We start from the raw sequence: 57,671 nt of genomic DNA, 5'->3' as shown, positions 1-57,671 counted from the left end.
TCGTGGAATCGAGCCGACTCTGCGAATCATCTAGACCCGCTGCGCCCGACCTGATGCGGCCGCTAGAGCCATCATGCGTGCCGGGATCTCGTCGAGCGCCATGATTTCGCAGGCCCCGCCGAGGGCAATCGCCTCGCGCGGCATGCCAAAGACCACGCAGCTTGCTTCATCCTGGGCAATGGTTGGTGCCCCAGCGTTACGCATTTCGAGCAGACCGGCAGCGCCGTCTTTGCCCATGCCAGTGAGGATCACCCCGATGGCATTGCGACCAGCATACTCGGCCGCGGAGTGAAACAGCACATCGACCGAGGGGCGATGGCGGTTGACGGGCGGTCCGTCGTCGAGCTTGACCACATAATTGGCGCCGCTGCGGGCCAGTTTCAGATGTTGGTCGCCGGGCGCGATGTAGGCATGGCCGGGCAGCACGCGCTCACCTTCTTCAGCCTCCTTCACGGAGACCTGACTGAGCCGATCGAGGCGATCGGCGAACGAGCGGGTAAAGCCGCCTGGCATGTGTTGGGTGATCAGGATGCCCGGGCTGCTCGCGGGCAAGGGCTCGAGCACTTGGCGAATGGCCTCGGTACCACCGGTTGAAGCACCGATGATCAGCAGCTTTTCGCTCGAGATCATCGGCGCCTTGAGTCGGGTTGGGGGCGGATCGCGCCGGTGGGGGGCTCGGCGCGGGCGCGAATGTGCGGCGGCTCGGATCTTCTCGGCGATCTCCTCGGTATAGTCGATCATGCCGCGGCGAATCCCGATCGAAGGCTTGGCGACGAAGTCGAGCGCGCCGAGCTCAAGCGCCCGTAGGGTCACCTCTGAACCGGACTGGGTCAGCGAGGAGACCATCAGCACCGGCATTGGACGCAGCCGCATCAGCCGCTCGAGGAAGTCAAGACCGTCCATGCGCGGCATCTCGACATCGAGGGTCAGAACATCGGGGTTGTACTGCTTGATGAGATCGCGCGCCATGATCGGGTCCGACGCGACTGCAACCACCTGCATGTCCGGCTGGCTGTTGATGATCTCGGTGAGCAAGTCCCGTATCAGCGCCGAGTCGTCGACGCACAGCACCTTAATCTTAGTTGAGCTCAAAGTCGGCTCCTCCGCCTCTCAGTCGGTTGGTGACAGGCCAGCCTTAGCGGGCCTGACGCGCTGTCGCTAACGGTCTCACCGCATCAAGCCACGGTATAGACGGTCTGGCCACGGAGTCGGAAGGCCTGACTGATATAGGTGAAGTTCTCTGAGTGGCCAGCGAACAACAAGCCATCGGGCTTCATCATCGGCGCGAAGCGCTCGAGGATGCGTGCCTGGGTTTTTTTGTCGAAATAGATCATGATGTTACGGCAGAAAATCACGTCAAAAGGGCCTTTTATTGACCATCCGGATGCGAGCAGGTTGAGCTCTTGGAAGTCGACCATTGCGCGCAGCTCGGGGCGCACGCGCGCCATCCCGGCTTGGCCTCCAGTGCCGCGCTGGAAGAAGCGCTTGATCCTTGCCTCGTCCATCTTATGGACCTGCTCGATGGGGTAGATGCCGGCCCTTGCCTTGGCCAGGGCCTCGGTATCGATGTCGGTTGCCGTCACTTTGGCATCCGCTGTGCGAGTGCCGAGGGTCTCGGCCAATGTGATGGCGATGGAGTAGGGCTCCTCGCCTGTCGAGGCGGCTGAGCACCAGATCCGTATCGGACCATGCCGGTCGCGGACATGATCGGCGAGCTGCGGGAAATGGTGGGATTCGCGGAAGAACGCGGTGAGGTTGGTGGTCAGCGCGTTGGTGAAGGCCTCCCATTCCTTGGCGTCGGGTCGACGTTCTAGGCGGGCTAAATATTCACTGAATTGCGTCAGCCCATAGTGCCTTAGGCGTCGGGCAAGGCGGCTGTAGACCATCTCGCGCTTGTGCTCTGCAAGCACAATACCCGCCCGTTTGTGGATCAGTTCGCGGATGCGGTGAAAGTCTGTATCGGTGAGCTCGAGATCTCGATCTACCGTGCCATAGGATGACCAGCCATTAATCGTCGAGGCCGGCCGTTGCGCGAGCTCGTTCACACTCTCTCCCATCCGTACATCCCCCGGCTAATGCGTTCCTGTCCCGGGCGATCATCGTTCTTAGCGGCCCGCCCCGGCCCCGGGGCTCTTCGCGCGGGCAATCCGGACAGCTTATCGCCACCTCGGCTTTCTGCATAGATAAATCAGTGCTGAGGGACGTTCAATGAGTATAGGCAACCAGAGCATTTCCGCTGGTCTGGCGAGCCGAAATCATCGTACTCGCGTATTCTTGATGGGGCTTGCGGGGCAGGCTCGGTTGCAGCAGCAGGCTCGGTGTGGTCAACAAGGTGAGGGCTCGCGACTAGGCCGAGGCATTGATGCGTCCGGGCTGGGCCTCGGTTCGCCCGCGGGTGTCGTAGAGGGTCTTCTCGGCGACGGAGTGAATCAGATTCAGCATCTTCTGATTGTGTTTGAGGCGCATCGTCAGCATGGCGCCGGCGAGCTCGTTCAGCCGAGCGGCGCGCTCGCTGGCGTCTCGAACAGCCTTCCAGTCGCTGAGGCAATTGGCATCACGGGCCGCCTCCTGAGCGCCCGCGTCGCCGTCTGCATAGCCAAGCGCTGACTGGTTCAGCCGGCGCTGTTTCTCGGCCCGCTCGATCTGCTCGAGCAGCGTTTGTTTGTCAGCCGCGATCTGCTGCAGTAGCTCACCATCGATGTTGCCAACCGCGAGCGCCTGGCGCTCTTGCTCCAGCAGCGTCACCAAGGCGCCTAGAGCGTCGTATTGCATACCGAGCAGGTGGGCAAGCGTCATCGCAGTTACACCTCGAGCAGGTCGCGAATGCTCGCGATCAGGCCATCAGCGATCCGGTCAGCGCGGACCTCTAAGCGGCCATCTCGAATCGCGTCACGAATGGCTTCGACATTGGCAACGTTGATATCTTGATCGGTTGCCGCCGCCTCGCGATGCAGATGGGTCTGAACCGCAGGGTCGGTGGTCTTGCTGGCGTCGCCCCGCGCTGGCCCCTGAACCTTTGCGGATTGCTCCTGCGCGGGCTGGCTGGCGCGAAACAGCGGATGATGGGAGTCAATTTTCAAGGGTCTGGCCTCATTCCCGGTGCTTACTTCGATTATCGGCCCAGGGCGCGCTAACTTTAGCCGGATTGTCAACGGCGCCTGCCGGTGGCCTGCACTCGCGATGGTTGCATGGTGATGCTGCGTGGCGAGCCCCCGCCTGAGAGCGCAGCTCAGAAATCGACCACCAGCTTCGCCTCCCCAACCACCCGCGCGTTGATCAGGTCGCGATGACCGAACTGCACGCGAACCGAGTCTCCCAAGGCGCCGGTGTCCAGCGCTTTGCCTTCACGGCTGACGCGGAAATTGGCGCCGCGGGCCTCCACTGAGACCTGCTGACCCCGCCTCACCAGTGGTTTCGCTTCGAACTGGCGCTGTTGCAAGGGAACGCCCGCCGCTAGCGCACGACGCGCTACCTGGCCGATGATCGATGCTGGCTCGAGCACCGCCTCGCGCGGCAGCTCGCTCAGGTTTCCCTCGCGCTGCGTCAGCATCGCTGCGGTGACTTGAGTGCCCGGTGCGATCTCCCGCGTGAGCACCGGATACTGTCCGTAGCGGTTGATATCCGCCTGTAGGTAGCGCACCTGCTGGCCCTGCTCACCGCAACGCACACCAACTGAGACGCGCCCCTCGGCTTGCCGCGAGCGGTTCGGCAAGAACGGCTGCGGGGCAGAGCAGGGCGGCATTTTTGCCGCTGGTAGGTGCACCTCAATAACCACCTGGTCATCGTCAGCAAACTGCTGGTGCAGAAAGTCTTGCACCACATCGATCAGCGTCTCCTCTGCCCGAACCTGGCCTGCCGTCGCAAGGATCGATAACGCCATGAGCGCAAGTGCGAGCCGGCTCCTCGCGGTCAGGGCGCGTTGCCGCCTCGATCGCTGAAACGCAGATTTCACAGTAACAGCCTCACAGGGACAGGAAAACGCGAATGTCGTCACAAAATGCTCGCCTATTCATACCTTACATGTCGCAATTGCTCGGGTATGCTCTAAACTGCTTAAGGTGGCTGGCGCTCGCCAGAGAACACAAACAGAGGACGCGGATGATCGATCAACTTGCGGCAGCGTTCAATTTTGGCCAACAGGCCGTTGCGCTGCGCCAAGAGCGGCACGAAGTGCTCGCCAGCAACATTGCCAACGCCGACACGCCAAACTATTTGGCGCGCGACTTCGATTTTGCCAGCCAGCTGAAGCAGGCGGTAGAGCGCGGCCGGTCGGCAGAGCAGGAGGGGCTCAACCTAGCGCGGACATCCGCCCGCCACATCGAAGGTCAAGGTCCTCCGCTGAGCGGGTCCTCGCAGAGCGATGACCTCCTCTACCGGATGCCTGCGCAGCCCAGCCTTGACGGTAACACGGTCGAGATGGATCAAGAGCGCATGCAGTTCATCGACAACGCGGTCCGATACGAAACCGGATTGACCCTCGTCAATCGAAGAGTTCAGGGCCTCAAGGGCGCGATGCAGCCCGAGTAGCCGACTGACAGAGCGAACCGAACGAACGCCTGACTGAACGAACGAATGCCAGAGAGCATGTCTTAATGAGTACATTTTCCGTTTTCGACATCGCGGGTTCGGCCTTGCAGGCGCAGTCGCAGCGCATGAACGTGACCGCGAGCAACCTCGCGAACGCTGACAGCATTGCTGGGCCCGACAACCAACCGTACCGCGCCAAGCAGGTCATCTTCGAGAGCCTTGCGCAAAACGCGCGCGGAATCGGTGGTGTTCGCGTGCGCGAGGTCATTGATGACCCATCCCCGATGCGGTTGGAATATCAGCCAGCCAATCCGCTTGCTGACGAGCGAGGGTACGTGACCATGCCCAACGTCGAGCCCGTCCACGAGATGGTCAACATGATCTCTGCCTCGCGGTCTTACCAGGCGAATGTCGAGGTCGTGAATACCAGTAAACAGCTAATGATGAAGACACTGACCATTGGAGAGGGTTAACGATCATGATCACCGGTGTTGATAACGCCCGAGCAGCGAACGCTGGCAGCAGTATGCCGCTGAGCAAGAGTCAGTCTGACGAGTTGCGCGAGAGCTTCTTGTTGCTGCTGACAACCCAATTACAAAATCAAGATCCGATGAATCCGCTCGAGAATTCAGAGATGACCTCGCAGATCGCACAGATCAACATGGTCAGCGGTATCGAGCAGTTGAACCAAACCCTATTGGCCATCACTGGCCAGATCGATACCAATCGCGCCCTGCAAGCCAGCGCCCTGATCGGCAAAGGTGTATTGGTGCCGGGCAATAAAGTGATGCTTGAGCAAGGAGAGGAAGGCGATCTCTTTACAACGCCATTTGGCATCGAGCTCGCAAGGCCGGCTGAAAATGTGGCAGTGACCATCAGAGGCGCTGACGGCGCCGTGATCAGCCAGTTCAACACCGGACCGGTTGATGCGGGAGTGAGTTCATTCCAATGGGACGGACTTACTAACGAGGGCGACCCTGCCGCCTCTGGCGCCTACACGTTCAGCCTTGAAGCGATCGACGCTGATGATGAAGCCGTGGCGAGTGAGGCACTGAATTATGCGTCTGTGGTTGGCGTCACGCCGCAAGACGCTAACGGCCAGGTCAGTCTGGATCTCGGTGCTGTCTATGGTCAGGTCGGCCTCGACGCTGTCCGCCAAATTCTCTAGTTATCACGCAACGCATCGTATTTAGAATGGAGAACACCCGATGAGCTTCTCACAAGCACTCAGTGGCCTCAGGGGTCAGGCAGAAAACATTAAGGTCATCAGCAATAATATAGCTAACTCACAGACAGTGGGTTTCAAGGGTGGCCGAGCGTCCTTCGCCGACATCTTCGCCGGAGCAAGTCCTATCGGCTTGGGCGTGAGGGTGGCCGGAATCTCTCAAGACTTCAGATCGGGCGATCTCGAGAATACTGGTCGTGAGCTCGATCTGGCCATCGCTGGTCAGGGATTCTTTCGTATGGAAAAGGGAAACGGCGAGGTTGTCTATTCTCGTAATGGCGAATTTAATCAAGATCAGGATGGTTTTCTGGTTAATAGTACTGGCCAGTTTCTGACCGGCTTTACTATGAATGAAGATGATGAAGATTATCCGTTCGCGGATGTCATCGCTGGCGGTGCTCCAGAACGACTTCGAATTCCACCTAATGATATCCCGGCCAATGCTACGGAAGAAGTAAGCGCCATCTATAATTTGGATGCTGGTATTGATGCGACAGATCCTAATGTAGTGCAGGTGGCAACGATTTTCAATGATTTCGATCCGACTGTTGTAGGTAGAGAGCAGGAGATTGGTTACCATTTCTCAAGTAGCTACACGGCCTATGACTCGTTGGGAAATCCAAGGACGATTACGACCTATTTTCGTAAGGATCCTACCGCTGACAATCTATGGCAAGCTTATGTTGCATTCGATGGAGTCATTACGGGTTTTACTGAATCCACCACTAATCCTACTGATCCTGTCACTTTTCCTATTGCGGGTGACAATGCTTTTACTCTAACGTTTGGTAGCGATGGTCAACTCTTGAAGGATGCCGATAATAATATCATCGGAATTAACGAAGGGACTGGTGATGAAAGTGATCGTACGGAGATCGAGATCACTGAACCACTTGCCCTTGGGGGTGCAGCACCATTCACAGGTGACACGGCCATCGATTTCGTTCTTGCAGGTACTACGCAATTTAATAACAACTCCGTTCAGAACTCGCTAGATCAAGATGGCTATACATCAGGTACTCTAACCGGCCTGGAAGTGACAGACGACGGCCGCGTCATTCGCATCTTTACCAACGAAGAGCGCCGAGACGCAGGTCAGATCGTACTGACCAACTTCATCAACCCAGAGGGCCTGATGCCCGATGGCGACAACGCTTGGCGCCAGACGAATGCCTCAGGAGAGCCGGTTCTTGGCGTCGCCGGCACTGGTGTCTTTGGCACTGTCGAGAGCCAGACGTTGGAAAATTCCAACGTCGACCTGGCACAGCAGCTCGTTGATATGATCGTAGCGCAGCGTGCCTATCAGGCGAATTCGTCGTCGATCGGCACTCAGGACGAGATGCTGCAGACTGTGATCAATCTCTAGCTGATCATCTTTTCTCGAAGGGCGGCAGCATCGTGCCTTGGCGCGATGCTCGCTTATTCGGCATCGCTTGGTAGCTCACTACAGGCGATCAAAATTCTCTAGAAGTTCCTATGGATCGCATCCTCTACACCGCCATGAGCGGCGCGCAGCAGGGCCTGCAACAGCAGGCGGTGGTCACCAACAATCTGGCCAACGCCACCACCACTGGCTTTCGCGCGCAACTCTTTGCGGCGCGTGCCGTGCCAGTCCAGGGTGAGGCTGCGACGGCGACCCGGGTCTCGACGGTCGCATCAACGCCAGGGACCGATTTCTCCCCTGGGCCGATCACTACCACCGGTCAACCGCTCGACGTCGCGATCGACAGAGGGGGCTGGATCGCGGTCCAAGCCGAGGACGGCACCGAGGCCTATACGCGTCGCGGTGAGCTCCAAGTCAATAGCAACGGCGTGCTCGAGATCGCAGGTCGACCGGTGATCGGTGAGGGTGGTCCCATCATCGTCCCTCTAGAGTCTCGACTCTCTATGGGTGACGACGGCACCCTCAGCGCGATCGGAGCCGGACAAGGCCCGGATGCGATTGCTGATATCGGCCGCATCAAGCTGGTCGATCCTGGTCAACAGCCATTGCTGCGCGGAGACGATGGTCTGTTTCGCCCGCCGGAAAACGAAGAGGGTCTGGTGATTCCGCTGCCCAGGGATGATGCGGTGACAGTGGTCAGCGGGAGTCTCGAGGGTAGCAATGTCAGCCCGGTCGAGGCCATGGTGTCGATGATCAGCGCCGCGCGCTACTTCGAGATGCAGATGTCGGTGATCACAACGGCCGACGAGAACGATCAGCGCGCCAATAGCATCCTTTCCCTGCAAGGCTGACGCAGGATAGCCACACTAGAAATTGATATTCGACCCAGTGTCGGCGCGGCAACCACTGAGGACAGTTGGCGTGCGGCCCATCGATTAGAACTGTTACCAACCAACGCATCGACATCGCTTTCGAGGAGACCGCCGCCATGGCTATGATCCGCTCGCTATCGACCTCCAAGACTGGGCTCGAAGGCCAGCAAACCAATCTCGATGTCATCGCGAATAACCTCGCGAATGTCAGCACCGCAGGGTTCAAGCGCTCGCGCGCGGTGTTTGCTGACCTGCTTTACCAAAACCTGCGTCAGCCCGGGGCGCTGAATAATGTGCAAGACCGCCTACCCTCAGGGCTGCAGGTCGGTTCTGGTGTGCGCCCCATCGCGGTTGCACGACAGATGACGCAAGGTAGCCTCGAGGCTGCAAACTCGAATGATTTGGCGATTCAGGGTGAGGGTTTTTTCCAAGTGCTGATGCCCGATGGCACCATTGCTTATACCCGCGATGGGACCTTTGAGTTCAACGAGAATGGTCAGATGGTGACGTCGAATGGTTTCCCATTAGAGCCAGCGATCATCAAGCCAGAAAATACGCTGAATGTCACGGTTGCCGCAGACGGGATCGTGACAGCCACGCTGCCCGGTGATCCACTAGGCCAGGAGATTGGTCAGATCACACTGGTCACTTTCATCAATCCTACCGGCCTGCAGAGCATGGGTGACAACCTCTACCAGGAGACGGCTGCCTCGGGACCACCAAATGAGAATCTCCCCGGTTTCAATGGCGCGGGCACTTTAGCTCAAGGTTATATCGAGACCTCCAACGTCAATGTGGTGGAGGAGATGGTGAATATGATCACCACTCAGCGCGCCTATGAGATCAATAGCCGGGCCGTGCAGACCAGCGATGAAATGCTCGCGCGTCTTACGCAGCTTTAACAAGGCCTACAGCGGCACTCATGCTTGTAACGGCGACCGTGCCATGAGGTGGTTAGGGCGGCTTTTGCTCATGTCTGCGTTGCTCATGCTGTTCGGCTGTGCGCAACTGCCACGCCGATCCGTGGTTGGTGACCAGGTTCCGGTTCAGATTCCCGATCCGCCCGTGCGTGTTGCCGACGGCTCTATCTATCAGCGTCGTCGCGGCATACGGCCGTTGTTCGAGGACAGCCGGCCGCGGATGATCGGCGATATCCTGACGATTGTACTGAATGAGGAAGTCAGCGCCACGAAGAACTCGAGGTCGAGTGCCTCGCGAGGCGGGTCGGCCAATCTCGATATGATCGCGCTGCCGAGCACGCTCGATGGCATCAGTGAACTCAGGGAAGCTGGCTTCGATATTGAAGGTGGCAACGATTTCGCTGGCAGTGGAGACTCAAGGGCAAGTAATAGCTTTACCGGCACCATCACCGTGACCGTGGTGGATGTGATGCCGAACGGGAATCTGCGGGTGCACGGCGAGAAGCAGATTGCGATCAATCAGGGCATTGAGTACATTCGCTTTTCAGGCGTGATCGACCCGTTTAGGATTACGTCGGAGAACACAGTATCATCGACGTCGGTTGCCGATGCTCGTATCGAGTATGTGGGCGATGGCTACATCAACGAGGCACAGACGATGGGCTGGCTGCAGCGCTTCTTCCTCAACATCTCGCCGTTCTAAGCCATGAATAACGCATCCTCACTATCCTCGACATCGGCGATGATCAGATGCTCGAGTCGAGTCTACTGGCTTGTCGCCGCATTCATCTTCAGCATCATGATCGTGCTGCCGGCGTCAGCGGAGCGCATCCGCGAGTTGGCGGATTTTGCTGGCGTTCGCGATAACCCACTGATTGGCTTTGGTTTGGTGGTGGGTCTAGATGGCACCGGGGATCAGACCATGCAGGCGCCGTTTACCGGACAGAGTCTGAGCAACATGCTGAAGCAGCTGGGTATCACCATTCCGCCGGGTACCAATATGCAGCTGCGCAACGTGGCGGCCGTCATGGTGACGGCAGACCTGCCGCCGTTTTCGCGCCCTGGCCAACAGCTCGACGTCAATGTCTCATCGGTCGGTAATGCGCGTAGTTTGCGCGGTGGCACGCTGCTCATGACGCCGCTCAAGGGGGCCGATGGCGAGATCTATGCGATCGCGCAGGGTAATCTTCTCATCCCGGGTGCGGGCGCCGAGGCGGGCGGTACCTCGGTCCAGATCAACCAACTTGCGGGAGGCCGCATTCCCAACGGCGCAATCGTTGAAGAGGGCGTGCCGGTTGACCTCAACGCCAGGGGCGGAATGCTAGAGCTGATTCTAAAAGAGGCGGACTTCGGCACGGCTAAACGGGTCGTCGACGCAATCAACGAAGAGTTCGGCTGTATCATGGCCAAGGGCGTCAATGGCCGGGTGGTTGAGCTGAACGGCCCACCCAGCGATGATCAACGGGTGAATTTCATCGCTCGGGTCGAAAGCATTGAGGTGACGCCCACTGAGGCACCGGCTCGCGTCGTCTTCAACGCGCGCACCGGCTCAGTGGTGATGAATAGCGCCGTCACGCTGCGGCGTGCGGCGGTTGCGCATGGCAATCTCTCGGTCATCATCGAGACGCAGTTCCAAGTCAGTCAGCCGCCGCCGTTTAGCGGTGGTGAGACCGTCGTCGTGCCAGAAACCCAGATCAGTATCGAAGAGCAAGACAGTTATCTGCGTTTCGTCGGCGGGGCAGACCTCACCGAGGTGGTGAGCGCGCTGAATGCCTTAGGTGCCAGTCCGCAAGACCTGATGGCCATCCTCGAGGCGCTCAAGGCCTCCGGCTCTTTGCGAGCTGAGCTGCAGATCATCTGATGGAGATCGACAGCGCCGCGAGTCAATTCGCACTCGACGTGCAAGGGCTGCAACGCCTGAAGCAGGGCGCGCGCGAGCAGAAGCCGGAGGCGTTACGCGCGGCGGCACAACAATTCGAGGCGCTCTTCCTACATTCACTGATCAAGGGCATGCGCGCCACCGTTCAGACCAGTGACCTGACCAACAGCAAGCAGACCGAGTTCTATCAGTCTCTACTCGACCATCAATGGGCGCAGACCATGGCCGAGCGCGGTATCGGACTGGCTGATCAGTTGGTCGAACAGCTCGAATCCGGTCAGCGACGTCCGTCTGCGGTGACGACCCCGCAAGCTGCGGCGGCAGCAACTGCAGCACTTGATCAAAACGACCTGCTCGCCCACATCCCGCGCGGTGAGCCGCGGATGCTCAAGACCCCGCCAGATCAGCGGCAGTCTGCTGAGGCCGGGAAGGCGCCATCCAGCCCCAATCCCGTTGGCACGGCCGCCGCCAGCCCTGATCAGGAGCGTCCGATCGCCGATACGCCACCCTCTGTGCTAGCGGCTCAGGCTCCGATAACTGGCGGACGCTATGCGCTGTTTGAGCCTGCGGCAACGGCGACGCTGACAGCAAGGGGCGATCGGGCTGCGCGGGCGAGTGATGACAGCGCAGGCCCTGATGCGGCCAGCGCTGAAGCCAAGGGGGGCTTTCTGGCCGCTTGGGGTGGGCATTCAACGGCGCCTCTGATCGAGCGGACGGGCGCTCAGCCATCGTCTGGCTTGCTCGAGCCCGAGGGTAATGCAGGTCGCAAACCGGCTAGTCATCAAGCCGATCTGAGTGCTGATCATCAGACCGCCCAGGTTACTGGCGACTCAGCCGATTACTGGGCGGCTTCACCTGGTGGCTTGCTCGATGCGTTGAGTGGCTCGCTCGATCCTCGACCGGCGAATCTGGGCGCGATGACCACCGCCGATGTGCGTGATCAGCCGGCGCATGTGCAGGCCTTCTTGCAGCCGCTGGTGGCGCCTGCGCAAGCCGCGAGCCGCAAGACCGGCGTGCCTGCTGAGCTGATCCTGGCGCAAGCCGCGTTGGAGACCGGTTGGGGCCGACACCAGATTCGGACCGACGATGGGCGCAACAGCCATAACCTGTTTGGCATCAAGGCGGGCCGCCATTGGCAGGGGGCGACCGCCGCCGTCACGACCCACGAGTATTACAACGGTCAACGTACCCGGATCAAGGACCAGTTTCGCGTCTACGATTCCTACGAGGCGGCCTTTACCGACTATGGCCGCCTGATCAGCCGCAGCCCACGCTACGCGGCGGTCGGCACGGCGCCCACTGCGGAACAGGCTGCGCGCGCCTTGCAGGCAGGGGGTTACGCAACGGACCCAGCCTATGCCGATAAGCTGATCAAGATCATGGGGCATTTTGATGCTGTCGCCGCCGAGGCCAAGCGCTCGCCGTTGATCCAGGGGTTTTAGGCCCTTAAAAAGCAGTTACTTGGGCACGCAAAAAGGTAGCCTTGAAGGCCGGGGCCAGGCGTGTGGTCGTGTTCATGCTAACGGCTCAGCTCATCCCTAGCACTAAGGGGTAGATGTGGTCTTCTGACCCTCGAGCTTGAGCGCTCACCCGGTCAGCAGGGCGCCTCAAGCTTCGCGCACATTTGCCGATAAAGTGTTAACGGGTTAAGAGGCCGGTCTTCAATCAACGCGGTCGGGAAGAACAGCATGTCGATCTATTCCATTGGTGTCAGTGGCCTCAACGCGGCTCAGAACGCCCTCAGGACCACCAGCAACAACATCAGCAACGTCTATACCCCCGGCTTCAATCGGGAGATCGCCCAGCTCGCCAACAACGGGGTCTCCGGTGGTGTGCGGGTGACCGACATTGAGCGTCAGTTCAATCAATTCGTCGCCAACCAGCTCAACGACTCCCTTGGCAACACCCGGAGCCTCGAGGCTTACCAGAAAGAGGTCAGCCAGATCAACAATCTGCTGGCCGACCGCGAGGCCGGACTCTCGCCGCTGATGCAGAACTTCTTCTCCAGCATCCAAGACCTTGCCGCGGGGCCTGCTGACCCCGCGACGCGCCAAGGCATGCTCGGCACCGCGGACATCATGACCTCCCAGTTCCGTGCCTTCGACGGCTACTTGAAGGACATGCAGGATGGTGTCAACGGCCAGATCCGCGACGAAGTCATCCAAATCAACAATCTCACCGAGCAGCTTGGTGGACTGAACCGTGAGATTTCCATGGCACGCGCGAGCCGAGGCGAGGAGCCCAACGGACTGCTCGATCAGCGCGATTATGTGATCCAGCAGATCAACGAGCGCATGGACGTGCGGCTCAACATCCAGGATGGTAAGACCTATAACATCAGCCTGCCCAATGGGCAGCAACTGGTCACAGGCACCAGCGTCTTCAAACTCCACGCCGTCGACTCACCAACCGATCCGCAACGCACTGTGGTTGCCTATCAAGATGGTCGCCGCGCCAACGCCAGTCTCATCCCGCTCGAAGAGTCGCTGATTACCGGCGGTACCCTCGGCGGGCTGATGACCTTCCGCAGCGAGACGCTGGATAAAACACAGAACCAGATCGGCCAACTAGCAGCCTCGATGGTGATCGGCTTCAACGATCAGCACCGCCTGGGACGAGATCTCAATGGCGATCAAGGTGGTAACTTCTTCGACATCGGCCAGCCCATCACCTACGCCAATGATCGCAACAGCGGTACAGCGGAGATTATCGGTGCCCGTTTTGACGAGCCTAATCTAGCCCAGTTGCGGGCGACGGATTATGAGGTTCGGGTGAACAGCGCTGTGGTTCCCAGTGGGGCATCAGACTTTACTGTGATCCGCAAAGATACTGGAGAGGCGTTAGATACGAGCGCGCTGACCTACGATGATAACGGTGGAGCCGGAACGGATGCGACTCTGAGCTTCGGGGGCGTTATCTTGACCTTCGATGATATCGCGAATCTGCGAGAAAATGATCGCTTTGAGGTGCAACCTGTCCGCCGCGCTGCGGGTGGTATGGAAACCGTCATCAGCGACTTGGATAAGGTCGCAGCTGGTCTGTTTGTGACTAGTAGTGGCGATATGGCAAGTGAAGTGTTGACGGCCTCTAGTGGTGCTTTCTCTAATGCTGCAGCTTACGATTTGTTATTGAACAATACTGGGAACCTTGAATTCGCTGGCACGAATGTTCCTGCCAACGTTCAGGTTAATGGTGAGACACGCGCGGTTAGTGTTGGCGGTGTTGTTCAAGCCAGTGATACTGTCGGTACTGATGCCGCGCTGAGCGCGGGAGACGTAATTATTGTGGACGGTGTCAGCTTCAGGATCGATGGCCTGCCAGGGTCGGGTGATGCCGATACCACCTTAATACTCGAGGAGGCGGCCTCCGGCCCAGGTGATAACCGCAATGCGTTGGCACTGCAGAACCTGCAATCTGAACAACTTGTGGGCGGTCGCTCGACACTCACACAAGCTTATGCCGGGATGGTCTCCGACGTCGGCAACCGTGCCAATATCGTGCAGGTCAACCTAGACGCAAGCCTAGGCATCACCGAGCAATTGGAGGCATTGCAGCAGTCTGAGTCGGGCGTCAACCTCGACGAAGAAGCCGCTAATCTGATCCGCTTCCAGCAATTTTATGCCGCGAATGCCCGAGTGATCGATACCGCTTCGACGCTGTTCGACACCATCCTCGGCCTGCGCAACTGATCTTAAGGGTATATTCGCCATGATGCGCATCAGCACGGTTACCATGTACCAGCAGAGCCTGTCGTCGATGAATCGGCAACAGAGCGAGTTCCTCAAGGTCGGACAACAGATTGCGAGTGGACGCCGAGTGATGACACCGGCTGATGATCCGCAAGATGCCTCGCGTGCGGTCCGGGTGTCGCAGGCCCAAACAGCGACGCAGCAAAACACCGACTCGCGCGTCAGCGCCAGAAATTCGTTGTCTCAAAACGAAAGCGTTTTGAGCAGTTCCAGTGATCTGGTCATCAGAGCCAAGACACTGCTGGTTCAAGCGGCTAGCGAAACGCTGAACGATTCTGATCGTGAGTCGATTGCGACTGAGCTTCGTGGGCTCTATGAGACCCTCATCGGACTTGGCAACTCGACGGATGGCAACAATCAGTATCTGTTTGGCGGCTATCAGGACGAAGCCCCGCCGTTCGTCCGCAATACAGATGGTCCAGGCATCGCTCGCATCGATTATGCCGGCGATGAACAGGTTCGTGAGCAGCGTGTCGATGCCGAGCGGCTGATGGCAGTCAGCAATAATGGCAAGACACTGTTCCAGAGCGTCGCAGCGGGCACGAGCTATGTTGCTCGCGCGGAGAAAGTAGGCCCAGACTCGGCATCGATCTCTCTCGGCGCCCAATCTCTTTATGTGAGCAACGAGGGTACGGTCACCTTCTCCGGTCCAAACCGTGTGGATGCCAGTGACTCCGATTTTGGCGAAGCATTCACGCTGAAGTTCGGACAGCGCGTCGTCGATGCGAGTGTATTGCTTTCCACTGGCAATACGATAGAAGTCTCAGAAGGGGCCTTGACGGGCTTCTCGGACGGCAACTACGCGGATTCTAGCGCCTTGATAAGTGCTCTAGAGTCGACAAATGAGATTGTTAGTGTAGTTGATAGAAGCGATAGTGGTACTGGCGGCGATGGCTCCGAGCTTGTCGTGACTTTTGCTGATGGTGTACCGAAGGATTTCACCTTCGCACTCACGGATACGAGTGCGACTCCTAATGTGACAGCGGCTTTCACGAATGCGATTCAGATCACAGCTCTAAAAATCGAAGGTTTTGACGCCAGTAGTTTGCTTGATGATGGGGACGTTGATCTGTCTTTAGGCGCACTCTCGCCAGCTTTTAGCTCTGGTACTTTTAAGACTCCCGAAGAGCTTATGTCAGCACTGGAAGCAACTGATGATATTCTTAGTGTCTACGACAAAAGTGCGAACGGCGATGGTTCTGATTTAGTCATCAACTTTGCCGAGGACCTGCCGAGTGATTTTACGTTTCAGCTTCAAAGCGATAATCACAGTACGACTTTTACGAACGACACCCCAAAACTCCTCGGCCCACAGGACTATGAGTCCGGTCAGGTGTTGAACTTCGGTGGAATCAGTGTCGGCCTGCAAGGAGATCCCGAAATTGGCGATGAAATTCAACTCCGCCCAGCTGACGATGAAGCGGCGAATCAGGATCTCTTCAAAACCTTGAAGGATGCGATTGATGTCTTGGAGATGGATCGGGAGGGTTCGCCCAAAAACCGCGCGCACATCACCAATACTATCAATTCCATGATGCGCGAACTGGATAACAGCCTGGACAATATCCTCACTCAGCGCGCATCGGTCGGCGCCCGTCTGAACGAGCTGGATCTGGTCGATACGGTAAGCGGCAACCGCATGTTGAACTATGATCAGACCATGTCTGATCTCGTTGACCTCGACTATGGCGCTGCTGTCACCGAATACAGCCTACGGCAGGTCGGGTTGCAAGCTGCACAGCGCGCCTTTGTTGATATCCAGGGCATGTCATTGTTCGATTTCATGCGCTGATCGCCCGTTGCGCTGATCGGTTTCTGCGTCACATGATTTGCTGCCATCATATCGCTGCTCGCGCTGCTAAAACCTGCTGATCGCTAGCGTTTAAAGTGGCGCGAGCATATCTAACAGCCGCTGTTGCATGCTCAGCGCATGGGTGAAAATCCGCTCGAGAAACCCACCATAGTGCCCCATCATCACCATCAAAAGCACCAGCCCGAAGATCAGCGAGGTTGGGAATCCAATTGAGAAGACGGTTAGCTGAGGTGATGCGCGATTGAGAATGCCAAGTCCGATGCTGACGATCACTAAGGGCGCAACCACAGGCAGCGCGAGCAGCATGCCGCTGGTGAAGACGACGCCGCTGTAACGCGCAAGGAGTTCGAAGGCATCCGGGTTAAATCCACCTAGGCCAATGGGCAGGGTCTGGAAGCTGGTGGCGAGGATCTCGAGCACGATTAAATGGCCATTGAGGGCCAGGAACATAATCAGCGCAATGGTGAACAGGATGCGCGACAGCACGGCAATATTGGTGCCGCTGCCTGGGTCAAAAAAGTTGGCGAAAGCCAGACCCATCTTGAGCCCAATAAAGGCGCCCGCGGCCTGCACAATGCTGAAGGTGAACTGCATGACCATGCCGATTGATACGCCGATGATGATCTGCTCGACGATGATGCCCAAGCCACCCCAAGACATGATGGGAACAGGCGGCAGCGGCGGTAGCGCGGGTGAAATGACGATGGCGATCAGCGCCGCGAGACCGACCTTGGCCTCGTTAGGCACGCTGGAATGACCCCACAGCGGCGATGCGGCAAAGAACGCGGTGATCCGCGTAAAGGGCCAGAGAAACATCGCCAGCCAGGTCTGGAGTTGGTCAAAGGTGACCTCGATCACGGCGAATGGATCTTCACGCTAAAGTCATGATCAGGTTACGATCAAGTCACGATCAGGGCATGATCAGTTCGTGATCAAGTCACGATCAATGGGATTTCAGTAAAGAGTTTACGCGTGAAGGTGGTGATCAGTTGCAGCAACCAAGGGCCAGCTAGGATCAACACAAAAAAGATCACCAGCACCTTGGGGATGAAAGTCAGGGTCATCTCGTTGATCTGTGTCGCGGCCTGGAACAGGCTGATGAGCAAACCTGTGACGAGCGCGGAGAGTAGCACTGGCCCCGCGAGGAATAGCGCGATTCGCATCCCTTGAGAGGCCAGGTTCATTACTTCCTCGGGTGTCATGTGTGGAACTCCAGGTTACCGTGAAATGAGCGCTTCATCGGCCGGGATGGCTCCGCGCTAGCGACGTTAGACGTAAAAACTTTCCGCCAACGAGCCGATGATCAGTTGCCAACCGTCGACGAGGACGAACAGCATCAGCTTGAACGGGAGCGAAATCGTGATGGGTGGCACCATCATCATGCCCAACGCCATCAGTGTACTCGCGACCACCAGATCGATGATCAAAAATGGAATGAAGATCGTAAAACCGATCTGAAAGGCAGTCTTCAGCTCACTGGTGACGAAGGCGGGCACTAGGATGCGTAACGGGACGTCTTCCGGGCCTTGCATCGGGCCGATAGCCGCCAAGCGTGCGAAGAGTGCCAGATCGGGCTCTCTTGTCTGTGCCAGCATGAATTCGCGAACGGGCCCCTGAGCCTGATCGAGAAACTCGTCGAAACTGATCTCATCATCGCGCAGCGGGACCCAGGCGTCTTCATAGACTCGATCGAAGACCGGCGCCATGATGAAGAAGGTCAGGAACAGCGCCAAACCCAGTAACACCTGATTCGACGGTGTGGCCTGGGTTCCCATGGCGGTGCGCAACAGGCTCAGGACGATGATGATCCGGGTGAAGCTGGTCATCATCAACAGCATCGCCGGCAAGAATGCCAGCGAGCTGAGCAGCAACAGTGTCTGCAGTGACAGTGACCAGCGCTGACCGCCGTCTTCCAATGGCTGGCTCGTGAGCCCTGGCAACTGCTGAGCTGAGGCCGGCTCGGCAAGCAGCAGCCAACCTGCTGCCAGCATGAGCATGATGGCTAACGCGAGAACCCTCTTCGCGGCACTGGTTGGCACGACGCTCATCGCATCCCGACATTGTGTTTCAGCGCCTTCGCGAAGCGTGCCGCAAACGAGTCGCCCTCATCGAACGCAGGCCCATCATCGGCCAGCGCCCGGTCGGTTTCGTTTGGTGGCGGGGCAGGGAGCTTGTGCAAGCGCGTGATTTGACCACCGCCAACCCCGAGAACAAGCCAGGCTGAGGCAACCTCAACGACGACGACCCGCTCCTTGGGACCAACAGCCGCGCTGCCAACGACCTTGATGGCCGCCGCTGGATGGAAATATCCAAGCCGCATGCGTCGCACAACGACAGCCCCAAGCAGAATGATGACCACGATCACGATGAGCGCGAGCGTGAGCTTGCCAAGCGTGGCAAGCCCGATCAAGGTGTCCCCGCCGGCGATGACAGACGCTGTGTCGCTCGCGGCAGCCTGGTTCATCGATTGAGTTTTTGAACGCGTTCAGACGGCGTCACGATCTCCGTTATACGGATGCCGTACTTGTCCTCAACGACAACCACCTCGCCTTGGGCGATCAGATAGCCGTTGATCAAGATGTCCATCGGCTCGCCGGCCAGGCCGTCAAGCTCGACCACCGATCCCTGCGCCATCTCTAGGAGCTCTTTGATCGTCACCTTGGTCCGACCCAATTCCACCGAGAGGCGGACTGGGATATCCAGGATCATCGCAAGATCGCGGGTTTCGCTGACCTGGCTCGACTGTTCTAAAGGCCGGAACACGCGCTCGCCGGCGGCTTCCACCTCCGGTTGCTTGTCAGCTGCCGGGGGCGCTTGAGACGTGCGAGCATCTGGCTGGGTGGCCGCGTTCGCTGTCGGCTGGTCAGTCTCGGTGCTCGTGGCTTCGGTTTGTTCGGCCATGGCGGCCGCCCAAAGATCCTCATCGTCATCCGATTCTTCAGCCTGAGCGTTGTCTGACTCCGTGTTGGTGGCCTCATGAGCCTCCTGTTCAGCCATCGCTTCAGCCCAGAGATCGATCTCTTCTTCGGCTCCTTCTTCGGCCCCTTCCGCTCCAGCCTCTGTTGCTTTGTCCGAAGCAACCGAATCAGCGGCCGTGTCCTCGTTCGGTTCGGCGTTTTCTTCGGCCTTGTCTTGCTCAGTCATGGTTTAATTCGTTGCGGCTGGGGGTTGCCCGGCTTGGGCGACGCTTGAGAAAGGCGTCCTCAGCTTCGAGCGGTTCTTGCTGTGTGTTGTGGTCGATCATCCGAACGACCCGTAGTGCGCGTCGCTCGTTCTGGCTGCCGTACGCACACTCGAGTACCGGTATCCCATCGACGCTGGTCAGTACCGTTTCTGGAAGCTCTATGGGCAGGATATCGCCGACCTTCAGCGACAATACCTGGCTGAGTCGAGCCGGAATCGCGGTCAGATCGGCGACCAGCTCGATCTGCGACTCGCGAAGCTCCCCGGCCATGCGTCGGCTCCATATGTTATCTGGATCCTGCGCACCGTCCTTGAGCGGATTGCTCAAGATATCGCGCAGCGGCTCGATCATCGCAAATGGAATACAGATCTGGAAACTGGTCGCGAGGTTGCCGATGTCGATGTTAAATGAGGTGTTGACCACGATCTCATTCGGGGAATTCGTGATGTTGGCAAACTTCGACTGCATCTCACTGCGCACATAGCTGATCTCGAGGGGGTAAATCGACCTCCAAGACTCGCTGTACGCATCGATAGCAAGCTGCAACATGCGTTGAATGATGCGCTGTTCAGTATTGGTGAACTCGCGCCCTTCTGATCGAGTGAGAAAGCGTCCGTCTCCGCCAAACAGATTATCAACAACCATGAACACGAGATTCGGCGGGAACACGATAAGCGCCGAGCCTTTGAGCGGCTTCATGGAGATGATATTAATATTCGTCGGTACCGGGACATTGCGTGCGAAGTTGCTATAGCTCTGATAACGAACGACATCGACTGTGATATCTGAGCTGCGGCGAATGAAATTGAAGATTGCCATTCGGAAGTAGCGCGCGAAACGTTCGTTGATGATATCAAGTGCATGGAGACGTTCGCGTATGACTCGGTGCTGAGTCGTGGGATCGTAGGGTTTTGCGCGCGATGCTGCACTGCTGGGTGGCGTGCTGCTGGTGCTGTCATCATCCCCACTGACGCCCTTCAGCAGGGCATCGATCTCTTCTTGTGAGAGTAGGTCGTCTTGGGCCATAAAGCGATATTGCGACCTATTGTACGATGAACTCGGTAAACAAGACTTCTTCGATTGCGAGTTCGGGCTGCAATTCAGCGAGAGGTGGGTCTTGAAGGGAGGTGATCAGCCGGTTAGCGAGTTGTGTTTTACCTTCGATACTCGTTAGCTCGTCCACCTGCTCCGAAGAGAGCTGCATCAACAAGCGGCTTCGGACTTGGGGCATATGATCTTCAAAGATATCGCGTGTTTCTTCAGTACTAACCTTGAACGACATGCCAACATAGAGCAAATGGCTGACGCCACGCGAACTTTTTATATTGATTGTGAACGGTTCGATCTTGACAAAGATTGGCGCACTCCGGTCGGTAACGACGTTTTTCTCAGCAGGTGAGTCATCCTCCGACTGCCAAGTCAGATACACGGATATGCCTGCGGCAATGATCGACAACACCACCAGGATGATCAGAACCCACAATAATTTACGTGAGCCGCCTTTTGATTCTGCCACTCTGTCCTATACCTCTATAGTCGCCGCTCCCAAGCGTTTAGGAGCAAAGCGATGGACACAAAAAATTAGACGCGGCAAGAGCGCCCAGTTCAACGAATCGCGAATAGCTACCTTTCAGGTCCCGTGAGGTTGCTCAGGCGTAGATATCCACTCGACCATCAAGGCTAGTGTCGATTCTTGTCGGCGAGCCTGTAAGCTCAGCCTCCCCCGCGCCTTGAAGTGCTCCGCTCGCAAGTGATTGTTGCTGCGTTCCGTCTCCCGCAAAGCCTTGCTCAGCCTCTTGGCGCTGCTCACCCACAGAGGTTTCGCCAAGAGTGATTCCCTGCTCAGCCAGTGCCTCGCGAAGTTGAGGAATCGCTTGCTCGACGGCGCTCCGTACCAGCGCATTTGCTGCGAGAAACTGGATTTGTGTTCCTTGTTCTCCGACCTTCAAAGAGACCGTCAACGGGCCAAGGTCAGGGGGATTGAGGCGAAGCTCTGCGTGCTGGTCACCACCGCGCTGACTCAGTACCAATAGCTGTTGGCCCAATTGTTGAGGCCATGCTGCACTATACAGCGGTGCGCTCATGCCTGGTGCTGCGGATGCGGTGCCAACTTGATTTCCAGCAATGGCGCCATAGGATGCAAGCCCGCTGCCCGCAATGCCCAAGCCTGAGAGACTATCGGCGCCAGCCGTACCGCCGGGCTGTTGTGGGATAAATCCTTGCCGATCCATGAGGTTAAGCCCGAGAAGCTCGCGCAGAGAAGGGGCTAAAGGTTCTCTCGCAGCTTGTGCTGTTGTGCTGATCTCGACGACGGCGCGCAGCGCTTCGGCTGAGGCGCTCGCTCGCTCCCAACTCGTTTGCGAAGCCATTCCTAGGCGTTCATCGACCCGGAGCCGGGTGCGCATCGAGTTGGGCTCTGAAAGTGCTGCTCGCGCCGCCTGCTCAGCTCCAGGCTGCGCTGCCGCTAAAACAGCTCCGTTTGCCAGCACAGTCTCGCGCGTCTGCGCAGCGATCGGGCCAGCCAGGGTGGCGACTTCTCTGATCAGTTGCAACCGTTCTGGCGATAACAGACGCTGTGTCCAGTCGCTGAGGGCTGCCGTGCGCGCCTCGGGCGTGAGGCGTCCACTCAAGTCGGTGAGCAGCGCCTCGCGTTGAGCAGCGGGCAACTGCGCCGTCAGCTGTGCGAGCAGTTGCTCACTCGCCTTGGGAGAGAGTTGTGCAGTCAGCTGCGCTAAGAATGATTCGCGTTGTGCGGTGGGCAGGTCTTGGATCAACGCGTCGAGCATGGCCCCGCGCTCAGCGGCGGGTAGCTGTGTCGTGAGCTGTGCAACTAGCTGCGCTTGCTCTTCGGATGACAGCTGCTCGCTGAGTCGGGCGAATAGCTGCTCGCTCGCCTCTGGTGGGAGTTGTTCGGTGAACTCAGCAATCAGCTGCGCGCTTTGCTCGGGCAAGAGGTGCTCGGTCAGTTGAGTGAACAGCTCCTCCATTTGAGCAACGAGCTCCTCGCGCGCGCCGGCGGGCAGCTGCTGCATCAGCTCGCCAATCTCGGACGCGAGCGTTTCGCCTTCAGCCGCTTGCTGCAAAACCTCAGTTATCGACGCTGTTAGCTGTGCCAGCTCAGTGTCCGCGCCCTCTGTGTCCGCGCCTTGCCTCCAAGCGTCTCGCCATAATGCGGCGAAGCCCTTGGCCGCGTCTTCTGCCGCGACGGTACTGCCGAATGGTTGGTCGCCCATCAAGCTAGAAAAAGCGCTCAGGCCCTCGCCTTTGCTCCCCGCAGCGGCCTCTGTCAGGGCCGCATCTGGTCGCAGCCCCGCCAGCGCCATGTGTTGCGCGAATATTCCAGGCAGCCCAGAGCCTGGCGTCGGTTTTGTCGTCGACGCCTGGTTGGTAGCTGTGGCAAGAAGCTGCTGAATATCCATTAGGGCATTCCCCGTGAGCACTCTGAATTCCGTCACGCAATGCGCGACAATGCGTGACGCTGAGCCTTCCGCCCTAACGTGAATCTCGCTCGATTCATCTGCCAGGGTGGTGACGCGCCATGCGTCTTAGCTTGGCTCAGGCATCTTGCTGTTGTAACCGACGCCGCACCTCGCGGTTTGTGACGAGCTCGTCATTTAGGCGCTGCTCTCGGCGATTTTCCGCAATCTGCTCTTGCATGGCACGTCGAGCGGTCAATGTATTATATGAGGATAGCCGACACTGCTCATTCTGCCATTGTTTTTGTGTCTTCAACACTCGCTGCTGCTGCGCCGCCAAGGCTTGTTTGGCGCGTGTTAGGGCGTCGTCTAGCGCGCTCAGAAATTGCTGATAATTCTGCATTGTAGCGGGGTCGATCCCTTCGCACATCGCCTTCTGCAGGCGCTGCGCATACTCTGCGCGATAGGTGCCGAGTGACTCTAACTGCTGCGCGACCATACGCTCATTGTTTCGCTCGCTAGCCAAGGCCTGCCCGGCCCGATCGCGTGCCTCGCGGGCGAGTTCCGTTAACATATCAAGTGGCGATTGCTCTGCCATCAATCTCCTCCATTATTGTCCTACTGCTGCTGCCAGCGCCTGTCGGGCGTCCGATACGCTGGCGGCCTCTTCGATGCCCTGTTGCAAAAAGCCCTCAAGCTGAGGATACCGCTGCACAGCTTCATCAAGTCCCGGGTCATGGCCTGGACTGTAGGCGCCGACACTGATTAGATCCCGATTGCGCTGGTAGCGCGAGAACAATTGTTTAAATCGTTGCGCCTGGCGTTGCTGTGGCTCATCGACAATGGCCGTCATCGCGCGACTGATCGACGCCTCGATATCGATCGCCGGGTAGTGCCCCGCATCCGCGAGCGCACGCGAGAGCACGATATGTCCATCCAGGATCGCGCGCGCCGAGTCTGCAATCGGGTCCTGCTGATCGTCGCCTTCAGTCAGTACGGTATAGAAGGCCGTGATCGAGCCGCCCCCTCGGGTCGCGTTCCCAGCGCGCTCGACCAGATGCGGCAGCTTTGCAAACACCGAAGGCGGATAACCTTTGGTCGCCGGTGGCTCACCCACCGCCAAGGCGATCTCACGTTGTGCCATCGCGTAGCGAGTCAATGAGTCCATGATCAACAACACCGCCAGTCCTTGATCGCGGAACCACTCGGCCAGTCGCGTCGCGTACGCCGCCCCCTGCAACCGTTGCAGCGGCGAGGTGTCGGCCGGCGCGGCGACCACCACCGCCCGGCGCCGGCCCTGCTCGCCCAGAATATTATCGATGAAGTCCTGCACCTCACGGCCGCGCTCGCCGATGAGCCCCACCACAATGACGTCAGCACGGGTATAGCGGGCCATCATCCCAAGCAGCACCGACTTGCCGACACCGGAGCCCGCGAAGAGCCCCATGCGTTGGCCGCGACCGACGCTCAACAGCGCATTGATTGCACGGATGCCCACATCAATCTGTTCGTTGATGGGCGCCCGCAGCAGCGGGTTCAGCGGCGGTACCGTCAGATGCCCGTGGGGTGCGTCATCCAGTGCATCGAGTCCGTCCAGTGGTTCGCCGTTGCCATCGACGACCCGCCCCAGCAGCGTCTCGCCCAACGGAAACCGGCGCGCACTGCCGCGCGTCCCTTCGCCTAGCGCAAATACGCGCGCCCCGGGCTGCAGGCCCGTGATTCCTGCCAGCGGCATCAGGAACAGCTTCTCGTCCGAGAATCCAACCACCTCTGCCTCGGCAAAGCGCGGCTCATCTTCACCGAAAGGGGAGGGCAGTTCGATCAAACAGCCGCCACCCAGCGGGACCTGCAGCCCAACCGTCTCGATGATCATGCCGGTCGCGCGCATGACGCGCCCACTGGTCCGCCACGGCGGGATGATCTCGATGCGCCCGCGCACCTGGTGCAGCGACTGATGCCAGCGCTGAGTGTGCGGATTCTCGACAACTGCGCTCATTCGTCGGCCTGCGGCTGCGTCTGAGGCCCTTCAGCCACCGGTGACCCTTCAGCCGCCGGTGAGCCAGGCGCCTCGTCCGGCTCGACGGCTGCTGCCTCAGCGGCGTCGAGCAGCGCTTGCGAGGCGGCGGTTTGCTCGCTGGCTGAGCGGCGGCTTCGCACCTGCTGGCGAACGGTGTGCCAGCGTGATTCCCAAGTCGCATCCAACTCACCCGTGCCACTGGTCACGCGGCAGCCGCCGCGGCTCACCTGATCATCCGGCTGCAGCGCCCAGCCGGCCGCCGCCAGCTCCTGGCCCAGATACTTGTTCACCAGATCATAATCCCGAGGATGCAGCCACAGCCGCGGCTTTCCATGCATGGCAGGCTCGCTATGCAAGAGCCCTCGAACCAGATCAACGACCTGCGTCGGGTTCGCATCCAGCGCCTCGCCGGCCAAATGGCGGCCGGTGGCGAGCGCTAGCTCAACCAAGTCTTTCGCCATCTCGTCATTCAGGAGTGCCAGCGCGTCGCTAAACTGCAGCGCAAGATTTCGCACCGGCTTCAGCGTCTCGGTGATCTGCTGCTCCAACTCTTCGCGCGCCGCCTTGCGGCCTTCCTCCAAGCCCTTCGCATAGCCCTCGGCCTGGCCGGCCTTGAGGCCCGCAGCATGGCCTTCTTTACGCGCCGCCTCCTGTACTTGCTTGCGCTCGGCATCCAGTGCCTTCTTCTGCGCGTCCGTCGGGCGTCCTCGTTTGGGCTTCTCAGCCGCCTGCTGCGGTCCCTTTTGCGGCTGCTTCTGTTGCTCCTTCTGTTGTTCCTCCGGTTGCGCTTTCCGCGACACCGGTGCCGTTGGCGTCTCAGCCTTCGGTGGACTCGCGCTCGCGCTGCCGTGCTTGCCATGTCCCGGCTGTGCCGCACTCTCAGTTGAGCGCGTCGCCGCAGACGGCCGCGCGTTCGCTGCAGCCTTTTCACGCCGCGGGCCTAGCTCCGTCATCTGCCAGCGCCGCCACGGCACATCCTGCCCGCGCGTGATCTTGGCGTCCGCCTCAGACATAGTTGTCGTCGGCGCCGCCAATGATGATCTCGCCGCTCTCTGAGAGTCGGCGCGCGACCTGCAGAATCGCCTTTTGCTCGGCCTCTACCTGCGACACGCGCATCGGGCCGCGGGCCTCCATGTCCTCGCGGATCATCTCCGATGCACGCGACGACATGTTGCGCAAGAAGGCCTCGACCAGATTCTCCGGCGCGCCCTTCAAGGCCACCACCAGGCTGTCGGTATCGATCTCCTTCAGCAACAGCTGGATACTGCGATCGTCCAGCTCGATGAGGTTCTCGAACAGGAACATCTCGTCGATGATCTTCTGTGCCAGATCCTCGCTGTGTGCGCGCACGGTCTCGATCGCCGCCTCCTCCTGAGTCGTGTTCATCATATTCAGGATCTCGGCTGCTGTGCGTACGCCACCCATCTTGCTGCGCTTCAGCGTCTGACCGTCAAGCATGCCAGTGAGTACCTCGGTGAGTTCTTGTAGCGCCGCCGGCTGCACACCGCTAAAGGTCGCGATCCGCAGCACCACATCGTTGCGCAGCTTATCATCGAACAACTCCAGCACCGCCGCCGCCTGGCGCCGCTCAAGATGCACGAGTACCGTGGCAATGATCTGCGGATGCTCGTCACGGATCAGCTCCGAGACCATCGACGCCTCCATCAGATTCAGCGAATCGATGCCAGAGCCGCCCTTGTGCTCGAAGATGTCCTCGAGCAAGCTTGCGGCGCGTTCCTCGCCCAACGCCATGCTCAGTACTGAACGGATATGATCACTCGAGTTCAGGTTTAGCGCGACAAACTCCTCCTGTTCGTTCTGGAACGCATCCAAGACCGCGTTCATCTCCGCGTGCGAAACCTGGTCGAGTTTGGTCATCTCCGTGCTGACCTCTTGCACTTCCTGTGGCGCCATCCGCTTGAACACCTCAGCAGCGCTCTCGTCATCGAGCGCCAGCATCAGAATCGCGCTGCGCCGCGCGCCGCTCATTTTGTCGAGGATGGCCTTGGAATTCGCGTCCATCTGTTCATTGCTCATTCTTTAGCCAGTTGCGCACTATCAGCGCCACGATATGCGGATTCTCACGCGCTGTTTGTCGCAGCTCAGCGAGTTTTTGCTGATACCCTAACGCCTTGTTACGGCGCGGCCTTTGGTAAGGTTCTTCGTCGTCTTCGAATGCACCCTCGGCGCCTTCTTCATCGCCGACTTCCACATTCAGACCTTCCGGGGTCGCCGCTGCCAGCTCCGGCGGGCGTGTATGGTGCTTAATAAACGGCCGCAGCACGAGCAGGTAGCCGAACAGCAGCACGATAAACCACATCAGTGGCTCGCCAATGAGCGTCATCACCTTGATCAGCTCAGGATCTTGCCACCATGCCATGTCTGCCTCTGCGTCGAAGCGGCTGAATGGGCTGTTCACCACCTCGATGGAGTCGCCGCGCTCTGCCGAGAAGCCGATCGCCTGGCGTGCCAGACTCGCGACCTGCTCTAACTCCTCCGCGCTCAGTGCGACTGACTCGAGCTCGCCTGCATCGTTGCGCTCGATCCGATAGTCCACCACCACTGCCGCCGAGACACGCTCAATTATGCCGCGCTCTTTACGCACATGCGCGACGCTGCGGTCAACTTCGAAGTTGACGACATCATCGCGCTCCAGGGAGATGGGCTCCTTGGGTGGTGCGGCGTCTTCGTCGTTGGCTTGGTCCGCATCGGCGTCATCCGGCAGTGGCAGCTCGATTGGCGAACCCGCGACGCCGGGCGGCGAATTGCTGAGTGCACCCGGAATCCCGCCCGCAGACTCCTCATCACCATTATAGCTAAGGTTCGATTGGCGACTGCGGACCGCCGCCTCATTTGGCGCCTGATTCGGCGCGAAGCGCTCAGAGGTCTCCTCGCGCTGGGAAAAGTCGATCTGCGCCGAGACCTGTGCCCGCACCCGGTCGCGGCCAAAGATGGGCGCGAGAATGTTCTCGATGCGTCGCTGATAAGCGCGCTCAACCTCATCCCGATAGATCAGCAGTGTGGCGTCTAGGTCGTTTGGTTTCGGGTCCTGCGACAGCATCTGCCCGCGCTGATCGACGATGGTCACCTCATCTGCCGACAGCTCCGGCACGCTGCTGGCCACCAGATGCCGAATCGCGCTGACCTGCTCCTCGCTCAGCGAGCGCCCGCCAAACAGCGTCAGCACCACCGAGGCCTTGGCCGGCTCACGCTCACGCACAAACACCGAGGGCCGCGCCATCGCCAGATGCACGCGCGCCTCTTCCACCGCCCCCAGCGACTCGATCGAGCGCGACAACTCGCCTTCTAGCGAGCGCTGAAAATTCACCTGCTCGGCAAACTGGCTGATGCCAAACGCCTGCGTATCCATCAGCTCGAAGCCGACATTACCGCCGCGCGGCAGCCCTTGCTCCGCCAGTTGCAGGCGCAGACTGTGCACCTGATCGGCTGGCACCAACAGCGCCTGGCCACCCTGGCTGAACTGATACGGCACCTGCCGTGTATCCAGCTCGCTAATGATGCGCCCGCCGTCCGCCTCGCTCAGATTGCTGAACAGCACCCGATAGTCCGGCGCTCGCGTCCACAGAAAGAGCGCCGTCACTACCGCCACCAAGGCGGCGCCAGCAATGAGCAGCGCAAGGGGTTGGTTGGCGCGCAGTAGGGCAGGCAGGCGCTGCAGCGGACCGCCGGCATCGGCGCCGCCGCTGTTCTCCCCGTTTACGCGCGTCTCCTCGCTCACGCGCGCCTCCCGTTGCGAGCTTTAGCTGCCATCCTGGGCTTCGTGGTTAAGAGACATGGAGATGGTGAACGCAGTTGGCATCCGTTCGTCCAGGATTGGCCGCCGGTTTGCCAAGAAGTGTAAAGTACAACAGTGTCAGACTGAAGAAACTTTAGCAAAGGCTGGAAAAGCGATGATTATATCGGCTAAATGCAGCGATGCCAGGTCTGCTGTCGCTGTTAAGCTACCATCCGAAGGTGGATGTCTGGTCTGCCAGAGGCAGGCATGCTGATGAGGCAGGCAGGCAAGCATGCCGAAGATGGGCAACACCTCGCCGCCCAGTCCAAATCATCATCCGCACTCCAGCCGTGCAACCCTCAGCGCCAGCAACAAACGCTGACCGATCAAGAGCCCCACTGATCAAGAGCCCCACTGATCAAGAGCCCGCGCTGACCAAGAGCCCGCGCTGACCAAGAGCCCGCGCTGACCAAGAGCCCCTAGGAGCCATCCAGACCATGAACGACCTGCCCAGCCTCGAGCCCGCGCTCGCCACCATGCGCCTGCTGGCCAGCCAGGCCAGCGGTACTAGTACAGCCAATCAATCCGGTAGCGGGGCCGCGGCAGTGAACGGGGCGGGAACCATCGGCGGGCCAGCAGGGGGAGCACAGACCGGCCCAGTTGCGGCGGGGGGATTCGCCGCAGAGCTGCGGCATTCGATCCAGCGCATCAACGCGCTACAGATCGACGCTGTTGATAAGGGCAAGGCGTTTCAGGCCGGCGACCCCTCCGTCACCCTCAACGACCTGATGATCGACGTCCAAAAGGCCAGCGTCGCCTTCGAGTTCGGCAAACAGGTGCGCAACCGCATCATCACTGCCTATAAAGAAGTCATGCGCATGCAGGTCTAGCGCCCGCCCGCCCGCGCTCACTAAAATCCAAATTCCTTTCTGGATTGGATAGGTAGCGAAATCGCTTCGATCAGGTCAGGGTGCGCCTGATCCAGGCCGACCCCAGCAAGGCCAAACCGTAGTCCGTCCAGGTTTTCGCGCGGTTTGCCAAGACCACCTGCCGAAGATCGACTTAGTCGATAGCTTAGTCCACATCAGTCAACCCGTCATGACCACCATCGTCAACGTTCACGAAGCAAAGACCCATTTCTCAAAACTCCTTGAGCAGGCCCATCGTGGCCAAGAGATCATTGTCGCCAAGGCCGGTAAGCCTTATGCCCGACTTTTGCCGCTCGCCAATGCAGCACCGCAACGTCAACCGGGCCGACTGGCAGGCAGGGTGGATGATGCCTTCTTTGAACCATTGCCCGAGGAGGAGATTCGCGCTTGGGAGGCTGAATGATGCGGGTTTTGCTCGACACTCACGCCTTCCTCTGGTGGACAACGAACAACCCTCAGCTATCGGTCGGCGTCGATGATGCGGTCGTTATCCAGGTTCTGCTGGCCCTGATTCGTCATCCCGGTTTAGGGCCTGCGGAGGTGGTGCGCAGCCTGCGCGGGCACTCGCCACCGATTGTGCTGGAGCAGGTGGTTGCGGTGTTTGCTCGATATGCTCTGGAGGAGGTCGGCAAAAAAGGGGGGTCTACGAACGACTGAGGTGGTTCCGGCACCATGCTCGCCTGGCCGGGTGGTCAGCAGCCGAGGTGGTGCGGGCGACGGCGCGCACGCAGGAGCCCATCCCCTGTATCGATTTTGTTGCCGAGGCTGAACGCTGCCCACTCTGCGGGAAGGCGGTGCAGGCACAAAAGAGCAAGCGGCGGCGCGTCGTGACCGTGGCTGCGGGCGCTTTTGTGGCCAGGAAGATCCGTAAGTGCTGCAGCAGCGGCGACAGCAGCCATCCGGTACTGGTCTCCGAGAAGCTCTCCGGTCTGGTTCCCGCGCAACAAGGCGCTTGTGAGATGAGTTGTGGCGTTAAGTGTCCGGCGTGAGCACGCCTCGATGACGCTTGAGAAGATAGAAAGTCGGATGCCAATGGCCCCTTCGGCTCGCGCCTCAGGTACTCCTGAAGCGCTTCGGCAATGGCCTAAGCCGAAGGGATGGAATGGTGCTTACCAGCGACCGCCGCCGCCGCCACCTGAGCGACCGCCGCCACCGCCGCCACGATCACTGCGAGGCTTGGCTTGGTTTACGCGGAGCGGGCGACCCTTTAAAGGCTGCTCGTTCAGTTCCTTGATGGCCGCGTCTGCCTCGTTGTTGTTGGGCATCTCAACGAAGGCGAAGCCCTTGGACTCCCCAGTGAACTTGTCAGTGATCAGATTCGCGCTCTCGACGTTGCCGAAGGCAGCAAAGGCCTCGCGCAGCTCGTCCTGGGTCACGCCATAGGCCAAATTGCCAACGTAGATATTCATTCAGTCAGGTCTCTCTAGTAGCACGCATAGTAGAAAAGGAAATCCGCTGCCCGGCCGATGCGTCAAACAGGTAGCAGTTGGGCATGACGGTGCAGGCACCGCCGAGTGCTTTTCGTGGAATGGGGATGGGATCACTCAGTGTGGATCAGTGCAGATACGACGCACCGCATGGGGGTGGTCGCCATCAGGCTCGTTATTCTGGCGTCACCATACACCCAACTTCGCGGCGTTGATAGCAAAAGAATCGGTTCGAGGCCTTACTGCTGTCAGAAAGGCCTCGGGGCCGTTGCCGGCGTCGCCGCCTTAGCGGGTCCGACGTTTTGCGCTTCGTGGCAGACCTGGCCTGACTTTGCTACTCAAGATCAACCGTGATCTGGGGGCGACATGTCTGCCTAGAAGGGATTCGAGAACCGATTGGCCGCTGAGCGGCAGAGACCCTTTTCTGATCTGCCTCAAGCCGCTAGACTCGCCTAAACCGGTACGGACGCTTGAGAGGTTTGGCAGAGCCCATGCGAGAAGAACGGACAACGAACGCAGACCAGACTTCTCAGAGGCTGGTGGTTGAGGTTGATACCGCACCTGGGGACTCGGAGATACTCCTAGAGGAGCGTGCGCGGCGTTTACGTCTCGCCATCGATGCCGCTGAGATTGGAACCTGGGAATACGATCTCCAACAGCAGCGACTGCTGTGGGATCGTCGGATGCACAGGCTGCACCACCTGGATCAGTCGACCGCACGCATCGACCTGGCCGCTTGGCGTGATCGAGTGCATCCCGCGGATCGCTTTCGGGCGATCAGCACGATGCTCAGGGCGGCTCGCTCGGATCAGCCCTACTTCACGCAACTGCGGGTGCTCTCGCCCTCAGGCGACTGTCGCCACCTGCGCATGCATGCCAGGTGCGTCCAAGACGCGCTGACCCGGGGCTGGTGCTTGGTAGGTGTCTGTTACGACATGACCAACCATCACCAGGCCTCAGCGCGGGCCGAGCAGCTCGCGCTCTATGACGAACTGACAGAACTGCCGAATCGGCGGCTCTTGCTCGACCGACTGCGGCGTGCGATTGCGTTGACGGCCCGCCAGAACTGTTATCGCGCATTCCTGCTCCTCGACCTCGATGGCTTTAAGCGCATCAACGACACCCTCGGCCATGCCGTCGGCGACCAGCTATTGGCCACCTTTAGTGGGCGTTTGCGTCGGGGCCTGAGGCAAACGGATACCGCAGCGCGCCTTGGCGGTGATGAGTTCGTGGTTCTCTGCGAGGCGCTCAGCGCGGACCGAGAGATAGCAACCCAAGAGGCGGCTAGCATCGCCTCGAAACTCATGCGTTTGGCGGCGGCCCCTTATCGGTTGGCTGGTGACCAGGAGCGGCCCCTGTACTGCTCCGCTAGCATCGGCATCACGCTCTTTGCTGATGCCTCCAGCAGCGCTGATGAGCTGATGAAGCAGGCCGATATCGCGATGTACGAGGCGAAGCGGGGTGGTCGTGACACCTGGCGCTTTTTCGAGCTAAGCATGCAGCATGAGCTTGAGATTAAAGAGACCCGCTCCCTGGCCTTACGGCATGCCTTGCATCATGACGAATTGACCCTGCACTACCTGCCACAGGTCGATGCCAGCGGCCAATGGTGTGGCTGCGAGGCGCTGGTCCGATGGGCGGCCTCGGACAAGGAGCTGCGGCGCCCCGATGCCTTTCTTAAGCTGGCCGAGGATAGCGGTCTGATCCAGGCCCTCGATGACTGGGTGCTGCGGCGGGCATGCCAGGATTTCGCCTCGATACCTCCCATGGCGAATCATGCCGAGCTTCATCTTGGTGTCAATGTCAGTGTGCTCAATTGCTCGACACCGACTTCGCAGAGCGGGTTATCCGCACCGTTGAAGCTGCGGGTCTGAGGCCACAGCAAGTCCGGCTTGAAGTGACCGAGCAGTCGCTGTTCGCCAATGTCGAGCATGTCGAAGCCGCTCTTGAGCGGTTGCAGCACAGTGGCATCGCCGTGGTGCTGGACGACTACGGAACCGGCTCGTCGTCGCTACTTCAGCTCCAGCGTCTCGCGTTTCAGGCAGTGAAGATCGATCAGGCGCTGATCAAAGACATCGAGCACAACCCCTCGCGGCTGGTCATCGTGCGCGCCGCGCTCAGTGTCGCTAAGGCATTTTCGATTCCGGTCATCGCCGAAGGGGTTGAGACGAAGGCTCAGTATGATCTGCTTCGCGCCGAAGGTTGCACCCTGTTTCAGGGGTACTTCTTCGCCGCGCCAATGCCGCTCGAGGATCTGGTGCAGGGGTTCGAGCGCAGAGAACGCTAGCGCACCCGATGTGACTCGCGGAGTTGGAAGGTAGCATGCGAGGCCAAATCACTGAGAGTCGAGGAGAGCGATGATGAAGCTTGCGCGCGTTTCACCACTCGATCCGTCACGGGTCGCGTTAATCGAGCGTTTTGGTGGCCATATTGAGCCACTCGATCCCATCGGCGCCCTGGTGCACGGAGTCGATCTGTCCGCGGATGCCCCGCCACCCGAGGAGGTCAGGCGGGCGTTGGAACTCGAGATGGCTCAGCGGGGATTCCTCGTTTTCAGGAGCGAGCGGCAGCTCGAGCCTGAAGCCTTCCTCCGCGCCAGTTGCTGGTGGGGTGGCAAGGAGTTGCACAGCACGCATGGGGTGCATCCGGCAACGCCTGATGGCAATCGCGACATCTTTCGGTTGTCGAACGATCCGAAGCATGGCATCCCGGGTGTTGGGCCTCAGTGGCACAACGATGGCAGCTTCAACCCCACGACCTTCTCACACTCCGGCTACCACATTATCCGCCCGGCGGAGAAAGGCGGAGGAACCTGCTTTGCTCATCAGGGTGCCGCTTATGACGCACTTCCAGCGGAACGTCAGCCGGACTGGAGCCGACTGTCTTCCGTTAATTCCAACAGCGGTGTTGTCCATCCGCTGGTGCATGTCCATCCGCTATCGGGCCGAAAAAGCGTTTGGCTACACCTAGGGATGACAGGGGCCGTGTTCGAAAGACTGACCAACCGCGATGGCTTTCGATTGCTGGACGCTGAGGAGTTGCAACGTCTTTGTCGCGAATACAATGACCTGCTCAATGCCGGGCTGCACGATGGCTACGCGGTGACCTATGAATACTCCGAGGGTGACTGCGTCTTCATCGATAACCTGGCTGTCGCCCACCGGGCCGCGCCAGAGGCACACCGGCCGGTCGAAGAACAGGGTCTACGCATTATGCACCGCAGCACTGTGCGAGGTGTTGACTTGCTCAGGCCCCGCGATGAACTGCCGGTTCATGTCGACATTCATGGGCCCAATCCCGCGGGCGAAGGCGTCTGGCAGGGAGGCGGCGTCGGCTTTCGGTGGGACGCTGATATTCCGATGCAGAATTAGTCGCGAGCGAAACGAAGTGCCTGGTCCAATCGCCGACATGCCCGAGTGTCGATGATCCACAACCGGCCCAGCACCATCAATGTGATTCTGATGGTGATCGCAAGACAGCAGCACGACGACACTAGCTCCCCGGCAATCGTCATCGGCCGCTCCCGCCTCACTGTCTATGCTGCGCGAGGCCCTGAGCGTGCAGGATCTGAAACGAGGATTGATCGCCCTAGCTAGGGTTGGCCGGCTGGTCAAGGGCAGCAGCGACAAACATCGGCTTCGATCCGCTTTTTCAAATCAAGGTTTTATGATTAAACAAATGGTGGAGCTGAGGGGGATCGAACCCCTGACCTCCGCATTGCGAACGCGGCGCTCTCCCAGCTGAGCTACAGCCCCTATGTGAGGGTGGTTGATGGCATCGCCTTGGTTGCTGGTGATCGAGACGAGTGGCTACTCGGGCGGCCATGCGGTTGAATGTTACCACTGCCGGCGTATCTTGTGAGCAGTCTGTTCTCAACTTTTACCGTCGCTCGGAGCTGTGTCGTGCTGGATTCAAAACCGCTGCTGTTCCCCTCTGATTTTCCGCTGATCCGGCGCCGTCGACTGACGACGCTGCAAGTGAATCTCGGTTATCGCTGCAACCAGTCGTGCCTGCACTGCCATGTGGATGCAGGCCCTAAGCGCACTGAGGAGATGAGCCTCGAGACGCTCGATGAGTTGGTGGCCTTTCTGCGGCATGGCGACCTGACCCTGTTGGATATAACCGGCGGTGCGCCGGAGTTGAATCAGGTGTTTCGACCGTTGGTAATCGCGGCGCGCGAGCTTGGTGTGCGGGTGGTGGATCGCTGTAACCTGACCATCTTAGAGGAGCCGGGGCAGGAGGACCTCGCGGACTTCTTGGCCGAGCATCAGGTCGAGGTGATCGCGTCCTTGCCCTGCTATCTGCAGGAGAATGTCGATGCGCAACGCGGATCTGGCACCTTTGATGCGAGCCTGCGTGGTCTGCGCGCCCTGAATCTGCGCGGCTATGGTCGTTCCGATAGCCGCCTGTCGCTCAGCTTGGTCTACAATCCTACCGGTGCCAGCTTACCGCCTTCCCAGTGCGCGCTCGAGGCCGAGTACAAGCGCGAGCTCAAGGCGCGTTATGGGATCGACTTCAACCGTCTGCTGACCTTGGCGAATATGCCGATCCGGCGTTTCGGCAGCTGGTTGCAATCGACGCGGCAGTTCGATGACTATCTGGGGCTCTTGAAGTCGGCGCATCAGGCTGCGAACCTGGAGGCGGTGATGTGTCGTGACCTGATCAGCGTCGACTGGCAGGGCTACCTCTATGACTGCGACTTCAATCAGATGCTCGGTCTGCCACTGCGCCACGGCGATGGTGACGGTGACGGTGACGGTAACCGGCACCGTCACAGCCGGAGCCCGAGTAGCCCTAACCAGCGTGAGCGTCTGCATCTCCGTGATCTGACCTCAGCGGAGCTGCTCAGAGAGCGTTCCATCCAGGTCGGTGAGCATTGTTACGGCTGCACCGCTGGGCAGGGCAGTAGCTGCGGCGGAGCGCTTGCCTAGGGCTTGCGCCGCAGCGCCGAACCCGAATCGGACGTGACGCTCGGAGGAACCTTTTTGTTGGACTTTGTCACGGCGTCGTCTCTTGGGCTGATTACCTTTGCTGCGATCGCCCTGTTTTATCATCATCATCTGTGGCAGTGGCTGCCCGACCAGGCGAGCCGCCAGCTGATGCTGGGTGGACTGCTTGGTCTGGGGGCCGTTCAGGTGATGCTGCAGCCGGTCGAGCTCGCCCCCGGCCTGTTGCTGGACGCACGGGTGTTGCTGATGGGCTTTGCGGGCCTGTTGGCGGGCTGGCGCGGCGCGGCAGCCGCGATGCTCGTGGCGATTCCCGCGCGCCTGCTCATGGGCGGCCAAGGCGCCTTTGTTGGCAGCATCACCTTGACCATCGCGCCGCTGATTGGCCTCGTCTGGCGGCTCATCGAAGTTCGCTGGCGCCTGAAGCCGCCATGGCGTCATCTGGTCTTTGGGGGAGTCCTCTCGCTGGCCTTGTCGACCATCCTCTTGTTCCCCGAGCCGCAGCGGAGTCTGGCGTTGCGAGAGGCCTTGCCCATCCTCATCGCGGTGAATCTGCTCGGTGCGCTCTTGGCGGGATGGATGGACTCGGGTATCCAGACCACCGCGGCGCGCCGAGAACGCCTCCGACAAAGGGATGAACAACGCTTCAAGGATCTGACCCTGATCCTAGCGGACTGGATCTGGGAGACCGACGCCGACGGGCGCTATACCTATGTCTCCGACAAGGCGACGGACTGCCTCGGCCGTGCGCCCGAGGACTTGCTTGGCAAGACGCCCTTCGACCTGATGCCGGCAGCGGAGGCCGCGCGGGCGAGCACGCGCTTCCAGGCGATCGCCGCCGAGCAGCGATGGTTCACCGACTGGGAACACCTCGTCTGCCACCGCGATGGATCCATGCGTCATCTGCTGGCCAGCGGCATACCGATCTTCGACGCGAACGGCGAGCTTAAAGGCTATCGCGGGTCAGGCAAGGACATTACCGAGCGCAAGCAGGCCGAGCTGGCGCTGCAGGCGGCCAAGGCCGAGGCCGAGTTGGCGAACCAGGCCAAATCGGCGTTCCTGGCCAACATGAGCCACGAGATCCGCACACCGATGAACGCCATCATCGGCATGACGCATCTGGTCTTGCAGACCCCACTCGATGAGCGCCAACGCAACTATATCGACAAGGTCGGCCGCTCCGCCGACGCCCTGCTCGGCATCCTCAACGACATTTTGGACTTCTCCAAGATCGAGGCCGGCAAGCTCGCCATCGAGCGCATCGACTTCAGCCTCGAAGACGTCCTCGGCAACCTCTCTGCGGTCATCGGTCTCAAGGCCGAGGAGAAGGGCCTGGAGCTCATCTTCGACCTGCCCGCTGATCTGCCTGTGGCCCTAATCGGCGATCCGCTGCGCCTGGGGCAGATCTTGACCAATCTCAGCAACAACGCGGTGAAGTTCACCGCCTCTGGCGAGATCATCATCGGTGCTGAGGTGCTCGCACAGGACACCGAGACCTGCCGGCTGCATTTCTCCGTGCGTGATACCGGCATTGGTCTCAGCGCCGAGCAACAGGGCAAGCTGTTTCAGTCCTTCAGTCAGGCCGATGCCTCCACCACGCGTCGCTTTGGCGGCACCGGGTTGGGGCTGGCGATCTCCAAGCGCCTGACCGAGCTGATGGGCGGCGAGATCTGGGTCGAGAGCAGGCCCGGCGTCGGCAGCAGCTTCCATTTTACGGCTCAGCTCGGCCTGCAACAGGGCGAGCACGCGCGTTCGCCCATCGGCCTCAGCGAGCTGGGCGCGCTGCGGCTGCTGGTGGTGGACGACAACGCCAGCGCCCGCGAGACACTCTCAGCCATCCTCAGCAGCCTCGGGCTCCGCGTGGACGCCGCGGCCAGCGGCGAGGAAGCGCTGAGTCAATTGCGCGCAGCCGTGCCAGATGACCCCTACCGGCTGGTGCTGCTGGACTGGTGCATGCCTGGACTCGACGGCGTGGCCACGGCGCGGGCCATCGAGCAGTGCTCCGATATCAGTCCGTTGCCAACCCTACTCATGGTCACCGCCTACGGACGCGAGGAGGCCATAGCCGCGGCCAGGGGGCTCGACATCCGCGGCTTCTTGAACAAGCCTGCGACCCCTTCCGACCTGCTCGATGCCATCCTGCGCGCCCTCGGCCGCAGTGCAGCCGCCCAGCTGCGGCCGCGCCACGATCGCGCTGCCGTTCCAGGCTGCGACCCAAGCTGCCACCCAAGCACAGCTCGACCCTGTGCTGGCCGAGCTGGCCGAGTTGATCGCCGGTTCTCATTACAATGCGGCAAACCGCCTCGAGGCGGCACAGCAGCTATTCATCGCCGCCGGGCTCGCGGACGCGCTAGAGCCACTTCGGCAGGCACTGGAGGCCTATGATTTCGAGACCGCTCAGACCCTCATGGAGCAGCTTGGGCGACCTGCTGTCCCACAACCAGGACAGGTTCCATGACGGGTGATGGCGATACCACGCAGGCTTGCCGGAACGACCGCGTTTGGATTGCTGTGGCTGCTCCATCGGTAGAGATGGACGGAAAGCCGCGCTGATGCGTTTTCCAAACGCCCGCATCTTGGTCTTTGCCAAGGCGCCCGTGCCTGGCCAGTGCAAGACGCGACTGATTCCGGCGCTCGGCGCTGAGGGGGCGGCGCAACTCGCCGAGGCACTGTTGTGTCACACCCTTGAGCGGGTGACCAATGCGCGCCTAGCACCCGTGGAGCTCTGGTGCGCGCCTGAAACGACTCATCCGCTGTTTCTGCAGTTAGCAGAGCGCCTGCAGCTGTGCTTGCAGGTCCAGCGCGGTCCGGACCTAGGTGCCCGACTGCAGGCCGCCGCTGCGAGCGCGCTTGGGCGGGCGGAGCGGGTGCTGCTGATCGGCACCGACTGTCCAGACCTAGACGCCAGCTATCTGCAGCAAGCGCTGCAGGCGCTGACCAAGCAGAGGGCGGTGTTGGGTCCGGCAAAGGATGGCGGCTATGTGCTGCTGGGTCTGCGCCGAGAGGCCTTGTCGGCACTGTCGCTGCTGTTGACGAAGATGCCTTGGGGGACAGCACAGGTCGCGCAGATCACCCGGGAGCGGATGCGCGATGCTGGACTGGCATGGACAGAATTAGCGAGCCTGGCTGACATCGACCAGCCGGAAGACTTGGCGCTCCTTGAGCGCTGACGACGCCGGTAAAAACCTCATGTCCTGCTCTCATCCTGCTCCCATCCTAGTCCCCCGAAACGTGAGAGAGGCCGTGGTTGTTCAATGATCTGTCAAGTTTCGGCACCGCCCCGGTGTTATCGAAGGCGCTTGAGGCTGTGGTGGCGCCATGATCCGTTCAGTCCTGCGCCCTGTGGCACGAGTGTTTTCGGACAGGGCCTTGGAATTTGAGGCCTGAGGAGCAGGGGAGACGCTCAGGCGGGTTGATGCAGGATCAGCTCGAGCACCAGCTTGGAGCCAAAGTAGGCGAGGATCAGGATGCCGAAACCGGTCAGGGTCCAGGAGATCGCCTTGCGACCGCGCCAGCCCCAGAGGCGCCGGCCGAGCAGCAGTCCGCCGAAGACCAGCCAAGCGACCACCGAGAGCACGGTTTTGTGCACCAGATGCTGCGCGAACATGTTCTCGAGGAACGCAAAACCGCTCAGCAGCGCCAGGGTGAGGAGGAAGAAGCCGATGCCGATCATCTCGAACATCATCTCTTCCATCGTCATCAGCGGCGGCAGCGCGCGGACAAAGCCACCGGGTTTGCGCCCGCGCAGGTAGGAATCCTGAATCCACAGCAGCACCGCTTGCACGCTGGCAAGCGTGAGCAGGCTGTAGGCCAGCATTGAGAGCAGCACGTGCAGCTTCAACACCCAACTGGTGGACTCGCCTAGGAACGGCGTGCTCGGGTAGAGCATATCGAGCAGCACCGTGACGCCCGCGAGCGGCAGTACCACCAGGCCGAGGTTCTCAATCGGCTTGGTTAGGCTCGAGAGCAGCAGTGAGGCGACGACAGTCCAGGCCGCCAGAGAAAGGGCGTTGAAGAAGGCTAGATTCAGCGTGTCATGGCTGAAGATGACGGTGTACAGCAACCAGGTGTGCAGGGTCAGCCCGGCGTAGGCGAGGCCGAGCGTGACACCGCGGAGTTTGGCTGTGTTCGAGTCCGGTTGATGCGTGAACAGGCGCCAGCCGATGAGCGTGGCGGAGCCGAAGTAGGCGATCAGGGTTGCGATCGAGATGACGACGTTGTTCATAGTCTGCGATCATCGCACAAGCGAGACGGCCTGCAAACGAAAGTCAGCCCGGCAACCGCTGCTTTCCGGAGACTCAATCGCGCTGCCTTGACGTAGGTTAACAAACCGCGGCCAGCAACCGTTCCGATACTCGCGGAGCTGGCGCGCGTCAATCGATTGGGTCGAAATAAACCGGCTATCGGCAAACAAGTAAATCCCCAAACAGGATCATTCAGAGACATCATGTTCGACAATCTTCAGGATCGCTTCGGCGAGGTGCTGAAGGGCCTGCGCGGTCAGGCTCGGCTCACCGAGGACAACATCAAGGAGACCCTGCGCGAGGTGCGCATGGCCCTGCTCGAGGCCGACGTCGCCTTGCCCGTGGTGCGCGGGTTCATCGAGCGCGTGCGCGAGAAATCCCTCGGCGCCGAGGTGACCAAGAGTCTCACGCCCGGGCAGGAGCTGATCAAGATCGTCAACGACGAATTGGTCAGCCTCATGGGCGAGGCCAATGAAGGCCTTGACCTGCGCCAGCAGCCACCGGCGGTGATCCTGCTCGCTGGCCTGCAGGGCTCCGGTAAGACGACCAGCGCTGGCAAGCTTGCGCGCTACCTCAAAGAGCGCCAGAAGAAGCGCGTGATGGTGGTGAGCTGCGATATCTATCGCCCCGCCGCCATCGATCAGCTGCGCACCGTTGCCGCCGAGGTCGATGCCGTCTTCTTCCCCAGCACGCCGCAGCAGCAGCCGGTCGAGATCGCCAAGGCCGCGCTCGATGCGGCGCGCCGCCAGGGCCAGGACGTGCTCATCGTCGACAGTGCCGGCCGGCTCGCGATTGATGAGCGGATGATGCAGGAGATCAAGGACCTGCACGCCGCGGTGACGCCGATCGAGACGCTGTTCGTGGTCGATAGCATGACCGGCCAGGATGCCGCAAAGACCGCACGTGCCTTTCACGACGCGCTGCCGCTCACCGGTGTGGTACTGACCAAGACCGATGGCGATGCCCGTGGCGGTGCCGCGCTCTCCATCCGCGAGATCACTGGAAAGCCGATCAAGTTCTTGGGCGTTGGTGAGAAGAGCGATGCGCTCGAGCCCTTCCATCCGGACCGCATCGCGTCGCGTATCCTCGGCATGGGCGACGTGGTCTCGCTGGTCGAGGAGATGCAGCAGAAGGTCGATCATCAGAAGGCCGAAAAGCTGGCGAAGAAGATCAAGAAGGGTAAAGCCTTCGACCTCGTCGATTTTCGTGATCAGCTCCAGCAGATGAGCGCCATGGGTGGCATGGCTGGGCTAATGGACAAGCTGCCGGGCGCCGGTCAACTGCCCGAGCATATGAAGAGCCAGGTCAATGACAAGGAGGTGGTGAAGCTGATAGCCATCGTCGACTCGATGACGCCGATGGAACGTGAGCATCCGCAGATCATCAAGGGCTCGCGGCGGCGACGGATCGCCATCGGCTCGGGCACTCAGGTGCAGGATGTGAACAAGCTGATGAAGCAGTTCACCCAGATGCAGAAGGTGATGAAGAAGATGAAGGGCGGCAACATGGCCAAGATGATGCGCCAGATGCAGGGCCGACTGCCGCCGGGGATGGGCGGCATGGGTGGGGGGATGCCGCCGGGTGGTGGCTTTCCGCCCGGTGGCGGTTTTCCAATGTAGACCTGCTGTGGTGATGCCTCGCTGCCAGGCTCAGCCTTTGCCCGGTGGCCGTTCGCGTGACGGCTGCCGTTGCCATGCTGGCGGCCAAGGCGAACGGAGTCGATGCGAATGAGGAGTCGATGCGGATGAGCATCCTCAGTGGGCTTGTACAGAACGCCTCCCTGCTGCTTGCGTTAGCGTTCGCGCACGGTCTCTTTGTCGCGCGCTTGCCGCGTGATCAACGCTCAACCCAGGCCCTGATCGGGATACTGTTTGGGTTGACGGCGCTGTTGGGCATGGTCTACCCAGTGGTCGTCGGTCCATTGATCTTCGACGGGCGCACCGTCGTGATCGGCATCGCCGGGCTGTTTGGAGGCATGCCGGCTGCGGTGATCTCTGGCCTCATCGCGAGCCTCTACCGCGGCTGGCTCGGTGGTCCTGGGGTTGGCATGGGGATCGCGACCATCGTCACCGCGGCCAGCTTTGGCGCCCTGTTCCATTATCTGCGTCGCCGCGGTCAGGTCGAGATCAGCGTTTGGACCCTACTGCTCTTCGGCTTGGTGGTGCATCTGGTCGCGCTGGGCTGGGTCATCCTGTTGCCGACGACGCTAAGGGTGCAGGTGCTCAGGGACGTCGCGCTGCCGTTTCTCGTTGTGTTGCCGGCGATTGGCGTGCTGCTCGGTTTGTTGCTGCGCGGGCAAGAACAGCGGGTCGATGATGAGCGTGCCTTGCGCGAGAGCGAGTCTAGGTTGCTGGAAGCACGCAGTTTCCTCTCGACCCTGGTGGCCACGATCCCGGACCTGGTCTGGCTTAAAGATCCGGATGGTGTCTACCTCGCGTGCAATCCGCGTTTCGAGCGTCTTTTTGGTGCCACCGAGGCTGAGATCAAGGGCCGGCGCGATTCGGATTTCGTTCCGGCCGCCGAGGCGAAAGCCTTTCGCCAGCATGACCTTGACGCCATTGCTGCCGGTGGCTCAAGCGTCAATCAGGAGACCCTGACCTTCGCCGATGATGGCCATCAGGAGCAGGTCGAGACGATCAAGACCCCGATGTTCGATGCTGAGGGGCGCTTGGTCGGCGTGCTCGGCATTGCCCGTGACATTGGCGCCCAGCTGCAGACGCTCGAGGCATTGAAACGCGAGCGCGATCGCATCCAAGAGCTGCATGAGCGGATCCAGAAGATCGCCGCACATGTGCCGGGCATGATCTACCAGTACCAACGTTGGCCGGATGGCCGCAGTGCCTTCCCGTTCGCCAGTGAAGGTATCAAGGTGATCTACGGCCTTGAGGTCGCGAGCGTCGTCGAGGATGCGAGTCCAGTGTTGAGCGTGCTCCACCCGGATGATGTCGACCGAATCATGGCCTCAATTGAGCGTTCTGCCACTGAGCTGACCATTTGGCGAGAAAACTATCGGGTCAGATTCCCCGATGGTCGCACGCGATGGGTGGAGGGCGAGGCCTCGCCGCAACGCCAACCGGATGGCAGCGTGCTGTGGCATGGCTATATCCACGACGTGACCGAGCGCAAACAGGCAGAGGTACAGCTTCGGCTCGCCGCCAGTGTCTTCGCCCATAGCCTCGAAGGGATCGTGATTACCGATGCCGATAATCGTCTGGTTGACGTCAATCCAAGCTTCACACGCATCACTGGCTATGGGAGGGAGGAGCTGCTCGGCCATAACCCGAAGATCCTGGCATCGGGTCAGCACGATGCCGAGTTCTACCAGCGCATGTGGGCAGCGATTAACGACGATGGATTCTGGCAGGGTGAGATCTGGAACCGGCGTAAAGACACCGAGGTCTACCCGGAGCTGCTCTCGATCTCAGTCGTGCGTGACCCGGCCGGGGCGGTACTGAATTATATCGGCGTCTTCTCCGATATCAGTCAGTTCAAGGCGCATGAGGCAGAGCTGAATCGCATCGCCCACTATGATCATCTCACCGGTTTGCCAAACCGGCGCCTGCTGACGGATCGGCTCGATCATTCCATCGCCCATATTCGCCGCAAGGGTCGTGTGCTCGCGGTCTGTTATCTCGACCTTGACGGCTTCAAACCGATCAACGACCGCTACGGCCATGCTGTCGGCGACCGCTTTTTGGTCCAGGTTGCCAAGGCCTTGGGTCAGGTGGTGCGTGGCGAGGATACCGTGGCTCGCCTTGGCGGTGACGAGTTTGTTCTGCTGCTCACCGATCTGGGTCAACCAGAGGACTGCTTCGGATTGCTACATCGCGTCCTTGCTGCGGTTCGTGACCCGATTAAGGTTGGAGGGCTGATGCACAGCGTTTCTGCAAGCATTGGCGTCACGCTCTGTCCACCAGACATCGCCGATCCAGACACCTTGCTGCGGCATGCCGATCAGGCCATGTATCAGGCCAAGGAGAGCGGCAAGAACACCTACCATCTTTACGATGCTCAGCAGGATCAGCTGCTACAGGTCCGCCGGCAGAAGCTCGAGCGGATCGGTTTGGCCCTGCAACAGGATGAGCTGGTCCTGCATTTCCAGCCTCAAGTTAATATGATCAGCCGCGAGGTGATCCGCGCTGAGGCCTTGGTGCGCTGGCAACATCCCGAGCAAGGGTTGTTGATGCCGGCCGCCTTCTTGCCCGATATCGAGGGGACCGAACTCGAGGTGAAACTCGATGAGTGGGTCATCGAGAACGTGCTAAAACAGCTTGAGGCTTGGAATTGCGCGGGGCTTGGCCTTTCGGTCAGTATCAATATCGGTGCTCGCCATCTGTTGCGGCCCGATTTCGCAGCACGGCTCGAGGAGCGGCTGCGCGCGCATCCTGATGTCGCCGGAGAAGACCTGGAGCTGGAGATCCTGGAGACGGCCACACTCAGCGATTTCGATCAGGCCCAACGCGTATTGGCGGCTTGTCGCGCGTTTGGGGTGCGCTTTGCCCTCGACGATTTCGGTACTGGCTACTCGTCTCTGGCCTATTTTCGCGCCCTGCCGGTCGATGTGCTGAAGATCGACCAAAGTTTCGTGCGCGACATGCTATATGACCCGGGGGACAAGGAGATCGTCGAAAGCGTCGTGCAGTTATCCCACGCCTTCAACCGGCCAGTGATCGCCGAAGGGGTCGAGACCTTGGCGCATGCGGCCATGTTGACCTGGCTTGGCTGTCGCTTCGGTCAGGGCTATGGGATCGCGCGGCCGATGCCCGCTGAAGCGCTTCCTGAGTGGATCTCCCACTGGTCAGCTGGAGGCGTTTGGAGCGATCTCGAGGCCACTCCAGAGCGCGACGATCTGCCGCTGATGCTCGTGGCTCAGAATCATCGGTATTGGCTGCAAGGCTTTCTCCGTCAGCTTGCGCAGGCAGAGCGCACTCAACTCGCTGACCTAAGACCCGACGATCGGAATTTCGGTCGTTGGTACGCCGGCCCTGGCCGACGCCGCTATAAGACCTTCGCCGAGTTTCAGCCGATGGGTGTCAAGTACGACCGAATGCAGGCAGTTGCCGCCGATCTCCTCGGTCGCATCGAGCGCGGCGAGACCCAGCCAACCGAAGACAGCGTGCAGGCCTTGCAGAAGGCAAGCGATGACCTACTGACAGAGATTGGGCGGCTTATCCATCGCGTGACGCCCAGCGTTCGACAGCCAAGCGAAACGCGCTAACGTTCATCGCGCAGCGCCACCGGGAACGATGAGTCGATGGCTTCAGTGACACCGTTTTCAGCGCGGTTTCAGATGCTGCCTCGGTGCCGCAGCGCGACCTGCATCACATCGATGCGGTCGTCTAGGAATCCGGCCTCACAGTAAGAGAGGTAATAGCGCCACATGCGGATGAAGCGTTCGTCATAGCCCAATGCGCGTACCTCGGTTTCGCGCTTGAGGAAGCGCCGATGCCATGCCCGCAGGGTGCGCGCGTAGTCCTTGCCATAGAAGCTGCGCTCAGTGATCTCGAGCCCGGCCGCCTGTGCTGCCGCGTCGAAGCGGCCGACCGTCGGCAACATGCCGCCTGGGAAGATGTAGTGCTGGATGAAATCTGGGCTCGCTTTGTAGTCGTCAAAGATATCGTCGGCGATGGTGATCACCTGCAGCGCAGCCGTACCGCCTGGGCGCAGACGCTCTCGCAGCGTGTCCATGTAGGTTGGCCAATATTCTTCTCCAACGGCCTCGAACATCTCGATCGAGACGATGTGATCGAAGGTTTCGGTGACATCGCGATAGTCCTGCAGCCGCAGCTCGATTTGGGCGGCGAGCGGGCTGCCGCTGAAGCGCGAGTTGGCCCAAGCCAGCTGTTCCTCCGAGAGCGTGATGCCGGTGAGGTGCAGCCCTTGCTCAGCCGCTGCTTCGGCCATCGCGCCCCAGCCGCAGCCGATCTCCAACAGCCGTTGGCCGGGCTTGGCATCGAGCATCGTCAGCAGGCGCTGATATTTATGTCGCTGCGCCTGCGCGAGGGTTTGGTCGTCGTCATCGTCACTCAGCGCTGTGGTCTGACTTGGCGCTGTTCTCCGGCTTAGCGCTGCAGTCTGACGGGGAACGGCGATTCCGCCGTCTGGCCCGGTTGTTGGCCCCGCTGTTGGCTCGATGGTTGATACGGGGGTTGCGCCTCGGTTTGATCGGTCGTCTGCCGTTGACGTCGGGTCTAGGCACGAGTCGGTGACGGCATTGCGTGCCGCGCCTGAGTGCGGCTGCGCGGTCGGCCGCCGCAGCGTCGGCGCCGAGCCTGGCTCGGTATGGACGGCTTTAAGGGCGGCGCTGGCGTCGGTACTCGAGACGTCATCAGCGTCGGCGCGATAGACAGCGCTGGAGTAGGTCATGCTTGGGTCGAGCCAGAGCTGGTAGAAATCGTTACCAAGGTCGTAGTGATAGGCGATGTTGCGCCGGCTGCCGGTGCGGGTATTGCTGCGCCGCTGATGGCGCCGCGGCGACAATAACCGGTGCAGCGGACCACCGCGTTGGCGCTCGCGCCAGCGATGCTCATTGACCGCAAGCAGGTGCAGGACGGCGGTCGGGTCTGGGCTGTCCCAGTCGCCGGCCATCCAGCTCTCGCCGAGCCCGAGATGGCCCTTGGTTGCCAACCGCCGCGCCATCCGCAGCGGACGTCGGATATCGATCTCCGCCAGCGGTCCCTCCCGCTCGCTATCGAGCAGGTAGCTGCGGCCGCCGAGCCGGAGCCGCAGTTGGCCGGCGGCGATGCGGTCGAACAGCCTGGTGATCGGCCAGATCACCGGCTTCAGCAAGGTGCGCAGAACCGGCCCGAACAGCGGCTGCTGGAGTCGGGGTAGGGCGGCCTCGGCCGTCTTATCGCTTGCCATCAGGTCACCTTTGGATGGGCAGAGTCGGGTTTTGGAACATAGCGCGCACCGCGCAGCCAGATCTTCAAGGCCTGCCAATGGATGGCGACCATCACCTTGAAACTCATCAATGGGGTGCGCCGCAACGCCCGCCACATGGCGCGGTTGCTGAGTGGCTCACCAGCGCCGGACTGGGTCGCGACCAGCTCGAGGCGGCCGTCCTTGTGGAACTGGCGAATGAACACACCGAGCTTCTCATCGGGCTCGGCGAGCCGGAACCGATATTCGCCTGCCACCTCCATCAGTGGCGAGACATAGAAGCATTTCGAGGCCGTGTCGCGAACCGGCCAGGCCAGCGGCTTGCCGCCGTTGGCAAGCAGGTAGAAGTGCGAGTCGCCAAAGGTGTTGCTGACCTCGGCCAAGACCGCGCGTAGCTGCCCGTCGGCGTGCTCGCAGTACCAGAGGCTGAGCGGGTTGAAGCCGAACCCGAGCACCCGCGGCATGCAGAGCAGGCGGATGCGCCCGCCCGCGAGCTCGATGCCGTGCTCGCGCAGCAGTTGGTCGGCCCAGGGCCGCAACGCTGAGCCATCGCGCGGGCCATGGTCTTCGGCCGCGAAGCGCAATAGGCCAAAGCCTTTGTGGGTGCCCAGCAGCGACGGCACGCGGTCTAGCGCATCCAAGTCCAATAGCAGGCTGAAGACCTTGTAGGTAAAGCGATATTGCACCGGGAACAGTCGCCGGTGCATCACCTGAGTGAAGTAGATGCGATGCGGGGTCTCGCTCATCGGGTTGGCTCCGCCGTGGTCAGCATCGAGGTGTCGACTCCGAATCGATCGGCCATCGCCACCGCTGAGGCCAACGCATCCTCATGAAAGCCATAGCCGAAGTAGCTGCCGCAGTACCAAATGCGGTCTTGGCCTTGTAATTCCGCTAGCCGCGGCTGCGCATCCATCGCCGCCTGGTCGAAGACCGGATGATCGTAGCTCATCTCGGCGATGACCTGCTCGTCGGCCGGTGGTCGCAGGGGATTGAGTGAGACCAGATAGTCCTTGCTGGTCTTGAGCCCTTGCAGACGGTTCATCCAGTAAGTCACCGAGACCGCGCGCGAGCCGTCCTGACCTACTTGCGACAGATAATTCCAGGACGACCAGACCTGTCGGCGCTGCGGCATCAGGCCGATGTCGGTATGCAGATACGTCGGGTTTGGCTGATAGCGGAAACAACCCAACAGCGTCTGTTCGGCGGCGCTCGGCTGTTCTAGCAGTGCCAGCGCCTGATCGGCATGGCAGGCCAGCACGACATCGTCGAACATTAGATGATCACCGGATGCCAAACTGACCTCGACTCCCTGCTCGGTCCGTCGGACCGACTGAGCCGCATCGAGGCGCACCTGCTCTGGCCTGATCTCTTCCAGAAAACGATCCACATAGCGTGAGCTGCCGCCGGTGACCGAGCGCCAAAGCGGCCGATCGATCAGGTTCAGCAGGCCATGGTTACTGAAGAACCGCGCCAGGCTTTCTGCCGGGAAATCCAACATGGTCCGCGTCGGACATGACCAGATCGCGGCCGCCATCGGCAGCAGGAAGTGGTCACGGAAACTGTCGCTCATGCGCTCGCGGGCGAGGAGCTCGCCCACGCTGAGCCCATCGAAGCCGCCGTCGCGCAGCATGCCCTTACAGCGCCGATTGAAGCGAACCAGGTCCGCAACCATCCGCAGGAAGCTCGGGCTGACCAGGTTGCGGCGCTGCGCGAATAAGGTGTTCAGGCTGTCGCCCGAGTATTCGATCTCGCCGGGGCCGATCGAGGCCGAGAACGACATATCGCTCTCACGCGTCGCGACGCCAAGCACATCGAACAGGCGCGTCAGCAGCGGATAGTTGGCGATGTTATAGACGATGAAGCCCGTGTCGACCGCGAGTGGCTGACCATCATCGTCGACGTCGATGGTATGGGTATGTCCACCGACGTAGTCGTTGCGCTCGATCAGCGTGACTTGGTGTTGTCGCCTGAGGAGCCAGGTTGCGGCCAAACCGGCAATACCGCTGCCGATAACGGCGATCTTCTTTCGCATGCGTTGGTTATCTTCGTGATGTCCGACAGGCTACCGGCACCAAATCTGGACAGGTCCAGCATTTTCAATGCCTGCGCGTTGTCTGAACTGAGGCTGTCAAGGTGATCTGTTTGTCAGGCGCGCACGATGTCCGCGCCAGTCGCAAGGGTATCGATGATGACGCTCGCCGACAATCCTGGGGGCTTCGAGCCAGTCTAGTCCGACCGGTCTGCCTGCCGACCCGCTTGCCGACCCGCTTGCCGACCCGCTTGCCGACCTTCCTCCTCCGCTACGCAATCTCGTCGATCAAGCTCGGCGTCTCGCCGCTGTCGAGGCCGCTCCAAGGTCGGACGTCGCGTTGATAGTGACGCATGACTAGGTTGGCGAGCAGGCCGGTCCAGCCGGTCTGATGCGACGCGCCCAAGCCGGCACCGGTCTCGGCGTGGAAATACTCGTGGAAGGCGAGCAGGTCGTGCCAGTGCCGATCATCGTCAGTCGGCCAGTGGCCGCTCAGCGCGGGGACGCGTTCGCCGTTGCGATGCCGATAGAGATTGCTCAGCCGATCGGCAATCAGGCTTGCGATCTCGTTCAGGTTGAGCCGCTTGCCGCCGAGGCAGGGCACCGCAACGGTGAATTCGTCGCCGAGGAAGCGGTGGAACCGCTCCAGCGATGAGATCAGTGAATAGTTGGTCGGCAGCCAGACCGGGCCGCGCCAATTCGAGTTGCCGCCGAACATCGGCGAGATCGATTCGCCCGGCACATAGTCGATGAGCGCATTGCCGATGCCGGGAATAAAGCCGAGGTTCTGATCCTTGGCATGCACCCGGCTCAGGCTGCGGACGCCGAAGGCGGAGAGGAACTGCGCCTCGTCCAACAGGCGTTTGAGGATGCGCGGCAGCATTGAATGGTCGACCAGCGACAGCAGCCGCTCGCCGCGCTCGTTCTCCCAGTCCGGGCAGGCGCAGACATAGCTGCCGCGGAACAGCCCGCCCTTGTGCTCTTTCAGCAGCCGCTCGAAGCGCGGTGCATGGTTGAGCATGCGGCGGTTGACGATCTCGACCGCGAACAGCGGGATCAGCCCGACCCAAGAGTAGACCGGGATGCGATGCGCACCCTCAGGCGTTTCGAGCAGGTCCATGAAGAAGCCTTGATCCATGTCCCAGAGCGACGGGGTGCCGGTCTCCTCGCTCCCGGCCACAGCCTCGGCAATGGCGAGGAATTGCTTGTAGCAGTGGATGGCGATGTCCTCGTACTGCGGGTCCTCGACGCAGAGCTCGAGCGCGATCAGGGTCATCTTCAGCGCAAAATGCGCCATCCAGCCGGTGGCATCGGCCTGCTTCAGCTGATAACCGGCAGGTAGGGCTCGGGAGCGATCGTAGACCGAGATGTTGTCGAGGCCGAGGAAACCACCCTCGAACAGGTTGTTGCCCTCGGCGTCTTTGCGGTTGATCCACCAGGAGAAGTTCAGCAACAGCTTGTGAAAGACGCGCTTCAGGTAACCGTGATCACCGCTGCCACGCTGGATGCGCTCGGCGCGAAAGACCTTGATCGCGGCCATCGCCAGTACTGGCGGGTTGACATCGCCGAAGTCCCATTCGTAGGCCGGTACCTGGCCATTGGGGTGCATGTAGCGATCGGAGAGCATCAGCTCGACCTGTTCCTTGGCGAAGTCGACGTCGACCAGCGCTAGCGCGACGCAGTGGTAGGCGAGGTCCCAGGCCGCGAACCAGGGATATTCCCAGGCATCCGGCATCGAGAGCACATCGCGCGCGCGGACATGGCGCCAATGCCGATTGCGGCCTTGGCGGCGCTCGGTCGGTGGGGTTATGGTGTCGCCGTCGAGCCAACGCGCGACGTCGTAATGATAGAACTGCTTGCTCCAGATCATCCCGGCCAGGGCCTGGCGTAGGATCTGGGCATCGGCGCCCTCGGCCTCGGGGAGCAGATGCTGGTAGAAGGCGTCGGCCTCGGCCCGCCTTGTGCGGAACAGCGTATCGCTGTCGGCAAAGGGGGTGTCGAGCGGTTCGGCGGTCAGCACCAGCTCCAGGGTCTGAGTACTGCCTGGCTCGACGCGCAAATGATAACAGGCCGCGGCCTTGGTGCCGGTGCGGGCGGGGCTGACGGCGCTGGCGTCGCCATCGACCAGGAAGCGATGGAAGGCATCCTTGACGTAAGGGCTGGCGTTCTCACCGCCCCAGAGGCGCTTGGCATTGGATTCATTCTCGGTGAATAGCAGCTCGGGCGGGCGCTCTCTATCAGCAGCGCGGCCGTAGATGAACTGGGTGCCCAAACAGGGGTGCTCGCTCTGAAGCGCCCAATCGGCGCCACTTGGTGGCTCGATGGCGCGGATGACCGGGCGTTGCGGGTCAGTGTCCAGGTGCTGCGCCTCAGCGCGAGCACGGGCCTCGGCGGCGTCGCCCCAGAGGTCCGCATGCGGTTGTCCCCAACTCCAGGTGTTGCGGAACCAGCAGGTCGGCAGAACATGTAGTTCGGCTGGCTCCGGGCCTTGGTTGGTGGCCGAGATGCGGGCATGGATCTGCGTCGGGCTTGCTTTCGCATAGCAGACCTCGAGATCCCAGAAGCGGTTCTCAGCGAAGGCATCAGCCTCGATGAGTCCGAAGGGTGTTGCATCGCGGCCCCGGCGCGCGTTCTCGTCGATCAGCGACTGATACGGGAAGGCCCGCTGCGGGTAACGGTAGAGGTAGCGCAGCCAGCTGTGGCTTGGCGTTGCGTCGAGGTAGAAGTAGACCTCCTTGACGTCCTCGCCGCGATTGCCCTCGGCGTTGGTCAGACCGAAGGTGCGTTCTTTGAGAAAGGGGTCCCGGCCGTTCCAGAGCGCGAGCGCGAGGCACAGGTATTGCTGCTCATCGCAGAGGCCACCGAGCCCGTCTTCGCTCCAGCGATAGGCGCGCGAGCGCGCATGATCATGCGGGAAATAGGCCCAGGCCTCGCCGTCGGCGCTGTAGTCCTCGCGCACCGTGCCCCAGGCGCGCTCGGCGAGATAAGGTCCCCAGAGGCGCCAATCCGCCTTGCCCTGGCGTTGGTCCTCGAGGCGTTGACGTTCGACATTCAGGGGGCTTATTGGCATGCGGCAGGCAACCTCTCAGCAGCGCTTACGGGCGGGTTCTTGATGTCTCAGGCGTGTTCTTGATGTCTCATCGCAGCACTGGCGCAGAGGGCATGGACCTTGGTCGCGCTGACCGCCGCTGTGGCGCGGATGCGCTGATCGCCGCAGCGCTTAACCAAGCGCACGCAGAATCCTCGACTCAAGCCACCCGGTGGAGAAGCCAGCGCCGCGGGCTGCAATGAAGCCGACGTGGCCACCATGCGCCGAGAGCTCAAGCTGGATGCCGGGTCCAAGCTCATGCGCGAACGGGACCGTGCTCGGAAACATGAACGGATCATCGGCGGCGTGGATGATCAGGGTTGGCGTGTGGATTTGGCGCAGATAACCGCGGCAGCTTGCACGCTGATAGTAGTCGAAGACGCCCGCGAAGCCATTCAGCGGCGCGGTGATCTGGTCGTCGAACTGGTTGAAGTCCTGGATCTGATCCAGATCGACGCTGAGCGGTGACGACCGCTGTGCGAACTTCTGTCGATAGCTGGCCTTGAGGCGGCTGACCAGATAACCGCGGTAGAACCGGGCGAAGCCAAGCTCGAGCCGCAACATGGCGTCGCGCAGCACGAAGGGCACCGAGACCGCGATGGCACGCTCGAGTAACGGGTCGTCGGACTCGCCCAGGTATCTGAGCAGAAGATTGCCGCCGAGCGAAAAGCCGATCGCGGCCAGTAGCGGTCCTTCAGGGTCTTTGGCCAAGGCTTCGAGCACGGCGCGCAGATCGTCGGTCGCGCCGGAGTGGTAAGAGCGCGCGAGTCGGTTGGGCTCGCCGCTGGCGCCACGCAGGTGCATGAAGACGGGTTGGAAGCCGTTTTGCGCAAGCCGATTGACTAAGCGCGCCGCGTAGTGTGAATCGAGCCCACCTTCGAGCCCATGAATGATGAGCACGCGCGGACCCGCTTGGGCGGTGCTCATCGAGAGGTCGATGAAGTCTCCGTCTGCAAGCTCGATGCGGCGCCGTTCGAGGAGGGCCTGCGTTTGTTTGCCACCGCTGTCGGTTCTACCTGAGCGGCTGGGAAGGCTGAGGTGCATCATCAGCTTTGGCAAGAGCGTCTGCAGATGGGGGTTCTTCAGCCACCAAGGCGGTCGGAACTCGCTGGCAATGATTTTGCCGTTATTCATAGCTGCTTCACAGGGACGGGCTCTCAAGGGGTAGGTTCAGTTAGGGCCAGGCTCGAACTAGCGCACTGGCAGCAACCTGCCTTGAAACTGGAATCAATCGCTTGTTCTCCCAGGGTGGCGCTGCATCATGAACCTTATCATGCGGCAATCGGCTGATTATCCGGGGGTGGTGACGAGTGGCGAGCGACGAACACTAGCCGCGTTGGCGCGCATAGAGCGCGGCGTAGGGTCCGCCGCGCTCTATCAGGTCGTCATGCTGGCCCTGTTCGACGATGCGGCCACGCTCTAGCACGAGGATGCGATCTGCCCGACGCACAGCACTGAGCCGGTGCGCGATGATCAGCGTGGTACGGCTGGCGAGAAAGGCCTCTAACGCCAGGTGCAAACGCCCTTCAGTGGCGCTATCGAGCGCCGAGGTGGCCTCATCGAGGATCACCACCTTTGGGTCGGCGAGCACCATGCGCGCGATCGCGATGCGCTGGCGCTGGCCGCCGGAGAGGCGCACTCCATCGCGGCCGACGCGTTGATCGAGCCCATTGTCGAGCTTGCGGATCACGCCATCGAGCTGGGCGATCTCCAGCGCCTGCCAGAGCTGGGCGTCGGCGATCTCGCGGCCGAGCGTCAGATTCATCCGCACGCTGTCGTTGAACAGCGCCGGATGTTGGAGGACGGTCGCGACCTGATCGCGCACCACATCCATGCCGATCTCCTGCACCGGCACGGCGTCGAACAGGATGCGCCCGGCGGTGGGCGGATAGAGCCCGAGCAGGACTTGCACCAGGGTGGTCTTGCCGCTGCCACTGGCGCCGACAATGGCCAGCTTCTCGCTAGCGGCGATGCTGATATCGATGCCGTCGAGCACGTTTGGCCCGTCGCCATAGGCGAAGCGTACGTCTTCAAGCCTGACGCTGACCGTGGTCTTGCCGACGAACGGATTCTGCCGGTGCGGATAGGCCGGCTCCTGATGCATCTGTGTTAGCCGGTTGACACGACGCAAGGCGGCATCGGCGGCGTGGAATTCGTACTGAACGTTCAAGACCTCCTGCACCGGGCCCATCATGAACCAGAGGTAGGCGAAGACCGCCAGCATCTCACCGATGCTCAGGCCAGAGAACAGCACCATCAGCATGCTGACGGCCCGAAACAGATCAAAGCCGACCAAGAACACCATGAACGATAGGCGGTTTGCGGCCTCGTTCTTCCAAGTGAAGAGGCTCGAGAAGTGGCGCATCCGGTTTGCAGTGGCGATGCTGCGGGCGATATAGAAGCCCTCACGATTGCCAGCGCGGATCTGCTGGATAGCGTCGAGGGTTTCGGCGAGGCTCTCTTGGAAGGCCTGGTAGGCGCTGTTCTCGCGCCGCTTCATCTCCTTGACGCGGCGCCCGAATACTGTGGTGAGATAGATCACCAGCGGGTTCAACAGCAGGATGAACAGCCCAAGCTGCCAATGCATCCAGAGCAGGATGATGGCGGTTCCAAGAATGCTGAGCACGGCCACCAAGAACTTCGACACTGCGCTGCCAACGAAGCGGTCGATGGCATCAAGATCCGTCACTAGGTAGGAGGCCACGGTGCCACTGCCGAGGATCTCGTACTCTGCCATCGAGACGCGTTGCAGCCGTGTCAGCAGGTCGCGACGGATGCGGTAGATCACATCTTTGGCGATGACCGTAAATTCGCGCGTTTGCCAAACCTGCAATCCCAACGAGACGAAGCGTAGGAGGACGGTGAGGCAGAGCATGGCCAGGATAGAGAGCACTGGACCTTGCCAGCTCTGCGGGAACAGACTGTTCATCAGTTCCGTGGCAGCGCCTGGCTTGTCGAGCAGGACCTCGTCAACCAAGATCGGCATCAGCAGCGGGATCGGCACTGCAGCCAGGGTGCCAAGGATGGCGATTAGGTTTGCCAGCGCCAGCTCGCGTCGGTGCTGGCGCAACATGTGAAGAAGATCGCGCCAGTGATAGTGTTGTGGTTGCTCCGTTGCGGATGGCTTGACAGAGGGGCTAGCAGAGCGTGTGGCAGAGCGCTTGTGCGTGCGATCGCCGCCAACTGGCGGCGTCTGTTGCTGGGTGGGCATCTGTCTTGAATCCGCATCTGCGCTGCGATTGCGTGACGGGGATGGTAGGCTGATTCGCATGATCACGACATGGGGGCTTGCCGTCACTTCTCGCGCGCTCGTGCTCGGTGCTGACGGTTGTCAATTTAGTGTTCAGGTATTTCCTGACATTGTGGCCGATTGGGGCGCTCGCCTATACTCGCGCCATCGTGCGGCTGATCAAGCTCCCTGAGGTCGCGCCTCCTCTCCAACGGAAATGACCGGAGATAAGAATGAAATCGCTCCGCAGGGCTCCAAGCCCGCTCGCGTTGCTCTGCACGCTCGCGCTCCCAGCGCTCCTACTGGCCACGCAGGCCGAGGCCGAAGATCTGTTACAGATCTACGATCTCGCGGTCAGCAGTGATCCGTCATTACGCGAGGCCGAGCAAAATTTCTATGCGACACGTGAGGTCAAGCCGCAGGCGAAGGCGCTCTTGTTGCCGAATTTCGGCATCAGCGGTAGCGTCGATTACAACAACGTCGAGTCGCGGGGTAGCAATCCAACGCAGGGCAGCTTCACCCGTAACGACACCTTCGATCGCAGTAATCTCTCGGCTGTTGTCTCGCAATCGGTTTATAACCGCGGCGATTGGATGCGCCTGAGCCAGTCCGACGACACCATCGCCCAAGCCGAGGCTCAGTATCAGAGCGCCGAGATCGATCTTATGGTGCGCACCACGGATGCCTACTTCGCCGTCCTCAGGGCCTCTGATCTGGTGCGAGTACAAGAGGCCCTGGTCGCCGCCGACGAGCGCCAGTTGGAGCAGTCCAAACAACGCTTTGAAGTGGGGCTCGTCGCGATCACCGACGTCAACGATAACCAAGCTGCATTCGACCGCTCGCGTGCCAACCTGATCACGGCCGAGAATGATCTGAACAACGCCTGGGAGGCCCTACGCCGCATCGTTGGTCCGATTCAGGTGCCGTTGGCGAGGCTCGGTGACCGCCTGCCCCTATCGCCGCCCGAGCCCAACGATATCAACATTTGGGCTGAGACCGCGTTGGCCAACAACTTCGACATCGCAGCAGCCAAGGCGGCCGCCGAAGCGGCGCGCAAAAACATCGAGATCCAGCGTTCGGGCTACTATCCAAGCGTAGACATGCAGGCCGGATATGACCTGTCGCGCACCGGCCAAGAGTTTGGCACCGACACCGACTCCGGCTTCATCGGCCTCAACGTCAATATCCCGATTTACCAGGGTGGGGCGGTCGCCTCATCGACCCGCCAAGCGGGACATCAGTTTCGCGCCGCGCAAGATCGGCTCGACCAGCAACGCCGTGCGGTGGCCAACCAGGTCAAAGACGCCTTTCGCGGCATCCTCTCGAGCATCAGCGATGTCAAGGCGCGGCAAGCGGCGATCGTCTCAGCGCGTAGCTCGTTGGAATCGACCGAGGCTGGGCTCGAGGTCGGCACCCGTACCCAGGTTGACGTCCTGAACGCCCAGCGAAACCTCTTCGAGGCTGAGTTCAACTATCTCTCTGCGCGTTATGACTACATCCTCAACGGTATCAGGCTGCATCAGGCCACCAGTACCCTGTCCCGTGATGTCTTGGCCAAGGGCAATGCCTGGCTCACCGACCAGGACATGGTTGCCCCTCCAGCTTATTAATCAACGATTGGCAGTCGATCACCGTGTCAGGCAATAGCTTCGGGCGCTCGTTCGTCGTCACCAGTTTCGGCGAGAGCCACGGCCCGGCGATCGGCGGCATCGTCGATGGCTGTCCACCTGGGCTGCCGCTGAGCGAGGCCGATCTGCAAGGCGATCTGGACCGTCGCGCACCCGGCAAGTCGCGCCATACCACGCAGCGGCGTGAGTCGGATCAGGTGCGTATCCTCTCGGGCGTGTTCGAGGGCGAGACCACCGGGGCGCCGATCGGCTTGCTGATCGAGAACCAGGACCAGCGCTCCAAGGACTACTCCGAGATCGCGGCGCAGTTTCGGCCGGGTCATGCCGATTACAGCTACACCATGAAATACGGTCGCCGCGACTATCGCGGTGGCGGGCGCTCATCAGCGCGCGAGACCGCGATCCGCGTCGCCGCCGGTGGGGTTGCCAAGGTCGCATTGCGGCGCTTGGCGCAGATCGAGGTGCGCGGGTTTCTCTCGCAGCTCGGGCCGATCAAGCTGCCGGTGCCAGGGGATGCGGCCTTCTCCTGGGAGCAGGTCGAGCAGAA

At 60.7% G+C, this 57,671-nt stretch carries 49 protein-coding genes, 1 tRNA gene and 1 pseudogene (1 of these 51 cut by a window edge); 24 read left to right on the top strand and 27 right to left on the bottom strand.

Features of this window, described 5'->3' with window-relative positions:
• Positions 1–30 precede the first annotated feature (30 nt).
• From CKO42_RS08015 to flgA, 5 genes are all read right to left on the bottom strand, one after another.
• Positions 31–1,092: a protein-glutamate methylesterase/protein-glutamine glutaminase gene (locus CKO42_RS08015; RefSeq protein WP_200241779.1), complete on the bottom strand. Its 1,062-nt coding sequence runs from the start codon at positions 1,090–1,092 to the stop codon at positions 31–33.
• Between the two features lie 83 nt (positions 1,093–1,175).
• Complete coding sequence (locus CKO42_RS08010) at positions 1,176–2,045, bottom strand: CheR family methyltransferase (RefSeq protein WP_476737468.1); 870 nt, start codon at positions 2,043–2,045, stop codon at positions 1,176–1,178.
• Positions 2,046–2,346: 301 nt separating this feature from the next.
• Positions 2,347–2,796, bottom strand: a complete 450-nt coding sequence (locus CKO42_RS08005) for a flagella synthesis protein FlgN (RefSeq protein ID WP_200241774.1) — start codon at positions 2,794–2,796, stop codon at positions 2,347–2,349.
• 5 nt (positions 2,797–2,801) lie between these two features.
• Positions 2,802–3,080, bottom strand: a complete 279-nt coding sequence (gene flgM, locus CKO42_RS08000) for a flagellar biosynthesis anti-sigma factor FlgM (protein WP_200241772.1) — start codon at positions 3,078–3,080, stop codon at positions 2,802–2,804.
• A 149-nt stretch (positions 3,081–3,229) separates the two neighbouring features.
• Positions 3,230–3,880: a flagellar basal body P-ring formation chaperone FlgA gene (gene flgA, locus CKO42_RS07995; RefSeq protein ID WP_242479211.1), complete on the bottom strand. Its 651-nt coding sequence runs from the start codon at positions 3,878–3,880 to the stop codon at positions 3,230–3,232.
• Between the two features lie 218 nt (positions 3,881–4,098).
• Here flgA and flgB point away from each other — a divergent pair, with 218 nt between their 5' ends.
• The 11 genes from flgB to flgL all read left to right on the top strand — a co-directional run bounded on the left by flgB (position 4,099) and on the right by flgL (position 16,348).
• Positions 4,099–4,527 carry a flagellar basal body rod protein FlgB gene (gene flgB, locus CKO42_RS07990; protein ID WP_200241758.1) on the top strand — a complete coding sequence of 143 codons (429 nt, stop codon included), beginning with the start codon at positions 4,099–4,101 and terminating at the stop codon, positions 4,525–4,527.
• Between the two features lie 65 nt (positions 4,528–4,592).
• Positions 4,593–5,000, top strand: a complete 408-nt coding sequence (flgC, locus tag CKO42_RS07985) for a flagellar basal body rod protein FlgC (protein ID WP_200241755.1) — start codon at positions 4,593–4,595, stop codon at positions 4,998–5,000.
• A 5-nt stretch (positions 5,001–5,005) separates the two neighbouring features.
• Positions 5,006–5,695 (top strand): flagellar hook assembly protein FlgD, encoded by a 690-nt coding sequence (locus CKO42_RS07980; protein WP_200241752.1) that lies wholly within the window; start codon positions 5,006–5,008, stop codon positions 5,693–5,695.
• A gap of 40 nt (positions 5,696–5,735) precedes the next feature.
• On the top strand, positions 5,736–7,118 hold the full coding sequence (flgE, locus tag CKO42_RS07975; protein ID WP_200241749.1) for a flagellar hook protein FlgE: 1,383 nt from the start codon (positions 5,736–5,738) through the stop codon (positions 7,116–7,118).
• A 110-nt stretch (positions 7,119–7,228) separates the two neighbouring features.
• Entirely contained in the window at positions 7,229–7,987 is a 759-nt protein-coding gene (locus CKO42_RS07970) for a flagellar basal body rod protein FlgF (RefSeq protein WP_200241746.1), read from the top strand.
• Between the two features lie 143 nt (positions 7,988–8,130).
• Positions 8,131–8,910, top strand: coding sequence for a flagellar basal-body rod protein FlgG (gene flgG / locus CKO42_RS07965; protein ID WP_200241813.1), 780 nt, complete (start codon positions 8,131–8,133; stop codon positions 8,908–8,910).
• On the top strand, positions 8,879–9,631 hold the full coding sequence (locus tag CKO42_RS07960; protein ID WP_242479210.1) for a flagellar basal body L-ring protein FlgH: 753 nt from the start codon (positions 8,879–8,881) through the stop codon (positions 9,629–9,631). Before flgG ends, CKO42_RS07960 begins: the two co-directional genes overlap by 32 nt.
• Positions 9,632–9,670: 39 nt before the next feature.
• A complete protein-coding gene (locus CKO42_RS07955; protein ID WP_200241743.1) occupies positions 9,671–10,789 on the top strand; it encodes a flagellar basal body P-ring protein FlgI in 1,119 nt (372 codons plus the stop codon).
• On the top strand, positions 10,789–12,249 hold the full coding sequence (gene flgJ / locus CKO42_RS07950) for a flagellar assembly peptidoglycan hydrolase FlgJ (RefSeq protein ID WP_200241740.1): 1,461 nt from the start codon (positions 10,789–10,791) through the stop codon (positions 12,247–12,249). The genes CKO42_RS07955 and flgJ overlap by 1 nt, the downstream gene beginning before the upstream one ends.
• Before the next feature lie 246 nt (positions 12,250–12,495).
• The gene (gene flgK, locus CKO42_RS07945) at positions 12,496–14,496 is read left to right on the top strand and encodes a flagellar hook-associated protein FlgK (RefSeq protein WP_200241726.1); all 2,001 of its coding nucleotides are present in this window, start codon (positions 12,496–12,498) and stop codon (positions 14,494–14,496) included.
• A 19-nt stretch (positions 14,497–14,515) separates the two neighbouring features.
• On the top strand, positions 14,516–16,348 hold the full coding sequence (flgL, locus tag CKO42_RS07940; RefSeq protein WP_200241724.1) for a flagellar hook-associated protein FlgL: 1,833 nt from the start codon (positions 14,516–14,518) through the stop codon (positions 16,346–16,348).
• Positions 16,349–16,438: 90 nt separating this feature from the next.
• On the opposite strand, the gene fliR is transcribed toward flgL, so the two are convergent.
• The 13 genes from fliR to fliF all read right to left on the bottom strand — a co-directional run bounded on the left by fliR (position 16,439) and on the right by fliF (position 28,725).
• A complete protein-coding gene (gene fliR / locus CKO42_RS07935) occupies positions 16,439–17,185 on the bottom strand; it encodes a flagellar biosynthetic protein FliR (RefSeq protein WP_242479222.1) in 747 nt (248 codons plus the stop codon).
• 116 nt (positions 17,186–17,301) lie between these two features.
• Positions 17,302–17,571 carry a flagellar biosynthesis protein FliQ gene (fliQ, locus tag CKO42_RS07930; RefSeq protein WP_200241720.1) on the bottom strand — a complete coding sequence of 90 codons (270 nt, stop codon included), beginning with the start codon at positions 17,569–17,571 and terminating at the stop codon, positions 17,302–17,304.
• A gap of 66 nt (positions 17,572–17,637) precedes the next feature.
• Positions 17,638–18,366 (bottom strand): flagellar type III secretion system pore protein FliP, encoded by a 729-nt coding sequence (gene fliP, locus CKO42_RS07925; protein ID WP_200241717.1) that lies wholly within the window; start codon positions 18,364–18,366, stop codon positions 17,638–17,640.
• Positions 18,367–18,413: 47 nt separating this feature from the next.
• A complete protein-coding gene (gene fliO, locus CKO42_RS07920) occupies positions 18,414–18,833 on the bottom strand; it encodes a flagellar biosynthetic protein FliO (protein WP_200241702.1) in 420 nt (139 codons plus the stop codon).
• Positions 18,830–19,513, bottom strand: a complete 684-nt coding sequence (gene fliN, locus CKO42_RS28470; protein ID WP_200241699.1) for a flagellar motor switch protein FliN — start codon at positions 19,511–19,513, stop codon at positions 18,830–18,832. Before fliN ends, fliO begins: the two co-directional genes overlap by 4 nt.
• Positions 19,506–20,579 (bottom strand): flagellar motor switch protein FliM, encoded by a 1,074-nt coding sequence (gene fliM / locus CKO42_RS07910; protein WP_200241690.1) that lies wholly within the window; start codon positions 20,577–20,579, stop codon positions 19,506–19,508. The genes fliN and fliM overlap by 8 nt, the downstream gene beginning before the upstream one ends.
• Before the next feature lie 16 nt (positions 20,580–20,595).
• On the bottom strand, positions 20,596–21,069 hold the full coding sequence (fliL, locus tag CKO42_RS07905; protein WP_200241688.1) for a flagellar basal body-associated protein FliL: 474 nt from the start codon (positions 21,067–21,069) through the stop codon (positions 20,596–20,598).
• A gap of 133 nt (positions 21,070–21,202) precedes the next feature.
• Positions 21,203–22,786 (bottom strand): flagellar hook-length control protein FliK, encoded by a 1,584-nt coding sequence (locus tag CKO42_RS07900; protein ID WP_207148685.1) that lies wholly within the window; start codon positions 22,784–22,786, stop codon positions 21,203–21,205.
• A 322-nt stretch (positions 22,787–23,108) separates the two neighbouring features.
• Positions 23,109–23,567, bottom strand: a complete 459-nt coding sequence (fliJ, locus tag CKO42_RS07895; protein WP_200241672.1) for a flagellar export protein FliJ — start codon at positions 23,565–23,567, stop codon at positions 23,109–23,111.
• Between the two features lie 12 nt (positions 23,568–23,579).
• On the bottom strand, positions 23,580–24,965 hold the full coding sequence (gene fliI / locus CKO42_RS07890; RefSeq protein ID WP_200241668.1) for a flagellar protein export ATPase FliI: 1,386 nt from the start codon (positions 24,963–24,965) through the stop codon (positions 23,580–23,582).
• Positions 24,962–25,999, bottom strand: coding sequence for a flagellar assembly protein FliH (locus CKO42_RS07885; protein ID WP_200241663.1), 1,038 nt, complete (start codon positions 25,997–25,999; stop codon positions 24,962–24,964). The genes fliI and CKO42_RS07885 overlap by 4 nt, the downstream gene beginning before the upstream one ends.
• Complete coding sequence (gene fliG / locus CKO42_RS07880; protein ID WP_242479209.1) at positions 25,992–27,008, bottom strand: flagellar motor switch protein FliG; 1,017 nt, start codon at positions 27,006–27,008, stop codon at positions 25,992–25,994. The genes CKO42_RS07885 and fliG overlap by 8 nt, the downstream gene beginning before the upstream one ends.
• A 4-nt stretch (positions 27,009–27,012) precedes the next feature.
• Positions 27,013–28,725, bottom strand: a complete 1,713-nt coding sequence (fliF, locus tag CKO42_RS07875; protein ID WP_200241658.1) for a flagellar basal-body MS-ring/collar protein FliF — start codon at positions 28,723–28,725, stop codon at positions 27,013–27,015.
• A gap of 494 nt (positions 28,726–29,219) precedes the next feature.
• Between fliF and fliE the strand changes: the two genes are divergently transcribed.
• From fliE to CKO42_RS07855, 4 genes are all read left to right on the top strand, one after another.
• Positions 29,220–29,612 carry a flagellar hook-basal body complex protein FliE gene (gene fliE, locus CKO42_RS07870; protein ID WP_200241655.1) on the top strand — a complete coding sequence of 131 codons (393 nt, stop codon included), beginning with the start codon at positions 29,220–29,222 and terminating at the stop codon, positions 29,610–29,612.
• 208 nt (positions 29,613–29,820) lie between these two features.
• Entirely contained in the window at positions 29,821–30,054 is a 234-nt protein-coding gene (locus CKO42_RS07865; protein WP_200241652.1) for a type II toxin-antitoxin system Phd/YefM family antitoxin, read from the top strand.
• Entirely contained in the window at positions 30,054–30,308 is a 255-nt protein-coding gene (locus CKO42_RS07860; protein WP_200241647.1) for a hypothetical protein, read from the top strand. Before CKO42_RS07865 ends, CKO42_RS07860 begins: the two co-directional genes overlap by 1 nt.
• A 50-nt stretch (positions 30,309–30,358) precedes the next feature.
• Positions 30,359–30,640, top strand: a complete 282-nt coding sequence (locus CKO42_RS07855) for a hypothetical protein (protein ID WP_200241644.1) — start codon at positions 30,359–30,361, stop codon at positions 30,638–30,640.
• Positions 30,641–30,760: 120 nt separating this feature from the next.
• On the opposite strand, the gene CKO42_RS07850 is transcribed toward CKO42_RS07855, so the two are convergent.
• Positions 30,761–31,060 (bottom strand): RNA recognition motif domain-containing protein, encoded by a 300-nt coding sequence (locus tag CKO42_RS07850; protein WP_200241641.1) that lies wholly within the window; start codon positions 31,058–31,060, stop codon positions 30,761–30,763.
• Between the two features lie 509 nt (positions 31,061–31,569).
• Here CKO42_RS07850 and CKO42_RS07845 point away from each other — a divergent pair.
• A pseudogene (locus tag CKO42_RS07845) lies at positions 31,570–33,365 on the top strand (putative bifunctional diguanylate cyclase/phosphodiesterase).
• Positions 33,366–33,438: 73 nt separating this feature from the next.
• Positions 33,439–34,449 carry a TauD/TfdA dioxygenase family protein gene (locus tag CKO42_RS07835; RefSeq protein ID WP_200241624.1) on the top strand — a complete coding sequence of 337 codons (1,011 nt, stop codon included), beginning with the start codon at positions 33,439–33,441 and terminating at the stop codon, positions 34,447–34,449.
• Between the two features lie 308 nt (positions 34,450–34,757).
• Here CKO42_RS07835 and CKO42_RS07830 read toward each other — a convergent pair.
• Positions 34,758–34,833: transfer RNA gene (locus CKO42_RS07830), tRNA-Ala, on the bottom strand.
• Positions 34,834–34,980: 147 nt separating this feature from the next.
• On the opposite strand from CKO42_RS07830, the gene arsS reads away from it, so the two are divergent.
• The 3 genes from arsS (at position 34,981) to CKO42_RS07815 (ending at position 39,194) form a co-directional block, all read left to right on the top strand.
• Positions 34,981–36,009 (top strand): arsenosugar biosynthesis radical SAM (seleno)protein ArsS, encoded by a 1,029-nt coding sequence (gene arsS / locus CKO42_RS07825; protein WP_200241620.1) that lies wholly within the window; start codon positions 34,981–34,983, stop codon positions 36,007–36,009.
• Between the two features lie 54 nt (positions 36,010–36,063).
• Positions 36,064–38,409, top strand: coding sequence for an ATP-binding protein (locus CKO42_RS07820; protein ID WP_200241616.1), 2,346 nt, complete (start codon positions 36,064–36,066; stop codon positions 38,407–38,409).
• Positions 38,410–38,576: 167 nt separating this feature from the next.
• Positions 38,577–39,194, top strand: a complete 618-nt coding sequence (locus CKO42_RS07815; protein ID WP_200241607.1) for a TIGR04282 family arsenosugar biosynthesis glycosyltransferase — start codon at positions 38,577–38,579, stop codon at positions 39,192–39,194.
• A gap of 233 nt (positions 39,195–39,427) precedes the next feature.
• Here CKO42_RS07815 and CKO42_RS07810 read toward each other — a convergent pair whose 3' ends face one another.
• Positions 39,428–40,249 (bottom strand): cytochrome C assembly family protein, encoded by an 822-nt coding sequence (locus tag CKO42_RS07810; RefSeq protein WP_200241588.1) that lies wholly within the window; start codon positions 40,247–40,249, stop codon positions 39,428–39,430.
• A 222-nt stretch (positions 40,250–40,471) separates the two neighbouring features.
• Here CKO42_RS07810 and ffh point away from each other — a divergent pair, with 222 nt between their 5' ends.
• Together ffh and CKO42_RS07800 are read left to right on the top strand one after the other, a co-directional pair.
• Complete coding sequence (gene ffh, locus CKO42_RS07805) at positions 40,472–41,887, top strand: signal recognition particle protein (protein WP_200241578.1); 1,416 nt, start codon at positions 40,472–40,474, stop codon at positions 41,885–41,887.
• 56 nt (positions 41,888–41,943) lie between these two features.
• Complete coding sequence (locus CKO42_RS07800; protein WP_200241576.1) at positions 41,944–45,486, top strand: EAL domain-containing protein; 3,543 nt, start codon at positions 41,944–41,946, stop codon at positions 45,484–45,486.
• A 68-nt stretch (positions 45,487–45,554) separates the two neighbouring features.
• Here CKO42_RS07800 and CKO42_RS07795 read toward each other — a convergent pair whose 3' ends face one another.
• From CKO42_RS07795 to CKO42_RS07770, 6 genes are all read right to left on the bottom strand, one after another.
• Complete coding sequence (locus CKO42_RS07795) at positions 45,555–47,132, bottom strand: SAM-dependent methyltransferase (RefSeq protein ID WP_242479208.1); 1,578 nt, start codon at positions 47,130–47,132, stop codon at positions 45,555–45,557.
• Complete coding sequence (locus CKO42_RS07790; protein WP_200241561.1) at positions 47,132–47,896, bottom strand: DUF1365 domain-containing protein; 765 nt, start codon at positions 47,894–47,896, stop codon at positions 47,132–47,134. The genes CKO42_RS07795 and CKO42_RS07790 overlap by 1 nt, the downstream gene beginning before the upstream one ends.
• Entirely contained in the window at positions 47,893–49,182 is a 1,290-nt protein-coding gene (locus tag CKO42_RS07785) for an NAD(P)/FAD-dependent oxidoreductase (RefSeq protein WP_200241557.1), read from the bottom strand. Before CKO42_RS07785 ends, CKO42_RS07790 begins: the two co-directional genes overlap by 4 nt.
• 268 nt (positions 49,183–49,450) lie before the next feature.
• A complete protein-coding gene (locus tag CKO42_RS07780) occupies positions 49,451–52,249 on the bottom strand; it encodes an MGH1-like glycoside hydrolase domain-containing protein (protein WP_200241541.1) in 2,799 nt (932 codons plus the stop codon).
• A 150-nt stretch (positions 52,250–52,399) separates the two neighbouring features.
• Complete coding sequence (locus tag CKO42_RS07775) at positions 52,400–53,401, bottom strand: hydrolase (protein ID WP_200241538.1); 1,002 nt, start codon at positions 53,399–53,401, stop codon at positions 52,400–52,402.
• A gap of 193 nt (positions 53,402–53,594) precedes the next feature.
• The gene (locus tag CKO42_RS07770) at positions 53,595–55,340 is read right to left on the bottom strand and encodes an ABC transporter ATP-binding protein (RefSeq protein ID WP_242479207.1); all 1,746 of its coding nucleotides are present in this window, start codon (positions 55,338–55,340) and stop codon (positions 53,595–53,597) included.
• A gap of 389 nt (positions 55,341–55,729) precedes the next feature.
• On the opposite strand from CKO42_RS07770, the gene CKO42_RS07765 reads away from it, so the two are divergent.
• Together CKO42_RS07765 and aroC are read left to right on the top strand one after the other, a co-directional pair.
• Positions 55,730–57,106, top strand: coding sequence for a TolC family outer membrane protein (locus tag CKO42_RS07765; RefSeq protein WP_200241531.1), 1,377 nt, complete (start codon positions 55,730–55,732; stop codon positions 57,104–57,106).
• A gap of 23 nt (positions 57,107–57,129) precedes the next feature.
• Positions 57,130–57,671, top strand: the start of a protein-coding gene (gene aroC, locus CKO42_RS07760; RefSeq protein WP_200241528.1) for a chorismate synthase. Its footprint extends 574 nt past the window's final position; only the first 542 of its 1,116 coding nucleotides appear in the window; it begins with the start codon at positions 57,130–57,132; the stop codon falls past the right edge of the window.

Source organism: Lamprobacter modestohalophilus (assembly GCF_016583905.1).
In the GTDB taxonomy this organism is placed as follows: domain Bacteria; phylum Pseudomonadota; class Gammaproteobacteria; order Chromatiales; family Chromatiaceae; genus Lamprobacter; species Lamprobacter modestohalophilus.
The sequence above is the reverse complement of the archived record's forward strand: the minus strand, read 5'-3'. Positions and strand labels throughout refer to the sequence as shown.

What these genes read in the sequence shown, in the direction of transcription:
- fliP (WP_200241717.1), bottom strand. Translation starts at nt 18,366, where the DNA reads ATGCTCATGCTGGCAGCAGGTTGGCTGCTGCTTGCCGAGCCGGCCTCA.
- CKO42_RS07780 (WP_200241541.1), bottom strand. Translation starts at nt 52,249, where the DNA reads ATGCCAATAAGCCCCCTGAATGTCGAACGTCAACGCCTCGAGGACCAA.
- CKO42_RS07765 (WP_200241531.1), top strand. Translation starts at nt 55,730, where the DNA reads ATGAAATCGCTCCGCAGGGCTCCAAGCCCGCTCGCGTTGCTCTGCACG.
- flgE (WP_200241749.1), top strand. Translation starts at nt 5,736, where the DNA reads ATGAGCTTCTCACAAGCACTCAGTGGCCTCAGGGGTCAGGCAGAAAAC.
- flgB (WP_200241758.1), top strand. Translation starts at nt 4,099, where the DNA reads ATGATCGATCAACTTGCGGCAGCGTTCAATTTTGGCCAACAGGCCGTT.
- CKO42_RS07770 (WP_242479207.1), bottom strand. Translation starts at nt 55,340, where the DNA reads ATGTTGCGCCAGCACCGACGCGAGCTGGCGCTGGCAAACCTAATCGCC.
- CKO42_RS07850 (WP_200241641.1), bottom strand. Translation starts at nt 31,060, where the DNA reads ATGAATATCTACGTTGGCAATTTGGCCTATGGCGTGACCCAGGACGAG.
- fliO (WP_200241702.1), bottom strand. Translation starts at nt 18,833, where the DNA reads ATGAACCAGGCTGCCGCGAGCGACACAGCGTCTGTCATCGCCGGCGGG.
- CKO42_RS07955 (WP_200241743.1), top strand. Translation starts at nt 9,671, where the DNA reads ATGATCAGATGCTCGAGTCGAGTCTACTGGCTTGTCGCCGCATTCATC.
- fliG (WP_242479209.1), bottom strand. Translation starts at nt 27,008, where the DNA reads ATGGACGCGAATTCCAAGGCCATCCTCGACAAAATGAGCGGCGCGCGG.
- CKO42_RS07885 (WP_200241663.1), bottom strand. Translation starts at nt 25,999, where the DNA reads ATGTCTGAGGCGGACGCCAAGATCACGCGCGGGCAGGATGTGCCGTGG.
- CKO42_RS07795 (WP_242479208.1), bottom strand. Translation starts at nt 47,132, where the DNA reads ATGGCAAGCGATAAGACGGCCGAGGCCGCCCTACCCCGACTCCAGCAG.
- fliE (WP_200241655.1), top strand. Translation starts at nt 29,220, where the DNA reads ATGAACGACCTGCCCAGCCTCGAGCCCGCGCTCGCCACCATGCGCCTG.
- CKO42_RS07785 (WP_200241557.1), bottom strand. Translation starts at nt 49,182, where the DNA reads ATGCGAAAGAAGATCGCCGTTATCGGCAGCGGTATTGCCGGTTTGGCC.
- flgJ (WP_200241740.1), top strand. Translation starts at nt 10,789, where the DNA reads ATGGAGATCGACAGCGCCGCGAGTCAATTCGCACTCGACGTGCAAGGG.
- flgG (WP_200241813.1), top strand. Translation starts at nt 8,131, where the DNA reads ATGATCCGCTCGCTATCGACCTCCAAGACTGGGCTCGAAGGCCAGCAA.
- fliN (WP_200241699.1), bottom strand. Translation starts at nt 19,513, where the DNA reads ATGACTGAGCAAGACAAGGCCGAAGAAAACGCCGAACCGAACGAGGAC.
- CKO42_RS07980 (WP_200241752.1), top strand. Translation starts at nt 5,006, where the DNA reads ATGATCACCGGTGTTGATAACGCCCGAGCAGCGAACGCTGGCAGCAGT.
- flgA (WP_242479211.1), bottom strand. Translation starts at nt 3,880, where the DNA reads ATGGCGTTATCGATCCTTGCGACGGCAGGCCAGGTTCGGGCAGAGGAG.
- fliQ (WP_200241720.1), bottom strand. Translation starts at nt 17,571, where the DNA reads ATGACACCCGAGGAAGTAATGAACCTGGCCTCTCAAGGGATGCGAATC.
- flgK (WP_200241726.1), top strand. Translation starts at nt 12,496, where the DNA reads ATGTCGATCTATTCCATTGGTGTCAGTGGCCTCAACGCGGCTCAGAAC.
- fliI (WP_200241668.1), bottom strand. Translation starts at nt 24,965, where the DNA reads ATGAGCGCAGTTGTCGAGAATCCGCACACTCAGCGCTGGCATCAGTCG.
- CKO42_RS07900 (WP_207148685.1), bottom strand. Translation starts at nt 22,786, where the DNA reads ATGGGCGACCAACCATTCGGCAGTACCGTCGCGGCAGAAGACGCGGCC.
- CKO42_RS07775 (WP_200241538.1), bottom strand. Translation starts at nt 53,401, where the DNA reads ATGAATAACGGCAAAATCATTGCCAGCGAGTTCCGACCGCCTTGGTGG.
- CKO42_RS07865 (WP_200241652.1), top strand. Translation starts at nt 29,821, where the DNA reads ATGACCACCATCGTCAACGTTCACGAAGCAAAGACCCATTTCTCAAAA.
- fliM (WP_200241690.1), bottom strand. Translation starts at nt 20,579, where the DNA reads ATGGCCCAAGACGACCTACTCTCACAAGAAGAGATCGATGCCCTGCTG.
- CKO42_RS07970 (WP_200241746.1), top strand. Translation starts at nt 7,229, where the DNA reads ATGGATCGCATCCTCTACACCGCCATGAGCGGCGCGCAGCAGGGCCTG.
- CKO42_RS07815 (WP_200241607.1), top strand. Translation starts at nt 38,577, where the DNA reads ATGCGTTTTCCAAACGCCCGCATCTTGGTCTTTGCCAAGGCGCCCGTG.
- CKO42_RS08005 (WP_200241774.1), bottom strand. Translation starts at nt 2,796, where the DNA reads ATGACGCTTGCCCACCTGCTCGGTATGCAATACGACGCTCTAGGCGCC.
- flgL (WP_200241724.1), top strand. Translation starts at nt 14,516, where the DNA reads ATGATGCGCATCAGCACGGTTACCATGTACCAGCAGAGCCTGTCGTCG.
- CKO42_RS07960 (WP_242479210.1), top strand. Translation starts at nt 8,879, where the DNA reads ATGAAATGCTCGCGCGTCTTACGCAGCTTTAACAAGGCCTACAGCGGC.
- flgC (WP_200241755.1), top strand. Translation starts at nt 4,593, where the DNA reads ATGAGTACATTTTCCGTTTTCGACATCGCGGGTTCGGCCTTGCAGGCG.
- ffh (WP_200241578.1), top strand. Translation starts at nt 40,472, where the DNA reads ATGTTCGACAATCTTCAGGATCGCTTCGGCGAGGTGCTGAAGGGCCTG.
- CKO42_RS07835 (WP_200241624.1), top strand. Translation starts at nt 33,439, where the DNA reads ATGAAGCTTGCGCGCGTTTCACCACTCGATCCGTCACGGGTCGCGTTA.
- CKO42_RS07860 (WP_200241647.1), top strand. Translation starts at nt 30,054, where the DNA reads ATGCGGGTTTTGCTCGACACTCACGCCTTCCTCTGGTGGACAACGAAC.
- fliR (WP_242479222.1), bottom strand. Translation starts at nt 17,185, where the DNA reads ATGTTTCTCTGGCCCTTTACGCGGATCACCGCGTTCTTTGCCGCATCG.
- CKO42_RS07790 (WP_200241561.1), bottom strand. Translation starts at nt 47,896, where the DNA reads ATGAGCGAGACCCCGCATCGCATCTACTTCACTCAGGTGATGCACCGG.
- fliJ (WP_200241672.1), bottom strand. Translation starts at nt 23,567, where the DNA reads ATGGCAGAGCAATCGCCACTTGATATGTTAACGGAACTCGCCCGCGAG.
- CKO42_RS07810 (WP_200241588.1), bottom strand. Translation starts at nt 40,249, where the DNA reads ATGAACAACGTCGTCATCTCGATCGCAACCCTGATCGCCTACTTCGGC.